General features: G+C 60.1%; 58 protein-coding genes and 1 riboswitch (1 of these 59 cut by a window edge). Of the genes, 28 read left to right on the forward strand and 30 right to left on the reverse strand.

The window, feature by feature from the left end; translation table 11 throughout:
- The first annotated feature begins 197 nt into the window (after nt 1–197).
- Entirely contained in the window at nt 198–998 is an 801-nt protein-coding gene (locus ACPYOP_RS24065) for a phosphatase PAP2 family protein (RefSeq protein ID WP_481412795.1), read from the forward strand.
- 12 nt (nt 999–1010) lie between these two features.
- Here ACPYOP_RS24065 and ACPYOP_RS24070 read toward each other — a convergent pair whose 3' ends face one another.
- Entirely contained in the window at nt 1011–1397 is a 387-nt protein-coding gene (locus ACPYOP_RS24070) for a response regulator (RefSeq protein ID WP_481412796.1), read from the reverse strand.
- Between the two features lie 244 nt (nt 1398–1641).
- Between ACPYOP_RS24070 and ACPYOP_RS24075 the strand changes: the two genes are divergently transcribed.
- Nucleotides 1642–3303, forward strand: coding sequence for a phosphoethanolamine transferase (locus tag ACPYOP_RS24075; protein WP_481412797.1), 1662 nt, complete (start codon nt 1642–1644; stop codon nt 3301–3303).
- A gap of 74 nt (nt 3304–3377) precedes the next feature.
- Here ACPYOP_RS24075 and ACPYOP_RS24080 read toward each other — a convergent pair whose 3' ends face one another.
- Nucleotides 3378–3755, reverse strand: coding sequence for a cupin domain-containing protein (locus ACPYOP_RS24080; protein WP_481412798.1), 378 nt, complete (start codon nt 3753–3755; stop codon nt 3378–3380).
- A 196-nt stretch (nt 3756–3951) separates the two neighbouring features.
- On the opposite strand from ACPYOP_RS24080, the gene ACPYOP_RS24085 reads away from it, so the two are divergent.
- From ACPYOP_RS24085 to ACPYOP_RS24105, 5 genes are all read left to right on the forward strand, one after another.
- Complete coding sequence (locus ACPYOP_RS24085; protein ID WP_481412799.1) at nt 3952–4989, forward strand: LLM class flavin-dependent oxidoreductase; 1038 nt, start codon at nt 3952–3954, stop codon at nt 4987–4989.
- 159 nt (nt 4990–5148) lie between these two features.
- Nucleotides 5149–6048: a MurR/RpiR family transcriptional regulator gene (locus tag ACPYOP_RS24090; protein WP_481412800.1), complete on the forward strand. Its 900-nt coding sequence runs from the start codon at nt 5149–5151 to the stop codon at nt 6046–6048.
- A gap of 133 nt (nt 6049–6181) precedes the next feature.
- Entirely contained in the window at nt 6182–6928 is a 747-nt protein-coding gene (locus tag ACPYOP_RS24095) for a COG4280 domain-containing protein (protein ID WP_481412801.1), read from the forward strand.
- Nucleotides 6925–7131 (forward strand): hypothetical protein, encoded by a 207-nt coding sequence (locus ACPYOP_RS24100; protein ID WP_481412802.1) that lies wholly within the window; start codon nt 6925–6927, stop codon nt 7129–7131. The genes ACPYOP_RS24095 and ACPYOP_RS24100 overlap by 4 nt, the downstream gene beginning before the upstream one ends.
- 130 nt (nt 7132–7261) lie before the next feature.
- Nucleotides 7262–7843, forward strand: a complete 582-nt coding sequence (locus ACPYOP_RS24105; protein WP_481412803.1) for a histidine phosphatase family protein — start codon at nt 7262–7264, stop codon at nt 7841–7843.
- Between the two features lie 89 nt (nt 7844–7932).
- On the opposite strand, the gene ACPYOP_RS24110 is transcribed toward ACPYOP_RS24105, so the two are convergent.
- Nucleotides 7933–8868, reverse strand: a complete 936-nt coding sequence (locus tag ACPYOP_RS24110) for a phytanoyl-CoA dioxygenase family protein (RefSeq protein WP_481412804.1) — start codon at nt 8866–8868, stop codon at nt 7933–7935.
- 131 nt (nt 8869–8999) lie between these two features.
- Between ACPYOP_RS24110 and ACPYOP_RS24115 the strand changes: the two genes are divergently transcribed.
- Nucleotides 9000–9863 carry a helix-turn-helix domain-containing protein gene (locus tag ACPYOP_RS24115; RefSeq protein WP_481412805.1) on the forward strand — a complete coding sequence of 288 codons (864 nt, stop codon included), beginning with the start codon at nt 9000–9002 and terminating at the stop codon, nt 9861–9863.
- Here ACPYOP_RS24115 and pdxR read toward each other — a convergent pair.
- Nucleotides 9853–11280, reverse strand: coding sequence for a MocR-like pyridoxine biosynthesis transcription factor PdxR (gene pdxR / locus ACPYOP_RS24120; RefSeq protein WP_481412806.1), 1428 nt, complete (start codon nt 11278–11280; stop codon nt 9853–9855). The two genes, ACPYOP_RS24115 and pdxR, sit on opposite strands and share 11 nt — an antisense overlap.
- Nucleotides 11281–11374: 94 nt before the next feature.
- Here pdxR and ACPYOP_RS24125 point away from each other — a divergent pair, with 94 nt between their 5' ends.
- On the forward strand, nt 11375–12058 hold the full coding sequence (locus ACPYOP_RS24125; RefSeq protein ID WP_481412807.1) for a pyridoxamine 5'-phosphate oxidase family protein: 684 nt from the start codon (nt 11375–11377) through the stop codon (nt 12056–12058).
- A 29-nt stretch (nt 12059–12087) separates the two neighbouring features.
- A complete protein-coding gene (locus tag ACPYOP_RS24130) occupies nt 12088–12750 on the forward strand; it encodes a GNAT family N-acetyltransferase (protein ID WP_481412808.1) in 663 nt (220 codons plus the stop codon).
- 25 nt (nt 12751–12775) lie between these two features.
- On the opposite strand, the gene aac(6') is transcribed toward ACPYOP_RS24130, so the two are convergent.
- Nucleotides 12776–13216, reverse strand: a complete 441-nt coding sequence (gene aac(6') / locus ACPYOP_RS24135; protein ID WP_481412809.1) for an aminoglycoside 6'-N-acetyltransferase — start codon at nt 13214–13216, stop codon at nt 12776–12778.
- Nucleotides 13217–13349: 133 nt separating this feature from the next.
- On the opposite strand from aac(6'), the gene olsE reads away from it, so the two are divergent.
- Both olsE and ACPYOP_RS24145 read left to right on the forward strand, forming a co-directional pair.
- Complete coding sequence (olsE, locus tag ACPYOP_RS24140) at nt 13350–14345, forward strand: ornithine lipid hydroxylase OlsE (RefSeq protein ID WP_481412810.1); 996 nt, start codon at nt 13350–13352, stop codon at nt 14343–14345.
- Between the two features lie 225 nt (nt 14346–14570).
- Nucleotides 14571–17894 carry a thiamine pyrophosphate-dependent enzyme gene (locus ACPYOP_RS24145; RefSeq protein WP_481412811.1) on the forward strand — a complete coding sequence of 1108 codons (3324 nt, stop codon included), beginning with the start codon at nt 14571–14573 and terminating at the stop codon, nt 17892–17894.
- A 111-nt stretch (nt 17895–18005) separates the two neighbouring features.
- Here ACPYOP_RS24145 and olsC read toward each other — a convergent pair whose 3' ends face one another.
- The 14 genes from olsC to ACPYOP_RS24215 all read right to left on the reverse strand — a co-directional run bounded on the left by olsC (nt 18006) and on the right by ACPYOP_RS24215 (nt 33365).
- Nucleotides 18006–18851 (reverse strand): ornithine lipid ester-linked acyl 2-hydroxylase OlsC, encoded by an 846-nt coding sequence (gene olsC / locus ACPYOP_RS24150; RefSeq protein WP_481412812.1) that lies wholly within the window; start codon nt 18849–18851, stop codon nt 18006–18008.
- 417 nt (nt 18852–19268) lie between these two features.
- Nucleotides 19269–20639: a voltage-gated chloride channel family protein gene (locus tag ACPYOP_RS24155; protein WP_481412813.1), complete on the reverse strand. Its 1371-nt coding sequence runs from the start codon at nt 20637–20639 to the stop codon at nt 19269–19271.
- A gap of 115 nt (nt 20640–20754) precedes the next feature.
- Nucleotides 20755–20843: riboswitch (Fluoride riboswitch) on the reverse strand.
- A gap of 156 nt (nt 20844–20999) precedes the next feature.
- A complete protein-coding gene (locus tag ACPYOP_RS24160; protein WP_481412814.1) occupies nt 21000–22868 on the reverse strand; it encodes a hypothetical protein in 1869 nt (622 codons plus the stop codon).
- Between the two features lie 124 nt (nt 22869–22992).
- Complete coding sequence (locus tag ACPYOP_RS24165) at nt 22993–23823, reverse strand: class I SAM-dependent methyltransferase (RefSeq protein ID WP_481412815.1); 831 nt, start codon at nt 23821–23823, stop codon at nt 22993–22995.
- Nucleotides 23824–23864: 41 nt separating this feature from the next.
- On the reverse strand, nt 23865–24908 hold the full coding sequence (locus ACPYOP_RS24170; protein ID WP_481412816.1) for a Gfo/Idh/MocA family protein: 1044 nt from the start codon (nt 24906–24908) through the stop codon (nt 23865–23867).
- A gap of 8 nt (nt 24909–24916) precedes the next feature.
- A complete protein-coding gene (locus ACPYOP_RS24175) occupies nt 24917–25702 on the reverse strand; it encodes a ThuA domain-containing protein (protein WP_481412817.1) in 786 nt (261 codons plus the stop codon).
- Between the two features lie 164 nt (nt 25703–25866).
- The gene (locus ACPYOP_RS24180; protein WP_481412818.1) at nt 25867–26208 is read right to left on the reverse strand and encodes a DMT family transporter; all 342 of its coding nucleotides are present in this window, start codon (nt 26206–26208) and stop codon (nt 25867–25869) included.
- A 19-nt stretch (nt 26209–26227) separates the two neighbouring features.
- Nucleotides 26228–26791 (reverse strand): TetR/AcrR family transcriptional regulator, encoded by a 564-nt coding sequence (locus ACPYOP_RS24185; RefSeq protein ID WP_481412819.1) that lies wholly within the window; start codon nt 26789–26791, stop codon nt 26228–26230.
- 96 nt (nt 26792–26887) lie between these two features.
- Nucleotides 26888–27976, reverse strand: coding sequence for an ABC transporter ATP-binding protein (locus tag ACPYOP_RS24190; protein ID WP_481412820.1), 1089 nt, complete (start codon nt 27974–27976; stop codon nt 26888–26890).
- Nucleotides 27977–28067: 91 nt separating this feature from the next.
- Nucleotides 28068–28943 (reverse strand): carbohydrate ABC transporter permease, encoded by an 876-nt coding sequence (locus ACPYOP_RS24195; RefSeq protein WP_481412821.1) that lies wholly within the window; start codon nt 28941–28943, stop codon nt 28068–28070.
- A gap of 1 nt (nt 28944) precedes the next feature.
- Nucleotides 28945–29850, reverse strand: a complete 906-nt coding sequence (locus tag ACPYOP_RS24200; protein ID WP_481412822.1) for a carbohydrate ABC transporter permease — start codon at nt 29848–29850, stop codon at nt 28945–28947.
- 71 nt (nt 29851–29921) lie between these two features.
- Nucleotides 29922–31190 (reverse strand): ABC transporter substrate-binding protein, encoded by a 1269-nt coding sequence (locus tag ACPYOP_RS24205; RefSeq protein WP_481412823.1) that lies wholly within the window; start codon nt 31188–31190, stop codon nt 29922–29924.
- A gap of 233 nt (nt 31191–31423) precedes the next feature.
- Nucleotides 31424–32317, reverse strand: coding sequence for a sugar phosphate isomerase/epimerase family protein (locus tag ACPYOP_RS24210; RefSeq protein WP_481412824.1), 894 nt, complete (start codon nt 32315–32317; stop codon nt 31424–31426).
- 4 nt (nt 32318–32321) lie between these two features.
- A complete protein-coding gene (locus tag ACPYOP_RS24215) occupies nt 32322–33365 on the reverse strand; it encodes a Gfo/Idh/MocA family protein (protein ID WP_481412825.1) in 1044 nt (347 codons plus the stop codon).
- 136 nt (nt 33366–33501) lie between these two features.
- On the opposite strand from ACPYOP_RS24215, the gene ACPYOP_RS24220 reads away from it, so the two are divergent.
- From ACPYOP_RS24220 to ACPYOP_RS24230, 3 genes are all read left to right on the forward strand, one after another.
- Nucleotides 33502–34545 carry a substrate-binding domain-containing protein gene (locus ACPYOP_RS24220; protein ID WP_481412826.1) on the forward strand — a complete coding sequence of 348 codons (1044 nt, stop codon included), beginning with the start codon at nt 33502–33504 and terminating at the stop codon, nt 34543–34545.
- Between the two features lie 90 nt (nt 34546–34635).
- Nucleotides 34636–35025: a group II truncated hemoglobin gene (locus ACPYOP_RS24225; protein ID WP_047629379.1), complete on the forward strand. Its 390-nt coding sequence runs from the start codon at nt 34636–34638 to the stop codon at nt 35023–35025.
- Nucleotides 35026–35032: 7 nt separating this feature from the next.
- Complete coding sequence (locus ACPYOP_RS24230; RefSeq protein ID WP_481412827.1) at nt 35033–35410, forward strand: DUF423 domain-containing protein; 378 nt, start codon at nt 35033–35035, stop codon at nt 35408–35410.
- Between the two features lie 35 nt (nt 35411–35445).
- On the opposite strand, the gene hmuQ is transcribed toward ACPYOP_RS24230, so the two are convergent.
- From hmuQ to ACPYOP_RS24255, 5 genes are all read right to left on the reverse strand, one after another.
- Nucleotides 35446–35760 carry a heme-degrading protein HmuQ gene (gene hmuQ / locus ACPYOP_RS24235; protein WP_481412828.1) on the reverse strand — a complete coding sequence of 105 codons (315 nt, stop codon included), beginning with the start codon at nt 35758–35760 and terminating at the stop codon, nt 35446–35448.
- A gap of 18 nt (nt 35761–35778) precedes the next feature.
- Nucleotides 35779–36057: a hypothetical protein gene (locus ACPYOP_RS24240; protein ID WP_481412829.1), complete on the reverse strand. Its 279-nt coding sequence runs from the start codon at nt 36055–36057 to the stop codon at nt 35779–35781.
- Nucleotides 36054–36452 (reverse strand): DUF2325 domain-containing protein, encoded by a 399-nt coding sequence (locus ACPYOP_RS24245; RefSeq protein ID WP_481412830.1) that lies wholly within the window; start codon nt 36450–36452, stop codon nt 36054–36056. The genes ACPYOP_RS24240 and ACPYOP_RS24245 overlap by 4 nt, the downstream gene beginning before the upstream one ends.
- A 135-nt stretch (nt 36453–36587) precedes the next feature.
- Nucleotides 36588–37841 (reverse strand): cell envelope integrity TolA family protein, encoded by a 1254-nt coding sequence (locus ACPYOP_RS24250; RefSeq protein WP_481412831.1) that lies wholly within the window; start codon nt 37839–37841, stop codon nt 36588–36590.
- A 4-nt stretch (nt 37842–37845) separates the two neighbouring features.
- A complete protein-coding gene (locus tag ACPYOP_RS24255) occupies nt 37846–38292 on the reverse strand; it encodes a hypothetical protein (RefSeq protein WP_481412832.1) in 447 nt (148 codons plus the stop codon).
- A 192-nt stretch (nt 38293–38484) separates the two neighbouring features.
- Between ACPYOP_RS24255 and hemP the strand changes: the two genes are divergently transcribed.
- From hemP to ACPYOP_RS24290, 7 genes are all read left to right on the forward strand, one after another.
- The gene (gene hemP / locus ACPYOP_RS24260; RefSeq protein WP_047629363.1) at nt 38485–38658 is read left to right on the forward strand and encodes a hemin uptake protein HemP; all 174 of its coding nucleotides are present in this window, start codon (nt 38485–38487) and stop codon (nt 38656–38658) included.
- A gap of 9 nt (nt 38659–38667) precedes the next feature.
- Nucleotides 38668–39723, forward strand: a complete 1056-nt coding sequence (locus ACPYOP_RS24265; protein ID WP_481412833.1) for a hemin-degrading factor — start codon at nt 38668–38670, stop codon at nt 39721–39723.
- A 10-nt stretch (nt 39724–39733) separates the two neighbouring features.
- Nucleotides 39734–40666 carry a heme/hemin ABC transporter substrate-binding protein gene (locus ACPYOP_RS24270; protein ID WP_481412834.1) on the forward strand — a complete coding sequence of 311 codons (933 nt, stop codon included), beginning with the start codon at nt 39734–39736 and terminating at the stop codon, nt 40664–40666.
- Nucleotides 40667–40685: 19 nt separating this feature from the next.
- Entirely contained in the window at nt 40686–41777 is a 1092-nt protein-coding gene (locus ACPYOP_RS24275; RefSeq protein ID WP_481412854.1) for a FecCD family ABC transporter permease, read from the forward strand.
- Between the two features lie 7 nt (nt 41778–41784).
- Complete coding sequence (locus ACPYOP_RS24280; RefSeq protein ID WP_481412835.1) at nt 41785–42576, forward strand: heme ABC transporter ATP-binding protein; 792 nt, start codon at nt 41785–41787, stop codon at nt 42574–42576.
- A 170-nt stretch (nt 42577–42746) separates the two neighbouring features.
- On the forward strand, nt 42747–43097 hold the full coding sequence (locus ACPYOP_RS24285) for a glycine zipper domain-containing protein (RefSeq protein WP_481412836.1): 351 nt from the start codon (nt 42747–42749) through the stop codon (nt 43095–43097).
- Between the two features lie 9 nt (nt 43098–43106).
- A complete protein-coding gene (locus tag ACPYOP_RS24290; protein ID WP_481412837.1) occupies nt 43107–43511 on the forward strand; it encodes a hypothetical protein in 405 nt (134 codons plus the stop codon).
- 140 nt (nt 43512–43651) lie between these two features.
- Here the strand turns inward: ACPYOP_RS24290 and ACPYOP_RS24295 are convergent, their stop codons facing one another.
- Together ACPYOP_RS24295 and ACPYOP_RS24300 are read right to left on the reverse strand one after the other, a co-directional pair.
- The gene (locus ACPYOP_RS24295; protein ID WP_112503680.1) at nt 43652–44203 is read right to left on the reverse strand and encodes an RNA polymerase sigma factor; all 552 of its coding nucleotides are present in this window, start codon (nt 44201–44203) and stop codon (nt 43652–43654) included.
- Between the two features lie 12 nt (nt 44204–44215).
- Nucleotides 44216–44422, reverse strand: a complete 207-nt coding sequence (locus tag ACPYOP_RS24300; RefSeq protein WP_481412838.1) for a NepR family anti-sigma factor — start codon at nt 44420–44422, stop codon at nt 44216–44218.
- Nucleotides 44423–44684: 262 nt separating this feature from the next.
- Here ACPYOP_RS24300 and ACPYOP_RS24305 point away from each other — a divergent pair, with 262 nt between their 5' ends.
- From ACPYOP_RS24305 to preA, 4 genes are all read left to right on the forward strand, one after another.
- Nucleotides 44685–45479, forward strand: a complete 795-nt coding sequence (locus tag ACPYOP_RS24305; protein WP_481412839.1) for a response regulator — start codon at nt 44685–44687, stop codon at nt 45477–45479.
- A 228-nt stretch (nt 45480–45707) separates the two neighbouring features.
- A complete protein-coding gene (locus ACPYOP_RS24310) occupies nt 45708–46658 on the forward strand; it encodes a sensor histidine kinase (protein ID WP_481412855.1) in 951 nt (316 codons plus the stop codon).
- A 528-nt stretch (nt 46659–47186) separates the two neighbouring features.
- The gene (locus ACPYOP_RS24315) at nt 47187–48545 is read left to right on the forward strand and encodes an NAD(P)-dependent oxidoreductase (RefSeq protein ID WP_481412840.1); all 1359 of its coding nucleotides are present in this window, start codon (nt 47187–47189) and stop codon (nt 48543–48545) included.
- Between the two features lie 13 nt (nt 48546–48558).
- On the forward strand, nt 48559–49872 hold the full coding sequence (preA, locus tag ACPYOP_RS24320; RefSeq protein ID WP_481412841.1) for an NAD-dependent dihydropyrimidine dehydrogenase subunit PreA: 1314 nt from the start codon (nt 48559–48561) through the stop codon (nt 49870–49872).
- A gap of 56 nt (nt 49873–49928) precedes the next feature.
- On the opposite strand, the gene ACPYOP_RS24325 is transcribed toward preA, so the two are convergent.
- The 3 genes from ACPYOP_RS24325 to ACPYOP_RS24335 form a co-directional block, all read right to left on the reverse strand.
- On the reverse strand, nt 49929–50276 hold the full coding sequence (locus ACPYOP_RS24325) for a helix-turn-helix domain-containing protein (protein WP_481412842.1): 348 nt from the start codon (nt 50274–50276) through the stop codon (nt 49929–49931).
- A 64-nt stretch (nt 50277–50340) separates the two neighbouring features.
- Entirely contained in the window at nt 50341–50718 is a 378-nt protein-coding gene (locus ACPYOP_RS24330; protein ID WP_481412843.1) for a hypothetical protein, read from the reverse strand.
- Nucleotides 50719–50833: 115 nt separating this feature from the next.
- On the reverse strand, nt 50834–51484 hold the full coding sequence (locus ACPYOP_RS24335; protein WP_481412844.1) for a TetR family transcriptional regulator C-terminal domain-containing protein: 651 nt from the start codon (nt 51482–51484) through the stop codon (nt 50834–50836).
- A 297-nt stretch (nt 51485–51781) separates the two neighbouring features.
- On the opposite strand from ACPYOP_RS24335, the gene ACPYOP_RS24340 reads away from it, so the two are divergent.
- Together ACPYOP_RS24340 and hydA are read left to right on the forward strand one after the other, a co-directional pair.
- The gene (locus ACPYOP_RS24340) at nt 51782–53035 is read left to right on the forward strand and encodes a Zn-dependent hydrolase (RefSeq protein WP_481412845.1); all 1254 of its coding nucleotides are present in this window, start codon (nt 51782–51784) and stop codon (nt 53033–53035) included.
- 252 nt (nt 53036–53287) lie between these two features.
- A complete protein-coding gene (gene hydA, locus ACPYOP_RS24345; protein ID WP_481412846.1) occupies nt 53288–54742 on the forward strand; it encodes a dihydropyrimidinase in 1455 nt (484 codons plus the stop codon).
- Nucleotides 54743–54877: 135 nt separating this feature from the next.
- Here hydA and ACPYOP_RS24350 read toward each other — a convergent pair whose 3' ends face one another.
- A protein-coding gene (locus tag ACPYOP_RS24350) for a cupin domain-containing protein (RefSeq protein WP_481412847.1) crosses the window boundary here: on the reverse strand, nt 54878–55186 show its 3' portion. It continues 105 nt past the right edge of the window; the window shows 309 of its 414 coding nt (coding positions 106–414); the start codon falls outside the window, past its right edge; it ends in the stop codon at nt 54878–54880.

The following is a 55186-nucleotide window of genomic DNA, read 5'->3' on the forward strand; positions in this document are numbered from 1 at the left end:
GCCTGATCAAGGCCCATCGGCAAAAGACGATCACCCTCATGGCGCCCGCGTCAACGCGCAGGGAAATGCGCGCTTACAGACGTGTCGTTTGATTTTCTTAAGCATTTGATCTTTCAGGCTGCTGTCAGGCTTCTATCGTAGTGGACGCTTGATAGTGGCCGTCTTGGTATTTTGCAAAGCGCTGACGGACGCTCGTTTTGACCTTGTTCAGACCGTGGCCGACGTTCCAGATGTTCGATAATTCCATTGCCTATACTAAACGGACGGTCCCGGTAAGCAGATCCTTCGTCGCGTTTCTCGCGCTCTTCCCGCTTTGGTGGCTGCTGCTGTTTGTCTTCTACCGGTTCCCCGGTATCGATCTCCTCGTCGCCAGGAGCGTCTTCACCGCGACACCCTGCGCGCCGGTCACTCTTTCCGGAAAAGTGTGCGGCGTCTTTGCTCTCGCCAAGAATCCTCTTCTCAAGATCGCGCGGGCTGTGACGCTTGCCCTACCCTACATCGCCGCCGTCGCCCTGATCGCGACCTTGATTTCGTCCTGGCGCAAACATGGTGCCCGCTGGCTTACGCCGAAAACGGACCGCTACGTCGCCGCCTTGATATCGCTGACAATCGGCTGCGGGCTGATCGTCAACACTTTGCTCAAAAGCTATTCCGGCAGGCCGAGGCCGCGCAGCACCGATCTCTTCGGAGGTTCGCTCGATTTCGTCCAGGCAGGTTCGTTTGCCGGCCGATGCCTTGGAAACTGCTCCTTCATTTCCGGAGAAGCGTCGTCCGGCGGCTGGCTGCTCTGTCTCATATTGCTGCTGCCGCCACACTTGCGCCTCAGGCTCGGCATTCCGCTCGCGATCGTCTCGATCATGATGCCGGTCATGCGCGTGATGACCGGGGCACATTACCTGTCGGATGCTGTCCTGGGTTGGTTGCTGTCGCTCGTCGTCTTTGCCGCTGCCATGGCGGTGATCGATTTCCTGCGATCGGCAAGATCGACCCAATCCTGAAAAAGCGCTCGCTTAGCTGACATTGCGCATGCGGATCAGGCTGCCACGCGAGGCTGCCTTCCGCACACGGACCACCATCTCGGCGAGCGCGAAGGGCTTCACCAGATAGTCCACGGCGCCGATGCTCATGGCGGTCATCTGGTCCGATAGCTGATCATAAGCCGACATGACGACGACCGGTGTCGTATCGCCGCGGGCTTCCATAAGCTTGAGCACGTCGAGGCCGCTGCCATCCGGCAATCGAAGGTCGAGAAGGACAACGTCATGCGTTTTCATCGCGACTGCGGCGGTTGCGGATTCGAGATTGATCGACCAGTCGACCGACCAGCCGTCCGCATGCAGATGATCCTGCACGGCATTGCCTATAGCCGGATTGTCTTCGATCAATAAGAGCTGCACGATTGCTCCCCATTGCAATCCGGCAGCTATGATGCCTATTTCTGACGGTGACCTGAACTCCGAACGCGAGGCTGACAAAAAGCGAAGATAATCCGAACAGGGCTCGAAACAACGCTGCACAATGACTCATCGTTCAGGTAAATGTCAGGGTTGATCACCATGGTGGCCGGCTTTGGCAGCCAAAACGTATCCTGCGGGAGTGGCATTTCCGCCCCAACCAGCAGCAGATGCGCGGAGAAAACTATTGACCAACAGAAACGCCCCGGCCGGCCGGCAGAAATTCAGGCCTGCCATCGGCAGCGTCACGCTTTGTTTCATAGCCACCTTTTATGTACTTCTCGTGACAAACAGGATGTTTTGGACCAAGGCATACGGTTACTTAATTGCTGACCCGGCCGCCTTCGCAGCCTTCGTGTTCGGCATTTCTGCTGCCATCCTGGCGCTCTTCACGCTCTTTTCCGCCAAATATCTCACCAAGCCTACCCTGATCTTCTTCGTGCTGGTCGCATCGGTATCTTCCTGGTTCAACGATCAGTTCGGCGTCATCATCGACAAGGAAATGATCCGCAATGCGGCGGTGTCGACAGGAGCGGAAAGCGCGCATCTGATCACGGCGCGCTTCGTGACATATGTGCTGCTGACGGGCGTTTTGCCTTCGCTTGTCATCATGTGGGTCCGGATCGTTCATCGCCCCATCCTCAAGAAGCTTGCCTACAACACCGCCGTCATTGTCAGCTGCGCCGCGATCTTCGTCGCTGCGGGCACCAGCTTCTATAAGACCTATGCCGGCGTCGGCCGCGCGCATCGCGACCTGATGGATACCCTCAATCCGGTCATCCCGATCACCAGCGTGGTGCGTTACGCAATCGACGCTCAAAAGAACGCAAACGTCGTCGCCCAGCCGCTGGGCACGGATGCCCGCAGGGTCGGCGTGGTCGATAGCGGCAAGCCGCGCGTCACGATCATCGTTGCCGGCGAAACCGCGCGCGCGCAGAACTTTTCGCTCGGCGGCTACGCCAAGATGACCAATCCGGAACTGGCAAAGCGCAATGTCGTCTACTTCCCCAATACCAGCAGCTGCGGGACGGCGACGGCAACCTCCATACCCTGCCTGTTCTCGGTCTACACGCGCGGGCAATACTCGCACCGTAAGGGACTTGAGACGGAAAACCTGCTCGATGTGCTGACCCATGCGAAGGTCGATGTGACCTGGCTCGACAACGACACCGGCAGCTACAATGTGACCGATCGTGTCTCCTACACCTATCTACCAACCTCGGCCGATCCGCGCTTCTGCAAGGATGGCGAATGCAGGGACGAGATCCTCGTCGACAAGATCGACGGCTGGCTGGACAAGGTGAAGGGCGACAGCGTGCTGGTATTGCACCAGCTCGGCAGCCATGGCCCGGCCTATTATCAGCGTTATCCCGAGGAATTCCGCCGCTTCCGCCCGGATTGCCGTTCCAACGATTTCAGCGCCTGCTCGCAGGAGGAAATCACCAATGCCTATGACAACACGATCCTCTATACGGATCACGTCGTCTCGATGGTCATCGACAAGCTGAAACAGCGCTCGAATTCGGTGTCCGGCTCCGTGCTCTATTTCTCCGATCACGGCGAGTCGCTCGGCGAGAACGGCATCTACCTGCACGGCACGCCCTATATCATCGCCCCCTCACAGCAGACGCAGGTGCCGATGCTGGTGTGGATGGCTGACGATCTCGCCAAGGCAGCCGGTTTCGACATGGCCTGCCTCTCCAAGCGCGCTGCCGAGGGCACCTACTCCCACGACAATATCTTCCACAGCGTTCTCGGCATGATGGATATATCCACCAAGGTCTACGATCCCAAGCTGGACGTCTTCGCCGCCTGCCGCACGCCATCGAACAAGCTGGCGCTGAACTGACAGGCTGAACAATGGCCGGCAGCTTCGCTTCAGCGGGGCCGCCGTGCCTTCCATATCCCTCAAAGTTGCCTAGGCTAAAGTCGCTTCGGCTGGCGGACCGTCCGCTCATTTTCCACATTGCCGGTATTAAGCGTCGTATTGCGCTCGAAAAGCACGACTTCACATGTCGGTTCGGCAACCGGGCAATGTTCCACCCCATGCGGAATGATGATGTATTCGCCGGGTCCGAGCACGATGTCGCCGCCGTTTTCCTCACGCAGCTTCATGCGTAGCGTGCCCTTGACGACGAGGAACAGCTCATCCTCCTCTTCATGATGGTGCCAATGGAAGGCGCCATCCAGCTTCACCAGCTTGACCTGGAAATCGTTGATGTCGCCGCCGATGCGCGGACTCCACGCCTCATCGAATGCTGCAAAAGCCTTGGTAAGATTGATCTTCTTCAGCACGACCATATGCTTCCTCCTTTACCCGAAACGGCATGATATTTCTGTTGCCAATATTGACGCCGGCTCCGCCGAAGGCAACGCCGGCCTGTCTTGGCATATCGAATTCCTCGAAGGTTTCAGCCGAAACTTTCCGGGTAGTTGATGACCGGCAACGACACTACATGCTGTCTCAACATCATTTCGACACATGACAGGAAAAATCATGACGACAAACAATGTCGAATTCGGCCTAGATACTTTCGGCGACGTGACTTTTGACGACAAGGGCACGCCGTTGCCGCATGCGCAGGTGCTGCGCAACGTCGTCGAGGAAGGCGTCCTTGCCGATCAGGTTGGAATAGACTTCTTCGGCATCGGCGAGCATCACCGCGAGGATTTCGCGGTTTCCTCGCCCGAGACGATCCTGGCCGCCATTGCCAGCCGCACATCGAAAATCCATCTGGGATCGGCCGTGACGGTGCTGAGCTCGGATGATCCGATCCGCGTGTTCCAGCGCTTCTCCAGCCTGAACGCGGTTTCGAACGGCCGCGCCGAAGTTATTCTCGGCCGCGGCTCCTTCACGGAATCCTTCCCGCTGTTCGGTTTCGAGCTGTCGCAATACGAGCAGCTCTTCGAGGAAAAGCTCGATCTGCTCGCTGCCTTGCTCAAAAACGAGCCGGTGAACTGGCAGGGCAGCATCCGCCCGCCGCTGCACAATCAGAAGGTCTTCCCGACCATCGAGAGCGGCCAGCTGAAGACATGGATCGGCGTCGGCGGCAGCCCGGAATCGGTGGTGCGCGCGGCTCATTACGATCTGCCGCTGATGCTGGCGATCATTGGCGGCAGCCCCTACCGCTTCCAGCCCTATGTCGACCTCTATCACCGCGCCTTCGAGCAGCTCGGCAAGCCCGTCAAGCCGATCGGCATCCATTCGCCGGGCTACATCGCCGAGACCGACGAACAGGCGCGCGAGGAATTGTGGCCCTGCTACAAGGCCATGCGCGACCGCATCGGCCGCGAGCGCGGCTGGCCGTCCATGACGCGGGCGGAATTCGACAACGAGATCGAAAAGGGTTCGCTCTATGTCGGCTCGCCGGAGACGGTCGCCGCCAAGCTCGCTCCGGTCGTGAAGACGCTCGGCATCAGCCGCTTCCAGCTGAAATACAGCGCCGGCGCGCTCGGGCATGAAAAGATGCTGCGCTGCATCGAGCTCTATGGCCAGAAGGTGATCCCGGCGGTGCGCGCCGCGCTGGCGGCATAGCCGCAGCCGCGTGTCTCACCCTCGCCTTTGATGATCGATCGGATCAGCGGGCGCTTCGCTATACAGCGGGGCGCCCTTTGTTTTTGCGCTGTCATTTTTATGCAGTAAATGCTACAGCTAACGTCATTGGTAACATTTACTACAAATCAAAGATATCCGATGGAAGAGAAGAGGCAGAATCCTCACACGTTCGACGACCGCATTCTCGGCATGATCGAAACATTGGCGCCTGCCGAGCAACGCATTGCCCGCTTCTTCATCGACCAGAAGCAGGCAACCTTGCTGAACTCGGCTGCCCAGATCGCGCAGCTCGCCGGCACCAGCGACGCCACCGTTGTGCGCACGGCGCGCACCCTAGGCTTTGAAAGCCTGTCGGCGCTGCGGGCCGCCGTCCTTGCGGAGCTGACAGGAACGCCCTCACCCGGAACACGGATGGAGCGCACGTTGGCTGAAACAGGCAGCCAGGCCGTCGACGCGCTTCGCCACGTTATCGGTATGCATGAACAGGCCTTGGAGGTCCTGCGACGTGAGGAATTTGCCGTAAGCTTCGAACGCAGCGTCGATATTCTGGCAAGCGCTGCGCGGCGCCATATCTTCGGCATCGGTCCGTCAGGCGCAATGGCGGATTATCTCAGCCTGCAGCTCAACCGCATCGGCCTGCCGACCCACGCGCTTTCAGCGTCAGGCATCGCGCTGGCGGATCGCCTGCTTGGGATAGGTAAAGGCGACGTCGTGCTGATGATGGCCTATGCCCCGCTCTATCGCGAGGTCGACGTGCTGCTGGAGCACGCCGGCAAGCATGGCGTGCCGGTCATACTCATCAGCGACGATCTTGGCCCGCTGACTGCCGATAAGGTCGCCGAAGTTCTCCCGGTCCCGCGCGGCAATGCCGGCCACCTGGCCATGCATGCCGGCACGATGGTGCTGATCGAGGCATTGATCGTCGCGCTGGCGGCGAAGGACAAGAAAGCAGCCATCGACAGTCTTGACCAGCTTAGCCAGCTGCGCGGCGCGATCGACAAGGCGTGGAGCAAGCGCGGCACGAGGAAGCGCAAATGAGCCGCAAGCCAACCCTCAGGCTCAAAGCGCGCCGATTCTTTCCTCGGCGTGAGCTCATCCAAGACATCAAGAAGAGCCTTCGGGGAAATATCAGGCAAATTCAAATCCCTAGTCGTCATTCGGGAATCATTTCATGAACAGCCTCACACCCATTCTATCTACCGTGACGGCATCCTTCCTTGGCTCCTTCGTCGAAGTCGTGGAGGCCTTCACCATCGTCCTTGCCGTCGGCGTCACGAGAAGCTGGCGTCCAGCGCTGACCGGCGCGGCACTTGCCCTTGCCGTACTGGCCGCCCTTGTCCTCATCTTCGGACCACTGCTGGCGCTGATACCGATCGAGACGCTGCAATTCGTCGTCGGCGTTCTCCTCATCCTCTTCGGCATGCGCTGGCTGCGCAAAGCCATCCTCCGCTCGCTCGGCGTCATAGCCTTGCATGACGAGGAAGCCGCCTTCTCGAAAGAGACGGCGGTATTGCAGGCGCAGTCTTCGGATCGCCGCTCCGATTACCTTGCCGGCCTCGCCGCCTTCAAGGCGGTCTTGCTGGAGGGCGTCGAAGTGGTGTTCATCGTCATCGCCGTCGGCGGCGCCCATGGCCTAACACTCTATGCCGGCCTCGGCGCGCTTGCCGCCTTCGTGCTCGTCATGCTGATCGGGTTGCTGGTCCACCGCCCGCTCGCCACCGTGCCCGAAAACACCCTCAAATTCGTCGTCGGCCTGATGCTGACAAGCTTCGGCATCTTCTGGACCGGTGAAGGCATCGGCGCGCATTGGCCGGGCGAGGATCTCGCTTTGATCGCCATCTTCGCGATCATCTCGCTCGCCTCCTACGCCATCATCCGTGTCATGCGCGGCAATCCGACAACGAAGGCAGCCCAATGACCGTGCTTCGCATCGCCCTGTCCGAGCTTATCGGCATGTTCATCGACGACGGCAGCCTCGCCACGCTCTGCCTCATCCTCATCCTCGCGATCGCCGGAGCGGTGGAGTTTCTTGCCATGCCGCCGCTCGCAGGTGGTCTTCTCCTGTTGGTCGGCTGCCTCGCCATCCTACTCCACAGCGTCCGTCGCGCCGTGAAACGATGAGATTCATAACCGCCTGCAAGGCCTTGGATTTGCAGGCGGTATCATACCAACAGCCGATTAGCCTTGGCTCTCGACAGAACTCTTCGCGGATGCGAAGAATTCCGCACATCAAGCGAAAAGGAGAACCGGCATGAGCAGCGCCTATCCCGAAGTCTACCTAGTGCGGCACGGACAGACGGAGTGGAGCCTCTCCGGCAGGCACACCGGCCGGACCGATATTCCCCTGACGGCTGCAGGCGAGGAAGCCGCCCGCAAGCTCGCCGGTCGCCTACCCCAAATCGATTTCGCCGCCGTCTGGTCCAGCCCGTCGCAGCGCGCTCAGAATACCTGCGCGCTGGCCGGCTTCGGTGATCGCCGCGTCGTCAAGGACGATCTGGCGGAATGGGATTATGGCGCCTATGAAGGCATCACCACCAAAGCGATCCTTGCCGAACGCCCGGGCTGGCAGGTCTTTCGCGATGGCTGCCCGAATGGCGAAATGGCCGCCGACGTCGGCATACGCGCCGATCGGATCATCGGCGAACTTCGCGGCATCGGCGGCTCCGTCCTGATCTTTTCCAGCGCCCATTTTCTGCGCGTCTTCGCCGCCCGCTGGGTCGGCCTGCCGCCGGAAGGCGGCGCGCATCTGGTCCTCGATACCACAAGCATCAGCGTGCTCGGCTACGAGCATGATCTGACCGAGCCGGTCATCCGCCGCTGGAACGAAGTCTGACAAACACGCAGCAATCCACCAGAACTCCACCAACGTTTCGAGCGGCCCTGGAGCCGCTCGATGTTTTCAGGAAGTCGACCTTCAGCCGCTTACCATGGCTTGAGCCCCAACAGCTTCTCGCCGAGCGGCGTCAGTTCGGCCGTGGTCGCATTCTGCTTTTCCCATTCGCGGGGATCGCCGGGAAAGGCATCGCGCTTCGGGGAGTCCAGCTCCCGCCATAGACGGATACGTTCGTCGCGCTCGGCGACATTGTCATATTCCGCTGGATGCATGGAGATATATTGCGCCATGCGAACGCGGTTGTCGGAATGATTGGGACGGACGCCGTGCGCCAGCAGCGAGTTGAAGATCATCAGGTCGCCGGGCTCCATGTCGATATTGACGACACACAGTCCCGTCATGTCGGGATGCATCGGATCGCGATCGACCGGCTGGGTCTTTTCCCATTCCTCGAAATGCTCGAAGAGCTGCGGCACGCACTGAAAGCCGCCGACGTCGCCATCCTGCTTCTTCAGGCTCAGAACACCCTGGACGCCGATCGGCAGCGGGCGGATCGAGGTATCGACATCCCAGTGGATGAAGCCGTTCGGATTGCCCTTCACCTTCTTCGGCGGGTTGAGATTGGCGCGATCGATCGTCACCCAGAGATCCTCCCGATCCCAGATGTCGACGAAGACATCATAGATCCGCTTTTCCATGCGGTTGTCCCAGAGATATTGGTGATTATAGATCTCCAGCATGCCGGTATTGTTGAGTTCCTTCATCTTGTGCTCGCGCCGTTGCGGCGCATACCAGGTGGAGGGATCGTTCGGGTCCTTCTCGTCAAAACGCCACAAAACGTCGGCAAGCCGCTCGACATTCGCCGCCGGCACCGCCTGACGCACGATCACATAACCCTTGGTGATCCAATGCTGCCAATCGTCCTTCGACAGCACTCTGAGCGGCAGCGTCTTCCGGATATCCTTCAATTGTGTCGTGACCGCTGACGCGGTCGGGTGAGCATCTCGTTTCAAGGCAGGCTGCATCGGTTTCCTCCATCTGGCCCCCTCTGTTTTCGGGTGACGGAAGAAGTTGTAGCTCCAACCGGAGTTTCGATGTTGCCCGGCTCTGGCCAGTTCTGATACTATTCTGGCTTCATTGATACTATGGACGCCCCGTGAGACCCTATCTCGAAGTCCTGCCCCGCTCACCCGAAGCATCCTGGAGCATGCTGAACCGTAGGCTCGACGACTGCATTCCCTTCCAGTGGCACCACCATCCGGAATTCGAGCTGACGCTCACGCTGAACTCCATCGGCCAGCGTTTCATCGGCGATCATAGCGAAGACTATGGCGATGGCGATCTCGTTCTCGTCGGCCCCAACCTGCCGCACAGCTGGGTTTCACGCGGCAGGATCGAGGAACATCAGCCGCATATCGCGCTCGTGCTCTGGTTCGATCGCGAATGGCTTTTGCGGATGACAGGGGGCGCCGTCGAATTCCGGTCGATCGAGACGATGCTGCAGCGGGGAGACAACGGCCTGCGCTTTTCGGAGACGACCTCCGCCGCCGTCCGCCCTGCCTTCGAAACCATTTTCGAAAAGCCGCCCGTAGAGCGCCTGCTGTCGTTGCTCGACATTCTGGTGAGAGTTGCGGAAGACCGGCAGGCAACGCCGCTTGCAAGTGCGCCGGCGCAGGCACCGGATCTCAAGGAAAGCCGCGAGCGCATCGACCGCGTGCTGACGCATATGCATCTTCATTATTCGCGCGCAATCAGCCTTGATGAACTGGCCGATATCGCGGCACTCAGCGTCTCCGGTCTGCACCGCATGTTTCGCCGCCATACCGGCGGAACGATATCGGACTATCTTACGCGCATGCGTATCGGCGACGCCTGCGCCCGCCTCTCCTCCACCGATCAGGCGATCCATCACATCAGCGATGCCGTCGGCTATAGCTCCCTTGCCAATTTCAACAGGCAGTTCAAGGCGCTGAAGGACATAACTCCGCGCGAATACCGAGCGATGTTTCTCAGGCGCTGAAGGGCATCGTCGCAAGCAGTCTGGCAATCCTCGCCGCCGCCCCATCCGCGGCCTGGGCCTCCATGCGGGCAATACCGAACAGCAGTCCGGGTCGTGCAGGGCCGAGATACAGCGCCGATATCGGCCGCACGGCGAAACCGTTGGAGTTAATTGCGCGCGCGACGGCGACATCATCGGTCTTTGCGTCACGGAACCAGCTTGCCAGTTGCAGCCCGCCGCCGCCCACTCCAAGTTCCAGCTCGCTACCGCAATGACGATCGAGTGCCGGTACGGTCGCTGCCATGCGCTCGGCATAAATGGCGTTCATCTGCCGCAGATGCGCGCGAAACCGTCCCTCGCGCATGAAATCGGCAAGCGCGGCCTGGATATGAACAGGCACGACGGCGCCTCTTAACCGCTGCGCCGCCTCGGTCGCCGCCACCAAGCGGGGGGGCACGACCGCATAGGCGACACGCAGGCCGGGCGCGAGCGTCTTCGAAAAGGTGCCGACATAGGCGACCACTTCGCCGCGATCGATACCTTGCAAGGCGGCGATCGGCCGCGACGCATACTGGAACTCGCTGTCGTAATCGTCTTCCAGCACGATCGCGCCATTGGCACGGGCAAATTCCAGCAGGGCGAGACGGCGCGGCAGGCTCATGGTGACGCCGGTCGGATACTGGTGCGAAGGCGTGACATAGATCAGTCGCGGCAGCGGCCCGGCGCCGCGCGTGATATCGATGCCCTCTGCATCGCAAGGCACCGGCACGAGGTCGGCTCCGGCCATCCGTAGGATCGCCTGCGCGGTGGCATAGCCGGGATCCTCCATCCAGACTGCATTGCCGCCCCGATCTCCGGCGCGGATCAGCACGCTCGCAAGCAGCCCGATCGCAGCGCCAGTCGACGGCACGATCAGGACCTGTTCGGGACGGGCGACCACGCCGCGCGTCGCAGCGATATGATCGAGGATGGCTTCGCGCAACTCGTGAACGCCGCCATGATCGCGGTATCCGAGATCGTGAACCCGCAAAGAGCGGCCCCGGGCACCGAGACAACGCGCCCAGGCGGCATGAGGAAAGGCCGACACATCCGGCACCCCCGGTTCGAACAATCCTCCGGTCTTGAACTCCGTAATGCGGGGCTGGTTCGGCAGTGGCGCAGCAGCTTGCCCGAACAAGGGTGCCGACGGAAAGGCTGCGACACGCGTTGCCGCCCCGGTTGCCGATTGCAGATAGCCCTCCGCCTTCAGGCGATCATAGGCATTGACGACAGTCGAACGCGCGACGCCGAGCGAGAACGCCATTGCCCGCGTTGAAGGCACACGCTGCCCTGTCGGCATCTGTCCGTGCAGGATACGATCGCGCATCAGGCGATAGACTTGTCCCTCCAAATCACCCGAAGTCCGGTCGAGTGCCGGCCATTGCGCCACCGCTGCCATGAAACCTCAACTGGTCTGCTAAAAATCAAAAAACTGGCCATTTATAACCTACCTCTTTGCTGTCAGAGATCAACGCTCAATCGACGAGGACGACATGGCCGATCTCTACCCGCCTGACACTAAGGATTATCCGACCACCGAGCGCACCCGCATGCGGCGCAGCCCCAAGCGCGGCAGCCACGCCCATGCCGACGTTCACGCCATTCTGGATGCGGCCCCGCTCTGCCACGTCGGCTATGTCATCAATGGTGCGCCCTATGTGACACCGACCCTGCATTGGCGCGAGGGCGACTACGTCTATTGGCATGGCTCCGCCGCCAGCCGCTTCCTGCGCGCCGCCGAAGACATGCCGGTCTGCCTGACCTGCAGCATCATGGATGGCTACGTGCTCGCCCGCTCCGCCTTCAATCACTCCGTCAATTACCGCTCCGCCATGGTCTTCGGCACGGCCCGGCTGGTCGATGATCTCGACGAGAAGACCGATGCGCTGCGCCGCTTCATCGAAGACCTGTTTCCCGGCCGCTGGGACAGTTTGAGACCGATGACCAGGCAGGAAGTGAAAGCCACTTCGGTACTGCGCATGAAAATCGACGAGGCCTCGGCTAAAATCCGCAACGGCCCGCCGGGCGATATGGACGAGGCGAGCCATCCGATCTGGGCCGGCGTCCTGCCCATGGAAAGCCGTCTGGTATCGCCGCAACCGGCGCCCGGCTTGCCCAATGGAATAGAACTGCCGCAATCCCTGGCGGACCTGATACAATCCGGCCGGTTGCGCTAGGCTACATTTAATGACCAAAGGACTTTGACATGGATCTCACGAACTGGAAGGGCGTGCCCCGCCCCGAGCGCCTTACTCTTGAAGGCCGCTACGTCAGGATCGAGCCGCTTGGCGCGAGCCGTCATGGCGAGGATCTCTTTGCCTCCGCCCGGGCTCCCGGTGCAGAAGATCGCTTCCGTTATCTCTTCGAGGATGCGCCCGCCGATTACGCCGCCTTCTCGCCCTGGCTCGAGAAAGCGGCCTCCAGCGCCGATCCGCTCTTCTTCGCGACCATCGACAAGCGCACCGGACGCGCCGAAGGCCGGCAGGCATTGATGCGCATCGACAGCACGCATGGCGTCATCGAGATCGGCAGCATCCTGTGGGGGCCGGCGATCGCCCGCAGCCGCGTGACGACCGAAACGCTTTATCTGTTCGCATCCTATGTCTTCGATACGCTCGGCTATCGCCGCTTCGAATGGAAGTGCAACAATCTCAACGAACCGTCGAAGCGGGCGGCCGAACGTTTCGGTTTCGTCTTCGAAGGTATCTTCCGCCAGCATATGGTTGCCAAGGGCCAGAACCGCGACACCGCCTGGTTTGCCATGATCGACGCCGACTGGCCGCGCCTGAAGGCCGGCTACGAGCGCTGGCTGAACCCGGAGAATTTCGACGAGGCCGGCCAGCAGAAGACCAAGCTGACATTCGGGTAAATCGGCACTTAGCCGCGGCTCCGGACTACAGCAGCTTGCGGAAATAGACCACGCGCCGGGTTTCGACGAAGCCGAGTGCGGAATGGAAGGCGTGGCTCGCAAGATTGTCGATCAACGCATCCGAGGCGAATTCCATGCAGCCGGCATCCCGCCCCCAGACGGCAACAGCCTGGCAAAGCGCCTGCGCCACCCCTTCGCGCCGATTTTCCGGGCGCACATAGATGCCCTCGAGGAACAGGACTGGCGAAGTCTCGCAGCCATTGACGTAATCGTGCCGCAATGTCGCTTCGGCAAAACCGACGACATGACCCGCAACATCGATCGCCACGAAGGCAATACCGTTTTCATTGGAGCGAAACTGCGCAAGTTCCGCGCGGTGATGCTCGAGCGAATCGTCGGGCCAAAGCGCCGCGCGCAGGCGCGCCCAATCATCCAGATGCTCGTGTCCTGCCTTCTCTATCCTCATGCTTCGACCTCCCTCTCAACTGCCCGCCGTGAGCCACGGTAAAAATTTCGCTTTCGACTCCACAATCATCGCGCTACATATCGCGCATATTCACGCGCAAATTTTTCGCTGATCAGAATCTGAGGATGATGGAATGAGATTTCAAAGCAGTTCGCGTCTTTACGCTGCTGTTTCGTCCCTTTTGTGGCCCGCCATCTTCTGCGCGGGATTGATCGGCGCCTATTTCGCCTTCGACTCGGACATGCACCTCCTCTGGTTCAACGTCGTCTATCTGTCGATGGTGGCAGTGATTGCCCTGTTCGAAAGGCTCATGCCCTATGAGCGGACCTGGCTGCAGCGCGATGGCGAAACCTTCAACGATGTTGCCCACACGCTGCTGACCAAGGGTGGCGTGCAGATCGCCGCCGCGATCGGCACCTCCTTCCCGATGGCGGTTGCGACCGTGGCGCAGCCGGCGCTGAGCTACCATTCGCATTTCTGGCCGGATCAGTGGCCGATGATATTCCAGGTGGCGCTCGGCCTCGTCGTTGCCGAGTTCGGCCTCTATATGGCCCATCGCCTGGCACATGAGCATCTGTCGCTGTGGCGTTTCCATGCGCTGCATCACAGTGTCGAACGCCTTTGGGTCATCAACACGGGCCGCTTCCACGTCATCGACACGCTCTTCAAGATCGCGCTCGGCCAGATCCCGCTTTACTTGCTGGGGGCACCATTACCGGTCTTCCTTTGGATCGGCGCGGTCACGGCCTTTATCGGCCTGCTCACCCATTGCAATGTCGACATGCGCACCGGCCCGCTCGATCTCATATTCTCGACCCCACGCCTGCATCGCTGGCATCACTCCAAGATCCTCGCCGAAGGCAATACGAATTATGGGGAAAACCTCGTGATCTGGGATCAGCTTCTCGGCACCTTCCACAATCCGCCCCGCGCCTCCTCCACGGACATCGGCATCACCGGCAAGGTCGCCAAGGGTTTCCTCGCCCAGCTCGCGCAACCCTTCTCCAGGAAAGGTCGCAAGGAGATCATTGGCAAGAAGCCGAAGGAATTGATCCTTCAGGAAGAACAGGCCGCAAAGGCCGCTGCGGCAAGGCGGAACGGCGACGCCAAGATCCGCAAATCAGGCTGAGATCGCTTTCGATAAACGCGCCAATCGCTCGGCGCGCGGAAGGATGCGTTTATCGATCCATGCCTGTGGACAGAAACATCGCGAAAAACTCCAGCCCGGCAATCCACGTATTTCGATTTCAAACTGAGAAGATATTGTCATTTAACGTGTATTGAAAAAGGCAGCCTAGGGGTCTACCTAGGTCCCTTCAGTGGATTTAGACGAAAGATTAGGAAAATCATTGAGATGGAAGGGAGGTTTACAACAGAATACCTCAAGCAACTTCATAGAATATTTTTCGTTTCCAGAGAAATAGACCGGCTTGAGCGAGAATTCATCAAGCAGGGCATAGCACATTTCCATGTTTCCGGCGCCGGACACGAGTCCACGGCGCTGCTCAACGAGTTTCTCCAGGACGACGACTGGCTGCATCTCCATTATCGCGACAAGGCATTGATGCTGGCGCGCGGCATGCCCATTCGTGAGTTCTTCTCCAGCCTGCTCGCCACAGCCAGTTCACATTCAGGCGGCCGGCAGATGAGCGCGCATCTTTCCTCCCGCGCACTCAACATCACCTCTATCGTCGGCCCCGTCGGCAACAATGCGCTCCATGCCGCCGGCGTTGCCGCGTCCTTGAAGCACAGGCCGGGCATGCCGATTGCCGTCTGTTGCGTCGGCGACGGCACCACCCAGCAGGGTGAATTCCTCGAAGCGGTCGCCGAGGCCGTGCGCGGCCAGTATCCCGTCGTCTTCGTCATCGAGGATAACAGCTTCTCCATTTCGACAAGAACGAGCAAGCAGACCTTCTTCGATCTGCCCGGCGGCCCGGCCTCCAGCTTTTACGGTGTCGAAATCATCCGCACCGACGGCGACGATCTGCGGGCGTCGCGCGAGGCCTTTCATAAGGCGGTCCGCCACAGCCGCAACAATCGCACGCCAAGCATAGTGCTCCTCAATGTCGAGCGGCTGTCGGACCACACCAATGCCGACGATCAGAAGACCTACCGCACCCTGCTCGAAATCGAGGCCGGCTCCTCGCGCGATCCGCTGCCGAACTTGCGGGCCATGCTGCAGAAGGCAGGCATCGACGCCGACGCGCTTCGGAAGATCGAGCAGGAGCTGACGGCCGAGGTCCAGGCGGAAGCCGCCCTCGCCCGCAAGGAAGACGCCCCCAAGGTCGAGCCGGATGCGAAGGCTCCCTATCCGGCTTCATTCAAGGGAAAAACGGAATATCGCGGCAATGAAAAAGCATCGACACTGACGATGCGCGAAGCGCTGAACGCGGTCCTCGACAAGCAGCTTGCCGCTAACGCCGACGTCGTTCTGTTCGGCCAGGATATCGAAGATCCGAAGGGCGATGTCTTCGGCGTCACCCGCGGCCTCAGCACGAAATATCCCGATCGCGTGCGCAACGCCGCTCTCAGCGAATCCACCATCGTCGGCACGGCCGTCGGTCGTGCGCTGGCCGGGCAGCGCCCCGTCGCCTTCCTGCAATTCGCCGATTTCCTGCCGCTTGCCTACAACCAGATCGTTTCGGAAATGGGCAGCATGTTCTGGCGCACCGAGGGCGCATGGGAAGCTCCCGTCATCCTGATGGTGAGCTGCGGCGGCTATAAGCCCGGCCTCGGCCCGTTCCATGCCCAAAGCTTCGAGGGCATGCTGGCGCACACACCGGGCATCGATGTCGTCATGCCCTCCAGCGCCGGCGATGCGGCCGGACTTCTCAACGCCGCCTTCGAGTCGCGGCGCCCGACGGTCTTCCTCTATCCCAAGGCCGTGCTCAACAATTCCGACGGCCGCACGTCCGAGGATCTCGACAAGCATTTCGTCCATCCCGGCCTGTCGCGCCATGTCGCCCGCGGCCGAGACATCACGCTCGTCAGCTATGGCAATACCGTTTCGCTCTGCGCCAATGCCGCAAGCGCTTTCGAGGCCCAGGGCTTCTCCGTCGAGGTGATCGATCTCCGCTCGATCTCGCCCTGGGACGAGAAGGAAGTGCTGGCGAGCGCCAGGCGCACCCGCCGCCTGATCGTCGTCCATGAGGACAATCGCACCGTCGGCATGGGCGCGGAGATCATCGCCACCGTGACCGAAAAGACCGATGTGCCCGTCGTCGTCCGCAGGCTTGCGCGCTCGGACGCCCATATCCCCTTCAACTTCCGCAACCAGCTCGAGACGCTGCCCTCCTATCGCAAGCTGGTCGACCTGATGGCCGAAGTCCTCGAATGCGAGGTGACCTGGCATGAAGAGGACGATAGCGGCCCGACAGCGGCCATCAAGGCGATCGGCTCCGGCCCTGCCGACGAAAACGTGCTGGTGACGGATCTGTTCGTCAAGCCCGGCGACACGATCGAAGTGGGCCAGCTCGTTGCCGTCGTCGAGGCGACGAAAGCCTCGGTCGAGATCTGCGCCAATATCGGCGGCGTCGTGCAGGAGGTCTTCGCCAAGGTCGGCGACCAGATCGCCACGGACAGTCCGCTTCTAACCGTCGACGCCAATCGCGATCTGAGCGAGCAGAATTTCGCGCTCGCCTCCGAAATCCAGAACAAGTTCGTGCTGCGCCGCCTGAAGTCGCATGTCATCCCGACGCTGCGCCGCCATACCGGCAGCTTCTCCGAAGTCGTCATCAACGGCATCGGTTTCGCAACCGGCGCGCGCCGTGTCACCAATGAAGAAATCATCCACAACTGGCCGAACCGCCGTGCTGACGAGATCCTGGCGCTGACCGGCATCAAGAGCCGCTTCTGGGTCGGACCCGAAGAGGGTACGCTGAGCCTTGCGACGAAAGCCGCGCGCGATCTCCTGCGGCAGAACCAGATTTCGATCCACGATATCGATCTGGTGATTGCCGCCACCGGAACGCCTGATATCGCCACGCCGTCGCTCGCAAGCCGCGTCGCGGTTGCCGTCGCCGAAGACGGCGTGCGACCGTCGCTTGCCGCCTATGATATGGGTGCCGCCTGCTCCGGCTATCTCTATGCACTGCAGCAGGCCTATGATTTCATCGCACAGCAGAACGACGCCAAGGTGCTCATCATCACCTCGGAAGTCCTGTCGCCGCTGCTCGACATGAACGATTTCTCTACAGCGATCCTCTTCGGCGATGCCGCCACGGCCAGCCTGGTGACCAGCCGCGACATGGCGCGCAATCCGCTCTTCACCGCAAGCCGCCCGATCGTCAGCGGCCGGCCGGAGCCGGGCGATCTGCTCTACGTTCCGCTGCCTGATGATGGTGTCATTGCCATGAACGGCCGCGCGGTCTTCACCGAAGCCGTGCATTCGATGACCCGTTCTATCGAAAACGCCTGCGTCGATGCAGGCATCGAGCTTGCCAACCTCGACCTCTTGGTGCCGCATCAGGCAAACCAGCGCATCATCGACACGATTGCCAAGCGCAGCGGCCGCCCGGCCCTCAGCGTCATCGAGACCTATGGCAACACCAGTTCGTCAAGCATTCCGCTTGCCATGCTGCATGTCGCCAATGAGCGCTCCGAGCCATTGAACCTTGGGCTCGTGGCCTTCGGTGGCGGCATGACGGCAGGCGCTGCAATCGTGCGGACCGTGAAGTAGGCAGGGTTTCACTCTCTGGACGCCTCCCTGCAGCTGCACGTGACTGAATAAAACAAAACCCCGGCCTCCCTCAGAGAGACCGGGGTTTATGAAACTAAACAGTCGACGCGATCAGGCCTTCGGGCGGTTTCTGAAGGCCTCGGCTTCGGCGTAGAACTTCTTTTCCCATTCCTTGTGATTATCGAGACCTTCCTTGATGAAGGGCGTGAAGATCGCCAGGTTCATCAAGGCCCAGTTGACGAAACGGGCCGGGAATTTCAGCGGCTTGACGAAATCGACGAAGAGCACCACGCGGGTCTTGTCGGAATGGTTCCAGGCTTCGTGCTCGTAGGCGTCGTCGAAGATCAGCGCCTTGCCTTCCTGCCAATGGCAAACCTGCTTGTCGACGCGGATGGCGAGCTTGTCATTCGGCTCCGGCACGATGAGGCCGAGATGCAGGCGCAGCACGCCGTTATAGGGGCCGCGGTGGGCGGGCAGATGCTTGCCCGGCTCGAAGATCGAGAACATCGCCGTCGTCAGGCCGGGGATCTTCTGCACGGCTGCCCAGGTATTCGGGCATGCCTTGATGTTCTGTTCGGACTTAACCCCGAAACCGAGGAGGAAGAAGGTCTTCCACCGGCTGTCGGTCGAAATGGTCTTCACGTCGGTGGAGATGTCCTGGAAGGTCGGCAGCTCACTCTGGCGCAGCAGCACCTTTTCGAGCTCGGCGCGGATAGCCGGATAATCCTTCTCGATCTCGGCCGCCCAGGGGAAGGTCGCGGTGTCGTAGACCGGCGGATTGCCGAGCTTGGCATATTTCAGGTTGAGGCTTTCGGCCCAGGCAACGATGCCCATGAAAAAGCGGGTCATGGCGCTCGGGCGGTCCATCGGCGCAATGCCGGCCGTGCCGAAGGTCTGTTCCGGAGCAGGAGATTGGTGGGAAGTGGGAGCAGGTACGCTCAAGGGACTCTCCGTCATGTCTGTCTTTTGGGGCGGTGCGGTCCGGGAGGAAATTTTGCCCGGGGAATCCGCATGCGAATCCCGGAGCGAGAACAGGCTTGTCATTGGGAATGCTTGCCCGTCCTTATCCTGATCGACGCCCGACTCCTTGTGTTATGCGATGATCTCAATAGGCGATTATATGAGTTGATTAGTCGAATTTCGCAAGAGAGTCCGTTCGCAACGAGCGGTGGTTTGTCGTGGAATGAATCTCCGCGATTCTCGAGAGGGATTCACCTCAGAATCGGCAAAAATGCGGCGAAATCTGCCGACTCCAATCACGAAACCGTTTGAGCCTGAATTATTAGCCGGACAATTGCAAGCCCTACCATCCACTCAATCCGGCGCCAAGAAACACGGCAAGATAGAGCACGACAACCTCCAGCCGTCCTTGCGTCAAACCTTTCCGACCTTATGGGCATTTTCTCGCCGCGTCTTCAAGCCACGCTCGCGAATATGGCGAAGCGGCGTATCGACGGGAATATTGCCGGCAGCAGCACTCTTGGCGATGCCGAGCCGCTGCGACAGGTAGATGCTCGTATGGCCGCTGCAGATATAGGCAAGGAAGCAGGCGACGGCGAGATAGACCGTATGCGTCGCGCCGAAGAGCTCGATGCCCATGATCATGCAGGCAAGCGGCGTATTGGTAGCGCCGGCAAAGACAGCGACGAAACCCAACCCGGCGAAGAGATCAACCGGCGCACCGAGAATGGCGGCAAGTGCATTGCCAAGTGCGGCACCGATGAAGAACAAGGGCGTCACCTCCCCGCCCTTGAAACCGGCACTCAGCGTCACGATCGTGAAGACGGCCTTCCAGAACCAGCTCCAGTAATCGATATGGACCGGATCGAAGAAGCCAAGGATCGTCGCATCGCCAGCATTGGGCGACCAGACGCCAAGTCCAAGATATTGCCGCGTACCGAGCAGATAGACGAGACCGATCAGGATCGCACTGGCGATGACAGGCCTGAGCGGCGCATAGGGGCAGAACCGCTTGAATGCCGCCGACGCCCGATGCGAGACTTCGCTGAATGAGCGCGCCATCAGGCCGAAGATCACGCCGGCGATACCGACCTTGGCGAGCAGCAGCGCATCGAGATGGAAGGTACTGGCCGGCGTGCCGGCGAGGTAGCCGATCTGATACTGGATATGCTCGATGCCCCAGGCATGGCAGGTCCAATCGGCCGCGATCGCCGCAGCCAGGCTCGGGATCAGCGCCTCATATTGCATGCGCCCGATCGTTAGAACTTCGAGAGCGAAGACAGCACCGGCGATCGGTGTGCCGAAGACCGCGCCGAAGCCCGCAGCGATCCCCGCCATGAGGAGAATGCGGATCTCGGCATGGCTGAGCCTGAAAAGTCTGGCGAATGCGCTCGCAATGCTGCCGCCGAGCTGCACCGCCGTCCCCTCGCGTCCCGCCGAACCGCCGACCAGATGCGTCAGGACCGTCGAAACCAGGATGAAGGGCGCCATGCGCAGCGGCACGCCGCCGCCGGGTTCGTGGATCTGGTCGACGATCAGATTGTTGCCGCCTTCCGACCCGCGGCCGAAGCGCTGATAGACCAGTACCATCAGGAAACCGGCAATCGGCATCAGGAAGATCAGCCAGGGATGGTCGAAACGCGCAGCCGTCGCCTTGTCCAGGCTCCAGAGAAACAGGGCGCAGAGCGAGCCGACGACAACAGCCATGGGTACGACCAGGACTATCCATTTGAACAGGCTGCGAAATTGCTGAAAGCGATGATGAAAATAGGCGGAGGCGGACATCAGTTTGCCCCTCCCGCAAGGCCGACGGACGATCCTGCGGGGACAGTGGATAAATGACATGAGCGGGATAACGGCAGGAAAACAGGCACGACTCCACTCCTTCGCCTCTCAGGCGCGTTGAGTAGGAGTCATCAGCTTCCCTGGAAAAATCAGAGCAGCGGTTCGGCCACCATGGCCCGGCAGAAATCCATTACCGTTGTACTTTCCATACAAAAACAGGCCCGCCGCTGTCAACGGGCAGCGGCTGAACACACCAAAGCAATTCCAGGAGAAGTGCTCCTTGGAAATTGGCATTTCTTTCGTCCTTAAGCCGATGTTTCTTGGCGCACAAGCAACGACCGCCGCTGTTCGTTATTCTTCTTATTGTCCTGACCCAAACGTACATGATCCTTCGAGTACGAAGGCGCCGGAACCGCCTGTCACGATCGTTGTCGGTGCCGGTATTGTCGACTGGCCGCTGCCGCTTTCGACAAGCAATATTTGATTTGAACCAGGGGATATAATCCCGGACAGCGTAGTAAACGAGGGACTGAGCGTAATTCCCGCCATAGCGGAAATGGTGCAGAACGCATTCTGGTTTGATAGCGCGTTGCCAGCAAACGGCAGACCATTGATAAAGAGAGAACCTGAGAGGCCGCTGGAGGTAGTACCGCTTATGTTAAAGGTAGTCGTCACCTGGGAGCCATCATACCAGAACGTCCCAACACGCGAGCTATACGTTACAGTGCCGCTCGCGCCGCTCCCAACCACCGCCGGGGTCCAATACTGTCTTACGCCGCGCAGCGCATAAATGCCACCCGCGGATGTTGTGGGAATCACAGGTGCTGGATACTTCACATTGGCGATGCTTAATGGATTTGCGCCTGAAATGAAACCGGAAGTTCCGGCATTAATAGAGGCAGACCCATTATTGTCGTTGTTGTAGTTCCAAAGCACCCCGTTACTAAATTGCAGGCTTCCACTGCCCAATACGGCGATGCAGCTACCGCCGGCGTAGTAGCAATCTATATTTCCGATCGATACCTGGGTACTTGTCCCAGAATCCCGATAGGTTCCTGAACCAGGCTGACTTCCGGTTCCGGGAAATGACTGGCCCGACCCGCGAAGATTGGCGATCTGTAGTTGCACGCCTGTCGCGCCGGGCTGAATCCAAATACCGTATAGCGTGGCGTCAGCGGACACAGAACCGATCTGGGCGCCTGTCGTAGTGCCGTTGCTCGATTGGGTAAAGGTTAGGGCACTATGATAAGAGAAGCAAAAAATGTCGTCTATAAAAGGTCCATCGGATCGTGCGTAGACAATCGGATCAACAGTCTGGTCGAACGCTGCGACGACGGAAGCCCCTGACCAGAAAGGCCAAAACTGGATATGTTTAAGCGTCGAAATATCATATAGGGCATCAAAGGAAAGACACGTTCCCTGGGGCTGGCCATAAATATTTGTGATGTGCTGCCGCGCAGAGTTAAAGACACTGATGCAATGCGTTGTATTATAGAACAGGATATTATCAAAATCGACCCGGCCACCATTATTTGAAACTACAAAGAAATAGGGATAGGCGTTTGGGGTCCAGGGACCGGTACCAATCGTTGGCTGGTCATCATAAAACGCTATATAAGAAAAGGAAGGCGTACCTCCTTGGCCTGAAAGGCCACTTATTGTGGCGGGGGTGAAAGAAGTGCTAGAGCGGTGAATCCACGTACCGAGCATATTTGTGCTGCTCAATGATCCCGCTGAAACTGCCTCATTCCAGCCTGCTCCACGGAAGCAAGGGGTCTGTGCCGACATCGTTACTGCGGAGGACCATAACCAAATTCCCGCCGGAACAAAGATGCAACCGACATTTGCGTCATAGGCTTTCTGGACGTATTGGCCAATATCTGTCGAGTTGTTGTTTCGTGCACCCCAAATGCGGATGTCCGTTATTGTGCTGGGCTGCAGCATCCAACACCCTGTTCCGCTTGATGGCTGGACCTGCGCGCCGTTATCGGCGTGGGTGCAATTGGATGCTGACAAGGTATATGTAGCGGCGCCACCGTCCCCGGCAGCGTAAAACCCGCTGCGGACAATCGTCGTTCCCACCGCCAGTCCCGAAATGGACGTCGATTGTAACGCAGCGTTTGTTTGGACCGTGCTGGCGCTCTGCGCCCAGGCACTCGTACTGAAACTGAACACGAGAAGTGCCCATGCGAGCAGCAAAAATTGTCCGGCAGTACGGTTGCGGAACATCGAAGTACCCCACAAACATTGACGATAACCACACATTTACACCTTAAGGTCGTGATGTCGAGAACGGCAAAGCGTACTCCAATGAAACCGGACGGAGATTCCGATCATCAGCTAGGGCTTTCTATCACACCGCGCGGGCAATCATCTCGATCGGCGCGAGCAGGCCGCCTTCGACCGACACGTTGACGTTGCTCATGCGCTCGCCAGCCCTCGGGCCCATCAGCGTACGAAACCCCTGGTCTCGCGCCTCACCCGCCGCGGCAGCCCTGGCGCGCGCTTCATGTGCCAGCCGGATTGCGAGAGCACTGCGATCCTGTTCCACCTCGACCGTGAAGCCAGCTTCATGCAGCAGGTTTCGATAGACATCCGGGCTGCGGACGAAACTTGTCTCCGCCTCCATCGCCCAGGGCATCGGATAGGGCAGCGTTCCCTCCCGCATCTGCATGATCTCATAAAGCCCGAAACGACCGCCCGGCTTGAGAATGCGCCTGATCTCGGAAAACAGCCGCGCCTTGTCCTCGATGTTCATGCCGACATGGATGAGCGTCGTCCGATCGAAGCTGCCGCTCTCGAAAGGAAGCGCCAAAGCGCTGCCCTGCCGGAAGGAAACCAGATCCTTGAGACCGCAGCGGGCCGTCAGCCAATTGGCGACCCGCACGAACTCATCGGTGAGATCGATGCCCGAGACGATGCATCCATAGATATCGGCAAAATGTCGGGCGGGCCCGCCGAGCCCCGAGCCGATATCGGCAAGCCGCAGGCCGGCGGCAAGATCGAGATCCCGCGCGAAGTCCACCGTCGCCGCATGCCGCCCCAGATGGAATTCATCGACATCGCTCAGATCGCGTATGCGCAGATTGTCGATATCCTTGCCGTCAGCCGCAAGGATTTGCAGGATCGCCGTTTCCAGCGATCCGTGCGTATAGTGGCTGGCAACTTTTTCCTCGGTAGACATTTATGCACTCCCAAGGCTTTACCTGAAGGTTGCCTATGATATCAGACCTTCAGTTCGCGCCGCTCGGTTTCCGTTACCATGGCAAGATCCAGCACGCGCTGCAAGTTCGCTGCGTGGCGGAAGCTCGGGTCCTGGCTGCTGCCGGTCATGACAGCTTCGGCGAAACGCTGATAGTTGGTCAGCACCGGCGGCACTTCAAGCACCCTCCACGTCGCCGTTTCGGTGTCATCGCCAAGGCATCCGCGCAATTCGGAGCCGTTCGGGCTGTGGGACACTTCCAGGCCGCCGCGCTCGCCGTAGATGCGCAGCTTCAGCTCGTTCAGATGTCCCGTCGCCCAACGGCTCGCATGCACGACGCCGAGCGCACCGTTGGCGAAATCGACCGACATCGAAAAACTGTCGTTCGCGTCGAGCGTATATTCGCCGATGCGCTCGCCAGGCGCCTTTTCGAAGGTCTTCAAGCGGGCGAAGACGTGACCGATATCAGTCGCTGCGCCATAGGCGGCGAAGTCGAGGATATGGATGCCGATATCACCGAGAACGCCGTTCGAGCCGTGCCCGGTCGACAATCGCCAAAGCCATTTGGATTCGCTGCGCCAGTCGCCCCAGGCCTTGGAGACGAGCCAGCTCTGCAGATAGGACGCCTCCACATGCTTGACCGTGCCGATCTCGCCCGAAATCACCATCTCGCGCGCCTTCTGCAACTGCGCGACATTGCGGTAGGTCAGATTGACCATGTTGACGACCCCTGCCCGTTCGGCAGCTTCCGTCATCTCAAGTGCCTTTTCATAATTCTCCGCGAGCGGCTTCTCGCAGAGAACATGCTTGCCGGCGGCAAGCAGCGGCAGGGTCGTCGGATGGTGGGCTTTGTCCGGCGTGACGTTGGTCGCCGCATCGAACTCGCCCCAGGCGATGGCCTCGTCCAACGATAAAAAGCGCTTCTTGATATCGAACGTATCGCAAAAGGCGGTGAGCCTCGTCGCATCCGTATCGACGGCGCCGATGATTTCGACGCCAGGAATGCGGGCGAAATGCTCCACATGGTTCTTCGCCATGCCGCCCGTGCCAACTACTATGAGACGCATATGATACCTCAGCGATAACCGGCTTCGCCGGCTTGGTGCAATTTCGGGCCGCGTTCGACGATCGGCTCCAGTGCCTTTTCAACCGGCACGTTCGGCGCATCATGGATGCTGGCCTGGGTGCCGAGCGGGTTGTGAGCCCATTTCACGGAATTGATCAGAACCTTCTGAACCGTGCCATTGTGATAGGTCGGATATGTCTCGTGGCCCGGGCGGAAATAGAAGATGCTGCCGGCACCACGACGCCAGGTCATGCCGGAACGGAAGACTTCGCCGCCCTGGAACCAGGAGATGAACACGGTTTCCAGCGGCTCCGGAACGGAGAACTGTTCGCCGTACATTTCCTCGTTCTCAAGCTCGAAATGCTCGCCGAGGCCGGCCGCGATCGGATGGCGCGGATTGATGACCCAAAGGCGTTCGCGCTCGCCGGCTTCGCGCCATTTCAATGCGCAGGGCGTGCCCATCAGGCGCTTGAAAACCTTCGAGAAATGGCCGGAATGCAGGACGATCAGGCCCATGCCTTCCCAGACGCGCTTGGCGACGCGCTCGACGACCTCGTCCTTGACGGCGCCGTGATCCTTGTGGCCCCACCACAAAAGAACGTCGGTATCCTTCAGACGGGCTTCGCTGAGACCATGCTCCGGCTCCTGCAGCGTTGCTGTGGTCGCCTCGATACCGGCGTCGGCATTCAGCGCCTTGGCGATGGTATTGTGCATGCCCTCCGGATAGATCTCGGCGACGACCTTGTTTGTCTGCTCATGAATGTTCTCGCCCCAAACGACGGCACGAATAGTCATTTCGGCACTCCTCTTATACCATTGAAATTGAATGGGTTATGCGATCCAAAGCGCTTTGGGAAAGCGCCATGCTTCAAGCCTCCATCAGCCCAGTCGGGGCAAGAGATAAAGCCTCCCCGCGAATTTGACAAAGACAAAAACGACCATAGACAACACCTGTGTTTTCAGTGCGACACGGATTTTGAAAAGAGATTGACGACGAGCACGCCGGCAATGATCAGACCCAGACCGACGACGGCTGCAAGGTCGAGTTTCTGGCGGAAAAGCACGACCCCCACTATCGAAATCAGCACGATGCCGAGCGCGCTCCAAATCGCATAGGCGATGCCCACCGGAATGACCCGCAACGTCACCGAAAGACAATAGAAGGCTGCGACATAGCAGACCACCAGGACGACCGTCGGGCCGAGGCGGGTGAACTGCTGCGACATCTGCAATGCCGTCGTGCCGACCACCTCAAGCACGATCGCGACCAGCAGCATTGCATAGACCGATGCGTTCGCCATTCCATTGTCTCCGATAAGGTTAGAGCTGCGTCAGCTCGATCAGCCGGTCGATCAGCCTTTGACGAGCGCTCTCGTCCATCTCGTGGCTGCCGAGCAGGTCGGCAAGCCAGATCCCATCGGCTGCCAGCCTGACGATCGCCGCATCCACCGAGGAGTCCGTACCGACATATTCCTCGCTGCGCTCGCGCACCCATGCATGCCACCGCTGCCGCAATTGCGGTTCGGTCAGCAGCACCATCGTCACCTGCGCCCAGTCCTTCGTACCCTCGGGCTGATCGCGCAGCGCCAGGCAGGCATGCAGGTAAGCGCGGGTAAAGCGGCCATGCGGCAGCGGATCGGCGCGCATCGCTTCCTCGATCGCGGCATCCAGCCGTTCCAGCAGGCTTTCGAACAACGCCTCCAGAAGCATGTTCTTGCTGGGAAAATGATGCAGCAAGCCGCCCTTGCTGACGCCGGACGCGCCGGAAACGGCATCCAGCGTCACCGCCGTCATCCCTTTTTCGGAAGCAAGCCGCGCCGCCACGTCAAGCAATTGCTGGCGGACGAATAAGGGCTGCTTCTTCCTATGATGCGCAGTGGACATGGCGATATAACATACCAGTTGGACGGTTTCGTCAACGGCTGACTTGATTGCCTCTGAACCTTATCGAATGTGGCTGCTCTTCCTGTTGCTCCCCCCCTAGTTTACCGAATGATAGGCTGCATCCTTCTCGTCGAAGATGCTCACCTTTGCGGCATCGACGGTGAAGGCGATCGGCGAGCCGGTGGCGATGGTCGTCATGCCGGGATCGGTGCCGATGATCTTCGAGCCGTCCTTGAGCCTGACATGAACGAGAGAACGGTCGCCCAGACGCTCCACCGTCTCGACCTTGCCGTCGATGTCGCCCTTTTCCGCCGCCGTGACGACCAGATGCTCGGGGCGGATGCCAAGCGTCAGCCCGGAATTCGAAAGACCGTTGAGCGCTATCGCCGTCTTGATGACCGATCCGTCCGGCAGCGTTGCCGTCGCCAGCCCGCTTGCCTCGCCGACACCGGCTATATTGATGAAGTTCATGCCCGGCGACCCGACGAATTGAGCGACATAGCGCGTTGCGGGGCGCGTATAGATCTCGACGGGAGTGGCCACCTGCTCGATCTTCTTGTTGTTGAGCAGGACGATACGATCTGCGAGCGTCATCGCCTCCACCTGGTCGTGGGTGACGAACACCATGGTCGCGCCCAGCCGCTCATGCAACTGCGCCAGCTCGACGCGCGTGCGCGTGCGCAGGCCTGCATCGAGGTTGGAGAGCGGCTCGTCGAAGAGGAAGACATCGGGCTCACGCACGATGGCGCGGCCGATCGCGACACGCTGGCGCTGACCGCCGGAGAGAGCCGAGGGCTTGCGATCCAGAAGATGCGGCATTTCAAGGATCTTGGCAGCCTCCTCGATGCGCCTGTTGATCTCGGCCTTCGGCGTTTTGATGTTGCGCAGGCCGAAGGACATGTTGTCGCGAACGGTCATATGCGGATAGAGCGCATAGGATTGGAAAACCATCGATACGCCGCGCTCGCCGGGCGGCAATTGATCGACGCGCTTTCCGCCGATCCAGATCTCACCGCTGGTGATCGACTCCAGACCCGCGATCATGCGCAGCAATGTCGACTTTCCGCAGCCCGAGCCGCCGAGGAAGACGACGAACTCGCCCCGTTCGATCGTCAGATCGATGTCGTTGAGAACCTGCACGGCACCGAAATGCTTGGTGAGGGACTTGATGTTGATTCCTGCCACTTTACGCCTCCTGCGGAAAATCGAAGTCGTCGGACTTGCCATTCATCGCGCCCGCCCGACGACGACAGTCGGACCGGCGCTTCCGCATTGGTTATTTGACGGCACCGACCGCGACACCGCGCGTCAGGGTCCGTTGGAAAATCAGAAAGAAGATCACCGTCGGCAGGATACCGAGCAGCGACGCTGCCGCAATTGCGGTCGGCTCCTGCGTATTGGCTCCCGACAGCACGCCCATGGCGACGGATACCGTCTGGTTGTTGTTGGAGACCAGGAACACCAACGGGATCAGGAATTCGTTCCAGGTCCAGATGAAGAAGAACGTCGCGAGCACCGCAAGCGTCGGCCTGAGCACCGGCACGATCACCATCCAAAGGATCTGCCAGCGGCTCGCATTGTCGATCTGCGCCGCCTCGATGATCTCGCGCGGGAAGGTCGCCATGACTGATGACAGCAGATAAGTGCCGAATGCGGTATGCAGGACACCGATGATCAGGATAACCGAAAGCATCGAGTCGAACAGACCGACCTGCTTGGACATATAGTAGAGCGGATAGACGAGCGCCTCCTGCGGCGCCATGATCGAAATCAACAGGATGACGAGCATCACCTGTCCGCCGCGCACGCGACCGATGCCAATGGCATAGGCGTTGAGCAGGCTGAGTACGACGGCCAGAATGGCGGTGCATCCGCTGATGAGAATGCTGTTGAAGAGCTTGCGCGGGAAATCGACGGTCGCCCAGAAGTTCTTGAGCGCCGTCAGATCAAAGCTCTGCGGAAAGGCGAGCGGACCGTTGGCGGCATAATCGGAAGGCGTCTTGATGGCATTGACGGCGGCCAGGAAGAACGGAAAGAGCGTGCCTGCAAGGAAAACCAGCAGGATGGCCAGGACGACCCATCGGCCTATCCCTTTCTTCTGGCCATGGTGCACCGAAACAGCCGGGGCGGAAAGTGAAGACGTGGCCGTCATATCAGTGCCCTCCCTCGGTTTGCTTCGATTGCATGCGCAGGAACACGACGCCGAGTAAGATGGTCACGGCCGTCTGCAATGTCGCGATCGACGCGGCATAGCCGACGCGGTTCGTCGTGAAGAAGTGATAATAGGACAGATAGGACGGAACCGTCGTTGCATTGTCCGGCCCGCCTGATGTCAGAACATAGATCGGCGCGAAGACCTTGAGCGCCGCGATCAGCGTCGTGAGCGCAACCACGAAGATTTCGGGCATGAGCATCGGGATCGTAATGGAACGGAAGCGCCCGAACCAGCTTGCATTGTCAAGCTCGGCAGCCTCATAGAGCGAGGGGTCCACGCGCGCCAGCCCGGACATGAAGACCACCAGGCAATAGCCGACCTGCACCCAGACGATGACGGCTGAAACCGCCCAAAGCGCATAACTTGCGTCCCCCAGCCAGTTCTTGGCGAGGAAATCGAGCCCGATCGCTTTCAGCACCGCATTGATGATGCCGATCGGATTGAGGATCCATGCCCAGAGAACGCCGGCGGCGGTCAGCGGCAGGATCTGCGGCAGATAGAAGCCCGCGCGAAAGAAGCTCGACCACTTCTCGCTGAATTGCGCGCTGATATAGTCGAAAAGCACCGCCGCAAGCAGCAATCCCAGCAGAATGGGCACGATGGTCATCGAAATGATGAACAGCAACGTATGCTGGATCGAACCCCAAAAGAGGGTGTCCTGAAGCAATCTTTGATAGTTTTCCAGGCCGACATAGCGCGGCGGAATGACGCCGCCCTTCCATGTCGTGAAGCTGATTGCGAGATTGGCAATCAGGGGAACGAGCACGATGAGAACAAAGCCCAGCACGCCGGGAATCATATAGAAATAATACCCCGCCTTGCCGGCGTTCTTCGACTTATCCATCGAAATCCTCCAGTCCGATACGGCGAGGCGACGTTGGAGCCGTCTCGCCGTTGTGATTGTCGCCGATGGTGTTACTGCGCTGCCTGCACGTCGTCGTAGGCCTTCTTCAGGCGTGCCCCGAACTGGTCAGGCGTCGTCGAGCCGTTCACCAGGCCTGTGGTCGCCTGGATCAGCAGCTCGTAATAGCCGGGGACCGGCCAATCCGGATACAAGCCGAGACCGCCCTTGGCGGAAATCTGGTTGAAGAGTTCGACATTGCGCTTGCCGACTTCGTCGGTGACCGCGGCCGGATCGGCAGCAATGGCGACGCCGCCGAGATTGGCGTCCAGATTTTGGTTCTCCTTGCTCAGCAGCAGATCGATGAATTCGTAGGCGAGATCCTTGTTCTTGGCGCTCTTCGGCACCATGAACAGGTTGCCGGTCGAACCGGTGCTGTATTTCGGTGTCGGGAAGACGAACTGGCTCCATTTGAAGTTCTTGATCGAGCCGGCGAAATTGCCATTGTTCCAGGTGCCGCTGACGAACATTGGCGCCGTGCCGGACGAGAAGAGGTTGTCGGCACCGCCCGTGCCCTTGAGGCCGGTCGAATCCTTGGAAATATAGCCCTTGCTCACCCAGTCGACGATCTTCTGGGCAGCAAACAGGAAGGGCTTGGTGTCGAGCGGCGCCTTGAGGCCCTGATAGTTCTTGACCCAGGTATCGTCGGCCTGCGTCAGGGCCAGCGTATAAAGCAGGTGCTGCGCGTTGGAATCCACCGTGCCATAGGCAAGCGGCGTAATGCCCTTCTTCTTGAAGGTGTCGAGAGCGGCTTCGAATTCGTCCAGCGTGGTCGGCACTTTCACGCCGTTGGCCTGGAACATATCGATATTGTAGAAGACCGAGACGAATTCGGCGTGAGCCGGAACACCAATCATCGGGCCTGAACCGTAAATGCCGTTGGCGTCATATTTGCTGAGCTGCGTGTTGGTTTCGTTGAGAATCTTGTCCCAGCCGCGTGACTTGAATTGGTCGTCAAGCGGCGTCAGCAGGCCCTGCGAAGCGACGAGTCCTGCCGTCGCATTGCCCTTGTTATACTCCAGAACGTCCGGAGCCTGGTCCGAATTAAGGATAAGGCTGCCTGCCTTCTGCAACTGGTCGAAGGTCTTCTGTTCGAAATTGATGGTGACATCCGGATGCTTGGCCTTCAGCGTTTCAAGAGCCTTGGTCCAGGCCTTGGCCTGAGGCGTGTCCGGCAACTCGAACCACCAGACGTTAAATGTCTTGCTCTGGGCGTGCGCGACACCGGCAGCCAAAAGAAGCGACATGCCGGCAGAAACCGCCAGCTTCGAAAAAATATTCATACATTCTCCTCCACCATGCGAACCGTGACGGTATTAGTCCGACGACATGGCCCGCGCTGCCGTCGGCGTTTCCTCTTAGCTGCACCGAGCGCCCGCCTGTCACATGGGACAAGGGGCGGACGCTCGGCAGTTCCTCCGTAGGGTACCCGTCCTGCCCGAAGCATCAGCCGCTCCGGGCATCACATTAACGCACAACTTGCCGCCTAAATCGATGCAGTATTGCAAATCATGCGTTACTCGACGAATTCGCCACCCCGGCTTCTCTTGAGATAGTTCAGGCCGTGAACCTGGCCAGTCATTTCGAGCGCGTCGCGATAAACCGGATCATGCCAGCCTTCGATGTCGATGGAACCGGACCAGCCGGCAAGGCGCAGCTCGGAGATGATGTCGGTCCAGTTGCTGTCGCCGAAGCCCGGCGTGCGCATGAAGACGAACTTCTCCTTGCCGAAGATGCCGTGTTCCTTGATGACGTCCCAGCGGATCGTCGCATCCTTGCCGTGAACGTGGAAGATCTTGCTCGCCCATTTGCGGATCTGCGGCAGCGGCTCGATCAGATAGACCATCTGATGGCACGGCTCCCATTCCAGGCCGATATTGTCGTCCGGTGTCTCGTTGAACATCAGCTCCCAGGCATCCGGGTTATGCGCGATGTTCCAGTCGCCGGTCGCCCAGTTGCCATCCATGGCGCAATTTTCGAAGGCGATCTTGATGCCCTTGTCGGCGGCGCGCTTGGCAAGCTCGCTCCAGATCTGCTTGTAGCGCGGCAGGCTGTCGGTGAGCGGCTGGTTACGGATACGGCCGGTGAAGCCGGCAACGCAGGTCGCGCCGAAATGATGGGCGTTGTCGATGCAGTCCTTCCAGCCTTGCAGCGTCTGCAGGTCCATCTCGCGCTCTTCGAGCGGATTGCCGAACATGCCGATGGTCGAGATCGTGATGTCGCGGTCGCCGATGGCGTCGCGGCAGCGCTTGCCAAGATCCGCAAGGTTCTGGCCGTTGGTCGTCTGCCAGAAGAAGGGTTCGAAGCTTTCGAAGCCAAGATCGGCGATCTTTGCGATGTTCTTGGCGGCATCGTCGTTCGTCGCCCTGATCATCGTGCCGATGCGGATGGCCTTTGCCGGATTTGTCATGATGTCATTGTCCTTGTGCTGAAATATCGACACGCCGGCCCGTCTTGGCGCTCTCGATCGCGCCGAGAACCATGGCGAGGCTGCGAATGTTGTCACCGCTTGCGGTCTCTGGCGACTTGCCGGTTTTGATCGCGTCGATGAAGGAGGCGATGACGCTGGCGTGGCCGTGCGTCTCTTCCTCGTATTTCGGTCCGGGAACTTCGATCGGGGTGAAGCCATGCAGCAGGCCCGGCTCGTCGCCGGCGACACCAGCCTCGAAATTCTCCTCGCCGTCCCAGGTCAGCATGCCCTTGCTGCCGGTGAGCCGCCATTGGCTTTCCCAGCTCGTGCGCTGACCCTCGGCACACCAGGAGCCGCGATAGCTGAAGACGACATCATCGGAAAAATCGAACAGCGCATGCGCCGATGCGCCATGCTTGTACCAAGACCCAACGGGGTTCTTTTCGACGCAATAGACCGAGAGCGGCACCTTGCCGGAAACGAAGCGGGCGGCATCGAAAGTATGAATGGCCATGTCGAGCAGCAGGACATTGTCCATTTCCTCGCGGAAGCCGCCGAAATGCGGGCCGAGGAAGAAATCACAGTGGACGCCCGTAAGCTCGCCGATCGCCCCCTCTTCCACCAGGCGTCGCATGCGACGGATGCCGGAGATGAAGCGGCGGTTCTGGATGATGGCGTGGACCTTGCCGGCCTCAGCTGCAAGATCGATCAGCGCAGCGCCCTCGGCCAGCGACGTCGCCATCGGCTTTTCGCTCAAGACATGGCAGCCGGCCTTCAGCGCCGTCGAAACCACGCCGAAGCGCGCGGCGGGGATGACGATATCGAAGACGAGATCCGCCTTGGTTGCAGCAATAACCTCGGCGAGATCCGAACCTATGACGGCATGGTCGAGAGAGAATTCTTTCGCAAGGCTTTCAGCGGTCGCTCGATTGAGATCGACCAGACCGACGATCTGAATGGATTCGGCAAGTGTCGGCGTCGAGGCGATGGCCCTGAGCCAGCCCTTGGACATAGCTCCGCACCCGCACAAAATGGCATTAAATTTCACGATGTCCTCCAGCGGGCGGTGCGGAAACCCCTCATGACACGCGCTCCGTAAACGTTTACGATACTATGCGAAAAGATTTTCCTGTGTCAATAGAGGAGGACAACGGAAAATGTTGCATGGAGGAAAACCGCGGCCGATGAAGGGAATTCGTCAGCTTGCCGAGCATCTCGATATCTCGATCGGCACAGTATCACGGGCGTTGAACGGCAAGCCTGATGTCAACGAGGAAACCCGCAAGCGCGTTCTCGCTGCCGCCGAGCAGCTGGGTTATGTAGCCAACCAATCAGGACGCAGCCTGCGGCAAGGCACGACGAATGTCATCGGACTGATGATCCAGTCCAGCCGGGAAACGGTTGAAAACAGCGACAATTTCTTTCTGACCGTGACGGGGGGGCTGCAGAGCGTATTCTCGCGCCACAAGCTCGACCTGATCATGCTGCCCTGCCCGCACGACGAAGATCCGTATGAATATCTGAAGCGGATGGTGGCAAGGCGCGTCGTCGACGCCCTCATCATTTCGGAGACGCAGCGCGTCGACAAGCGCTTCGACCTGCTCGCCAAGGCGAAGATCCCGTTTGCGGCACTCGGCCGCAGCCTTTCCGGCGCCCAGCATCCCTGGGCCGACCTCGATTTCGACGGCGTCGTCAATTGTGCCATCGATAGGCTCGTGGCGCATGGACATCGCCGCATCGCCGTCAGCGCACCCTCGAGCGACATCAATCTCGGTTTCATCTTCGTCGACGGCTATCGCAGGGCGCTGGAGCGGCATGGCATCGCCTATGATCCGGCGCTCGTCATCCGCGCCAAATCGAGCGAACAGGGCGGCTATCAGGTTGCCGACGAACTGCTGAGCCTCGAAGACGGGCCGACGGCCGTGATCCTGATCTACGAATTGATGGCGATCGGCTTCTATCGGCGCGTGATGGAAGCCGGCATCATCCCTGGGCGCGACATTGCGGTCGTCAGCTTCCGTGAGGCGCCGCGCGCCAAATTCCTGCAGCCGGCGCTGACCTGCTTTCGCACCTCCGTGCATGATCTTGGCGTCGAGCTGGCGGAGATCCTGCTTTCCAGCATGCCCGCCTATAGTCAGGAATATCCCAGGAAGACACGCCAGACGGTGTGGCCGCTCGAGCTCATTCCCGGGGAGAGCGACGCGTTTCACCTGACGACCGGTAAATAAGGCAGCGCCGAAACGCCGCATCGGCCGCTTCGGCGGTTGCGGCCGCGCCTTTCAGTTGCCATGTAGGACATCGCAAATAGAGGCCCGGGCTTGAGCGAAGAAACCATCACACTTTACGAAGCGATCGGCGGCGACCGCACGGTGCGGGCGCTGACATCGCGGTTTTACGAACTGATGGATACGCTGCCGGAGGCTGCCAATTGCCGCGCCGTGCATCCGCCGAGCCTCGAAGGCTCACAGGAGAAATTCTACGAATATCTGACCGGCTATCTCGGCGGTCCGCAGCTCTATATCGAGAAACGCGGCCATCCGCGCCTGCGCAGCCGGCATTTCGTCGCCGCTATCGGTCCGAAGGAGCGCGACGAATGGCTGCTGTGCTTCCGCCGCGCCATGGATGAAACCATCGAGAACGAAAAACTGAGGGCGATCATCTGGGAGCCGGTCGAGCGTCTGGCCTTCCATATGCAAAATAGGGAATGAGGAAAACATGAGCATTGGCGCCGCAATCCGTCCGGCTACCCTGTTTATCGCCGGCATTCTCGGCGGTGGCGGCGTCGCGCTTGCCGCGGCCGCTACCCATGGCGGCGACACGCATTTCCTCGGCGCGGCCTCCACCATGAGCCTCGCTCATGCCCCGGCCCTTTTGGCGCTCTACGCCGGCTATGACCGTATCCGCACCGCGCCGGCTGCCGCGATCCTGCTGGGATTGGGAACGCTGATCTTCGCCGGCGATCTCATCATCAGGCACTTTGGTGGGAGCTCGCTCTTTCCGATGGCCGCTCCGACAGGCGGAATGGGCATGATCGCCGGCTGGGCCGCGATAGCGCTCGGCGCTTTCTTCAGAACCGGTGCGACCAAGGCCTGAGAGAAAGCTATCTTACCGAGGCAGGCGACTCCGCCTCAAATCCCCGGAACGACAGCGAAACCCTCGAATTGCGGCGGCCCCCAATAGAGCCGCTTGTTCTCGCCGGCACTGCGATGCGCCATACGAAAATGCTCGGATTTCGTCCAATTGATGAAATCCTCTTCGCTATGCCAGGTCGTGTGCGAGGAAAACAGCGTATAGCCCTCTTCGACATCCGTCTTGCCGCGCAGGAGGCGGAACTCAAGAAAACCGGGCACTTCGGATAGCCGGGAATCCCGCCCTCTCCAAACCTCTTCGAATTCGCCTTCCAAACCGATGACGACCTTGAAGCGGTTCATGGCGATATACATGGCAACCTCGTTCGACGATCAGACCTTCTTACGACGCGCGACAATCTTATCCACGTCAGGTGCAAAGGCAACGACATTTGCGCCGTCGCGGCTCGCGGCATCGAGGGGCTGATCCGGCGCCTCTCCCGGCAGCCGCGTCTTCCAGGACGGGAAGGCGGTTATATTGGCGGCACACTGCTGCTCTTCGGCGCGGCGCATCAGCAAGTCATAGAGTTCGGGCACGAGCCCATCGCCATTCCGTGCGGCCAGCTTGTGCAGGCCGATCAGCATAAACCCGTCAGGGCCATTATCGATCATCGGGAAGCATCTCGTTCATTCATGGTCTGCAGCGCCCGCTCGAGGCTCGACTTGCTGCCATTGCGCAAGGGGATGAAGGCCTTGCCGAACTTCTTGCAGCCTGTCTTCACGCGCAGGCAGGCGTCGTGGCTGATGCAATCGATCGGGCAGAAGACACAGTCGACCGATGGCAGCACGGTATCGATCCGCGATACCGCCTCGCGCAGGCCGCCATCATGATGGATCAGCTCGGCGCCGAAGCTGCTGGCGATCTGGCGCAAATGCGCCACCTGGCAATCGCGGCCGCCCACATAGAGGAAGCTGCGCCCATCGAGACCGGTTTTCCCGGAAGGCTGCTGCGCCGCCTGCGTTTCGCGGCTCGCGCGACCAGAAGCCTTCTTCCCCTTACGCGCCATGCGTCACCCGTTTGCTGGTTGCTCTTATGTGCTCGATTCCATCGAGCGCGACGCGACCTTATTAAACTTGATTTTTGCAGTAAAGTATAAAGTTGATAATTTTCATCATATTTTATTGTGACACCGATCCGATGGCTAGCGTCCTCCGACCTGAACCGCTTGTATGAACGGCCAGGTCGGCCTGTCCCATTCCGAAGGCAGCGGCGGAAATGGCGCCGCGTTCCGGATCTGCTCCATCACGGCTTGATCCAACGCCGAGTCTCCGGAACTGCGCGTCAGGGAAAGAGACCGGAGTTCGCCACCAGAACCTATCGTCAAATTTATAACGAGTGTCAGGCCCTTTTCATATTTCGAGGAGACCCGTTGAACATAGCGCCGAATACGGGATTGCACTTTGCCTTTATAGTTCGCGACAGCAGCATCACCTGAACCCGTGCGGCGAGCATTCACTTGCGAATTTGTGTCGGATTGTGCCGTCTCGGTACCATCGGCGGACCCTCGCTTGGTATCCTCCCGGCTCTCCCCTCGTGACCCCGACTTCGCCTTGGCGACCTTGGCGACCGGCCTCTTGACTTCCTTGGGCTTCTCGACCGGTTTCGGCTTTTCCACGGGCGTTGCTATTGCCGCCGGCGGCTCGATTGGCTTGGCTTCGACGACCTCGGTCTCCATGGGCTGCACCGGTTCGGCCGGCTGAATGACCGTCGTCTCGGCCGGTGTCTGCGTCGCCAATATCTGCGGCTGCTCCGGTGCAATTGCCGTGGGTTGAGTCTGCTCGACAGGCGCGACGGGTTCGGCCGTTTGCGCCTGCTGTGTCTCGACTTCCTGTGGCTGAACGACATCCGGCTGCGGCGGCTGGGTCTCTTCCGGCGTTACCTCGGTCGGCTGAACCGTCTGCGGCTGCACGGCTTCGGCCATCACCTGTTCAGGTTTGGTCTGCGGTATCTCCTCGCCGGCAGCCATCTGATCCGCATCGGAATTGCCGATCATGATGACGCTAACAGTGTCGCCCGCCTCTTCCTGCGCCTCTTCCGGCGTCGCGACGAAGGTCACCAGCAACACAGCAACGATCACCGCATGGAACAGGCAGGAACCCATTCCGGAGAAAAGAAGCGATGTCCTGCGCCCAGCAACAACCTCGCGCGGCCTTTCGGGCAGCGCGTCCATCGGCAGGTGCTCCGCCGTCTCGACTGGCGCGGCTTCACCTGGGTGATCCGGAAAGGAACTGATCTCAGTAAATCGGCTGTAATGCGCGACCGCTTCGCCGGCCGGCGGTCGTGGCGCACCGTCGAGGCCGGTCAGTTCGTGGCCCGGCAGTACGCTCGGATAGTTGTCATTCAAGCCGCCGTTGGCGCGGCGCCCCACGGAAACCTTGACCGAGCGCGTCGCCATGGCTTCAACCCTCGAAGGGAACTGATATCTGCGAACGGGTCGTCAGCGCCGCCTTGCATTCGCCGGCCGCCGGGCCGTCACAGACCGGCGTATCATTGATGATGATGCGCGATACGGTCTCGCACTTCACGCCGGGCATATCGAATTGCCGCACGCGTTTCTTGCCGAGCGGCAGGTCGCGGAAATCGAGAACGGTGACACGGTCGACCGCGTTCTTGTCGTTGAAAAAGGCGAGTTCGAAGGAAATCTTGCTGATCGGCGTCGCCATGTCGTTTTCGGCGACGAAGGTCATCATGCACCCCTTCTGCGACGGCGCCAGCGCATTGAGTTCGACGTCGAGCTTGTGAGCGGCAGCCGCTGCCGCATTCGCATCCTGGGCGAAGGCGGGAAGAGAGGATGCCGCGGCAAACAGCCCCGAAATAGCGAGCGCCAGGATCGTTTTCGTCAGCATCGGCATGCCTCCTGAATATGTTTTGACGCATGCCTTCCCAGCCAACGGCCTTGGCGTGTAGCGTCGAAATTTTTAAACTTGACTTTATCAGTCTCCTATTGCGTCTTTATGAAACCATGACTATGAGAGTCAAGTTAAATTTGGCCGAACAAGGGTTCGGCCCCCGATGAATTTTCAGGCAAACTGAACAGGATGATTGCTGAGAAGACCCCAACGCCGCCGGTACAATGCACGGCCGCACCGCAGGTAAGAATTGTCGAGAGCACGGATATTTTCCGGGGCCAGACCGAAATCATGATCAAGCACGAGGGCGTCATCTACCGCATGAAGATTACGCGCCAAGGCAAACTCATACTCAACAAATAGGCATATCAGATGACTGAGACGACCCGACCGACCCCCGCCGAAATCCGCGCCTTCCGCGCCGAAAACCCGAAGATGCGCGAGCGCGATATCGCTGCCCGCCTCGATATTTCCGAAGCCGCTCTGGTTGCGGCCGAAGTCGGCATTTCAGCCATCCGCATCGAGGCTGATGTCGATCGCTTTCTGGAGAGGATTGCCTCGCTCGGCGAGATCATGGCGCTGTCGCGCAACGAAAGCGCCGTGCACGAGAAGATCGGCGTCTATGAAAACATGAAGTTCGGCGCGCAGGCGGCCATCGTGCTGGGCGAAAATATCGACCTGCGCATCTTCCCGAAGCGCTGGGTGCATGGCTTCGCTGTGACCAAGACCGATGGCGATCAAAAAAAGCTGAGCTTGCAGTTCTTCGACAAGGCCGGCGACGCCGTCCACAAGGTGCATCTGCGCCCCGACTCGAATGTCGATGCCTATCACGCCATGGTCGCGGAACTGCGCATCGAAGACCAGTCGCAGGAATTCGCCGAAGATCACTCGGGCTATGACAATGGCGCGACGGATGGCGACGTCAGCCGTGACGAATTGCGCGACCATTGGAGCCGCATGACCGACACGCACGAATTCTTCGGCATGCTGAAGAAACTCAAGATCGGCCGCCAGGAAGCAATCCGCACCGTTGGCGATGATTATGCATGGAAGCTGGACGCCGGTGCCGTCGCCGAGATGCTGCACGCCTGCGTGCGCGAGGGCCTGCCGATCATGTGCTTCGTCGCCAACGAGGGCACCGTGCAGATCCATTCCGGCCCGATCCACAATGTGCAGACCATGGGGCCATGGATCAATGTCATGGACCCGACCTTCCATCTGCATTTGCGGATGGATCACATCGCCGAGGCTTGGGCCGTGCGCAAGCCGACCAAGGACGGCCATGTCACCTCGCTCGAAGCCTATAATGCCAGGGGCGAGATGATCATCCAGTTCTTCGGCAAGCGGAAGGAAGGCTTCGATGAGCGCCCTGATTGGCGCGCCATCGTCGAAAGCCTGACAAGGGCCGGCACCAGCGTCGCCGCATGAGGAATGGTTCATGACGATGTTTAGGAACTTCAAGCGCATCAGGCCATGGGAAGTCGTCCTGACCATGGTGGTGATGGCACTGCCGCTCGCGCCGGCCAATCCGATCGCCGGCTTCGGCAGCCTCGTGCGCCATGCGCATGCGGCCGAAACGTCCAAGCTGGATACCTCACGCCTCGTTTCCATCGGCGGCGATGTCACCGAGATCGTCTATGCGCTCGGTGAGGAAAAGCGGCTCATCGCTCGTGATTCCACCAGCCTCTATCCGAAGGAAGCAACCAAGCTTCCCGATGTCGGCTATATGCGCGCTTTGTCTCCGGAAGGAATCCTGGCCGTTAATCCCACAGCCATCATCGCCGTCGAGGGTTCCGGCCCACCGGAAGCACTGGCCGTGCTGCGCAACGCCAGCCTGCCCTTCGAAACCGTGCCGCAGCACTATGACCGCGACGGCATCCTGAAGAAGATAGAGACCGTCGGCGCGTTGCTCGGCGTGCCGGAAAAGGCGAAGGCGCTGGAAGCCAAGGTTGCAGCCGATCTCGATGCGGCAATCGCCGAATCCGCCAAGCGTCCGGAGGCCGAGCGCAAGCGCGTGCTCTTCGTGCTCAGCAACCAGAACGGCAAGATTCTCGCATCGGGCAGCGACACCGCCGCCGATGGCATCATCAAGCTCACCGGCGCCGTCAATGCGATCAGCGGCTTTTCCGGCTACAAATCGGTGACGGATGAAGCGATCATCGAAGCCAAGCCCGACGTCATCCTCATCATGGATCGCGAGGGGCCGCTGTCGATATCGAACGAGGACCTGCTCAAGCAGCCGGCCATTTCACTGACGCCTGCCGCCAGTCACAAGGCGATCGTTCGCATGGACGGCCTGCACCTGCTCGGCTTCGGGCCGCGCACCGCGAGCGCCATTCGCGAGCTGAACGCCGCGATCTACGGAGGCTGACGTGGCATTCAACGATGCCATGGCAGGATTGAAGCAGATGTCGCAAACCACGGCACGCCGTCGCGAGGGGGATCGCACCGCACTTGCGATCCTGGTCATCGCCGGCCTTGTTCTGGTTTCCGCTGCTGCATTTCTTTTCTCCATCACGACGGGCGCCTCGAATGCTTCGGTCGTCGACGTCATGACAGGCATGCTTGGCGCCGGCGCGGAAAGCGCGCTCAGCAATCGCGACCGTATCGTCATTTTCGACATCCGCCTGCCCCGCGCCATTCTCGGCTTCCTGATCGGCGGCGGATTGGCGGTATCGGGCGCGGTCATGCAGGGTCTCTTCCGCAACCCGCTGGCCGATCCGGGTCTGATCGGCGTATCCGCCGGCTCCAGCCTCGGCGCCGTATCCATGATCGTCCTCGGCGGTGGCGTGCTTGCTCCGGTCGCGCATTTCTTCGGCATCTTCGCCCTGCCCCTCGCGGCTTTCATCGGCGGCCTGGTGACGACCATGCTGCTCTATAAGGTCGCAACCCGGCAGGGACAGACATCCATCGCGACCATGCTGCTTGCGGGCATTGCCCTCGGTTCTCTCGCTCTCGCGGCAACCGGAATCCTCATCTACATGGCCGACGACCGGCAATTGCGCGACCTCACCTTCTGGAGCATGGGATCGCTGGCGGGCTCGACCTGGAGCAAGGTCAGCGGTGCTGGGCCAATCATCCTCCTTTCCCTCCTGCCGCTTCCCTTCATGGCACGCGGCTTGAACGCACTGACGCTCGGCGAGGCTGCCGCCTTCCACATGGGGATATCAGTGCAACGGCTGAAGAATATCGCGATAGTCAGCGTGGCGGCGGCGGTCGGCGCCTCCGTCGCCGTCAGCGGCGGCATCGGCTTTGTCGGTATCGTGGTGCCGCACATCCTGCGCATGGCCATCGGGCCTGATCACCGCTTCCTCCTGCCGGCGTCCGCGCTGCTGGGCGGCGCATTACTGATCGTTGCCGATGTGGTGGCGCGCACCATGGTCTCCCCGGCGGAATTGCCGATCGGCATCCTGACGGCCGGAGTCGGCGGTCCCTTCTTCCTGTGGATGCTGCTGCGGCAGCGCTCGCGCCTCAGCCTGTGAGCCCAGAATGATCGATGTTTCCAATCTGAGCGTCCGGCTCTCCGGCAAGGCCGTCGTGCAGGACATATCCTTCACGGCCGAGGCCGGAACGCTGACGGCGATCTGCGGCCCTAACGGCTCCGGCAAGACCACCACGATGAAAGCGATCTCCGGCGAACTGGCCTATTACGGCTCGGTGCAGATGAACGGTGCCGAAATCGGCAAGCTGGCAGCCTGGCAGCTCGCAGAAACGCGGGGCGTCCTGCCGCAGGCGAGCTCCATCTCCTTCCCCTTCACCGTCCGCGAGATCGTTCGCATGGGGCTTACCAGCGGGCGCAACCGTCATCCGGAACAGGCCGACCGTACGGCTGCTGAGGCCCTTGCCGCCGTCGATCTTGCCGGTTTCGAAGGACGCCTCTATCAGGAGCTTTCCGGCGGCGAACAGCAGCGCGTGCAGCTCGCCCGCGTACTCTGCCAGATCCCGGAACCCGTCATCGACGGCAAGCCCTGCTGGCTGCTTCTCGACGAGCCGGTCTCCAGCCTCGATATCAGTCACCAGCTCACCATCATGACGCTGGCCCGGCAGTTCTGCCGGCGTGGCGGCGGCGTCATCGCCGTGATGCACGATCTCAACCTGACTGCGCTCTTCGCCGACCGGATGCTTCTGCTCAAGAACGGCCGCCTGCAGGCCGAGGGCGTCGTCAAGGACGTGCTGACCGACCGGCATCTCCGGGACGTCTTCGGCTGCAACCTGCGCGTCAACCGCGTTCCCGCCGACAACGCCCCCTTCGTTCTCGCCCACAGTGCGCTGATCGACTGACCTGCTTCCATCGCGCATTCTGGAACTTTTTGTTGCATCCGCGCGTTGAAACTACGCGATCGAAATCAATGTTTCGAACGCTTGATCGGTCGGTCCGACGGATGACCTCCGATCATCGCGAACAACAGGTGTCCTTCAGGGCGCCCAAGCAAAGCGAAAGGGAGCTGAACATGGCTACATCCATTCTCCATTCGGTACGCGGCAAGCGCAATGGCGGCAGCCTGCAGGATGTCGAGGCAAGCATTGAGGAGCAGATCGAATCGCTGCGCGAGGAAGTTGCAGCATTCGCCAAGCTCATCAGTGAGAGCGGTACAAAACAGAGCAGGAAACTGCGCGCCAGCGCAGAGTCCGGTTTCGATGATCTGACGGTCCGTGGCGAGGAACTGCTGCGGGATCTTCAGCGCGGCTATGCAAGGGGCTCGCGCGAAATGCGCAGAACCGTGCGTCAGCATCCCGTCGCCACCATCGGCGCGGCGGCTGCTTTCGGCCTTGCCGTCGCCCTGCTCCTGTCTCGCCGCTAGGGTGGCGGGATGATCGCTCCGATCCTTGGCCTGCTTCTGTCGGGCACCTTCAACCGCACCGTTGCGCGGACCAAGCGCAACGGTATTTTCATCGCCATCGCGGTTCTCCTGTTGCTGACAGCCTATGCCTTCGCGTTGATCTCGGCAGCCATCTGGCTTGCGACGATCTACGGCGCGGCCGTCTCGGCGCTGCTGATAGCCGCAGGCGCATTGCTGCTCGGGCTGATTGTCCTCGTCATCATGGCCATCATCAACCAGCAGGAGCAGCGCCGGGCCCGCGAGCGCCGGCTGGCAATGGAGTCGATGGCGGCAGCAGCCCTCGGCCTCGTGCGCAAGCAGCCGCTGTTGACCGCGGCCGTTGCAGCGGCCCTGGTATTCGGCAATCTCTTCGCCACGAGCGACGACGACGATTGATCCACCAGTGTTCACCGCCTACCGGCGCGCTTAAGGAGAAATCGGGCCGTCATACGCGCCCGCTCGGCAAGGTGAGCGCAAATATCCATGTATAAATAGACTTCAACAGAAGAAACCCGGTCGAGAGACCGGGTTTATCGTCAGAAGGCGAATGCCTTGGAGGTCAGCGGCGCGGATGTGGCATCCGGACCGAAATCCGCCTCGCCGGAAATATCCAGCAATTCCTGCAGGCGCTGGCGAGCACGGTTGACGCGGCTCTTGATGGTGCCGACCGCGCAGCCGCAAATTTCGGCGGCTTCCTCATAGGAGAATCCGGAAGCACCCACCAGGATGATGGCTTCACGCTGATCCGGCGGCAGCTGATCCAGCGCCTTCCGAAAATCCTGCAGGTCGACCGCCCCATATTGAGAGGGGTGGGTTGCCATGGATTCGGTAAACACGCCATCGGTGTCCTGCACCTCGCGACCGCTCTTGCGCATCTGGCTGTAGAGCTCGTTTCGCAGGATGGTGAAGAGCCAGGCCTTCATATTCGTGCCCATCTCGAAATGATCCTGCTTGGCCCATGCCTTCATGATCGTGTCCTGGACAAGATCGTCGGCGCGATCGTGGCGGCCGGTCAGGGAAATGGCGAAGGCGCGCAGGCTCGGAAGGGCCGCGAGGAGTTCGCGCTTGAAGCTCGATTGCGTTTCCATCAAACCCACCTCCTATTCGGAGACCTTTGCGGAAGCCAGGCGTTCGGCCTGATCGAGCTTCTCGAGCAGATCGAGGAAGCGATCGGGAATGGCTTCGTCCTGCGCAGCAGCATAGAACGAGCGCAGCCGGTTGCCGATTTGATTGTTGGGGTCGAGGATATCCATCGCGCGCAGGTCTGATGTCTTCTTGTCTGCGTCCTCGTGATTTTGGATAGTCATTATAGCCCGCTCGCTTCTCAATTGTCTCGCGTTCATGGATAAGCGCACCCTTTGCCTCCCCCGTCAGGAGACCATTGACCTCATTCAAACGTGTTGCCTAACGAATCGTAAAGGATGAGGCCCACCGATTGTAAGCATTGTAATGCGACTGCCTAAAAAAAGTTCCATCAAAGAGGAACTTTTTTACTCAACTGACGTTTATTAGTCATTGCAGCGTGCGCGCTGTATTTAATTAGAATTTGATAAAAGGCGGGAGCCATTGATGACACTTTCAACACGCATTGCGCCGCATCTTCCGTATTTGCGGCGTTATTCACGTGCTTTGACCGGAACGCAGACGTCGGGGGACGCCTATGTTGCTGCGGTTTTGGAAGCCATCATCGCTGACATCTCCATCTTTCCGGACACGGACAGCGACCGTGTTGCACTCTATAAACTGTTCACGAAGCTGTTCGGTTCCGTGACACTTCAGATTCCCGAGCCAATGTCGCCCTTTGCCTGGGAACAGCGCGCCTCTGTGAACCTTTCTAAGGTGTCTCCGCTTGCCCGCCAGGCGTTCCTGCTTGCCTCCGTCGAAAATTTCCGCCTCGGTGAGATCGCCGATATCCTCGACGTCTCGGAAAGCGAAGCCATGCATCTTCTCGACACGGCCTCCCAGGAAATCTCGCGCCAGGTGGCGACGGATATCATGATCATCGAGGACGAGCCGCTGATCGCGATGGATATCGAGCAGATGGTGGAAAGCCTGGGGCATCGCGTCACCGGCATTGCCCGCACGCACGCCGAAGCCGTCGCTCTCTACAATGCGACAAAGCCGAAGATGGTGCTTGCCGACATCCAGCTTGCGGACGGCAGTTCGGGTATCGACGCCGTCAACGACATTCTCAAGACCGCCAACATACCGGTGATCTTCATCACCGCATTCCCGGAGCGGCTGCTGACGGGCGAGCGGCCGGAGCCCACCTTCCTTGTCACCAAGCCTTTCAATCCCGACATGGTGAAGGCGCTGATCAGCCAGGCCCTTTTCTTCAACGAAACCACAAAGGTGGCTGCCTGAGCGAACTGCCCCCTCCGCAGCGGAACAAAGATAACGGCCGGACGTTGGCGTTCAAACCGGCCGGTTTACCGACTGTTATGCAGCGCGATTTAATAGGTCGGTTCAAGTTCTTGGGAATGAGGATGCTCTATCGGCGGGCTTCTCAAAATACGAGTGAAAGGCAAGCCGGTGAATAGGTCTGAACCATTACCCGGCGCACCTTTGAGTTTGGAAGGCAAAGCGGCTCTGATGGAGCGGGCGCTTGCGAGCGCCAACGTGTCGATCCTGTTTCAGGACGTGAATCTAGCGATCCGTTTAGCCGACAACCTGCCGGACCAGCTGCAGCAGTCCTTGGTCGTCGGAGGCAACGACTCGCATCTGTTCGGCGAAAAGGACGGCGAACATCTTTTGCGCCTGAAGCGAGGCGTGCTCGAAAGCGGCAAGTCAGCAACCGCCGAGGTTGAGATGGCAAGCGGCGACGGCGTTCGCGTCTACGAGCTGAAGATGGAGCGCATCGGCGGACGAAAGCCGCAAGGCGTGCTTTCAGTCATTTCCGAAATCACCGAGAGCCGCCATCGCGAAAAGGTTCTGAAATCGCTGCTGCGCGAACTGTCGCATCGTTCCAAGAACCTGCTGGCGATCATTCAGGGCATTGCTACGCAGACCGCGCGCCACACGCTTTCCGTCGATAATTTCCTCATCAAGTTCCGCGGCCGCCTGCAATCTCTCTCGAATTCCCAGGATCTCATCACGGATTCGAGCTGGCGCGGTGCATATCTGTTCGAACTCGCGGAAAAGCAGTTCGCTCCTTACTGGCCCGATGCCGGCGTGCCGATGCCGATCTATGGCATCAATGCCCATCTGACCCCTAACGCCGCGGTGCACCTGGGACTGGCGCTGCATGAATTGATCGTCAACTCAGCCTCGCACGGCGCCATTTCGACGGGTGCCACCAGCATCACGTTGAATTGCAAGGAGGCCGAACTCGACGGCAGGAAGGCAATCGAGGTAGCTTGGTCGGAGCACTTCTATACCCCATCCGATCATGAATTCGAAGATAACAGCTTCAGTCGCACCGTGCTCGAGCGCGTCGTGCCGACCTCGATGAACGGCCGCGCCGACTTCGCCGTCACGGACGGCAGCATCGGCTATCGCCTGACCATTCCTGAGACGGAATACGAGATTCTGAGACGCCGCTGAGGCGCCGCGTGTCTTTCAAGACATGCCAAGGGCGCCGTAACACTTTGAAATCACGCAAGGAGACAACGGAAAACAGCCAGTGCGAGGGCGGCGCACTGGCTGCTTTGCACTCATCGGGAGGGGACCGTGAGTATAATCCTGAGATGTTATTGGGCGTGCATCAGGAGATGCGATCATCGTCAGGATACCGTCATAACGACGCTGCGGACCCTTGGTTCCATGCCGCCGCGAAAAAATTCACCCATTCTTCATATTCTCCCTAACGCCAAAGGCGACGGGCGCGCTTCGGCCGACGTCCCGCTGTCATAGGGGATGACTGCCCCATCGGAATTCCTTTTCCCGCCAGCCAAATAAAAGCCAGCGAAAGCATCGGGTTGAACGATCACGATCGATCGGAGCCTCACGCTTTCTCGCACGGTTCAGGGCAAGTTTGGCGATCCGTGCGAGGGCAAAATTTTACCGTTTGATAAATTTTTTAACCTGAGTTACCGTTTCAGTACTAGCCGTTTACTATAAGAGGGAACTTCAATGGGACGACTGGAAACTGGGATTCATAAAGGCAGGCTCACGCCCGCCGAATATGATGCAAACTTTTCCGATCTTCACCCGCGCCTCACCAAGCATGAGGCGCTGGTCGCATCCGACCGCTGTTATTTCTGCTACGACGCGCCGTGCATGACGGCCTGTCCCACCTCCATCGACATTCCGATGTTCATCCGCCAGATCTCGACGGGTAATCCGATCGGCTCGGCCAAGACGATCTTCGATCAGAACATTCTCGGCGGCATGTGCGCCCGCGTCTGTCCCACCGAACAGCTCTGCGAGCAGGCTTGCGTGCGCAACACTGCCGAAGAGCGCCCCGTCGAGATCGGCCGGCTGCAGCGCTACGCGACCGACACGGCGATGGCGGAGAACAAGCAGTTCTATTCGCGTGCCGAATCCACCGGCAAGAAGATCGCCGTCATCGGCGCCGGCCCGGCAGGGCTTGCCTGCGCCCACCGTCTCGCCGTCAAGGGCCATGACGTCACCATTTTCGACGCCCGCGAAAAGGCCGGCGGCCTCAACGAATACGGCATCGCCACCTACAAGGCGGTCGACGACTTCGCCCAAAAGGAAGTCGATTATGTGCTCGCCATCGGCGGCATCGAGGTGAAGAACGGCCAGGCGCTTGGCCGCGATTTCAGCCTCTCGGACCTCTCCCAGCAATATGACGCCGTCTTCCTCGGCCTCGGCCTTGCCGGCGTCAACGCTCTGCGCGCCGAAGGCGAGGATCTCGATGGCGTCGCGGACGCCGTCGCCTATATCGCCGAGCTTCGCCAGGCGGGCGACAAGGCCGATATCGCCATCGGCCGGCGCGTCGTCGTCCTCGGCGGCGGCATGACCGCGATCGACGCCGCGGTACAGGCCAAACTGCTCGGCGCCGAAGAGGTAACGATCTGCTACCGCCGCGGCAAGGAGCACATGAACGCCTCGGAGTTCGAGCAGGATCTGGCCGCCTCCAAGGGCGTCATCATCCGCCATTGGCTGGCCCCGAAGCGCATCCTCGACAAGGATGGCAAGGTCGCCGGCATCGAGGTCGAATATACCGAACTGCGCGACGGCAAGCTCACCGGCACCGGTGACGTCGGCGTCATTGCCGCCGACCAGATCTTCAAGGCGATCGGCCAGACATTCGAGGCCTCGGGCATCGGCGCCTTGCGCATGGAAGCCGGCCGCATCGCCATCGACAGCGAGGGCCGGACCTCGATCGAAGGCGTATGGGCTGGCGGCGACTGCGTGCTCGGCGGCGATGACCTGACGGTCTCGGCCGTAGCGCAGGGTCGCGACGCGGCCGAATCCATCAACCGTGCGCTTGGCTCCGTGAAGCCGGCCGCCGCAGTCGCCTGAAAGGAGAACCGACATGGCTGATCTCCGCAATAACTTCGTTGGCATCAAATCCCCGAACCCGTTCTGGCTGGCCTCCGCGCCGCCGACCGACAAGGCCTACAACGTCGAGCGCGCCTTCAAGGCAGGCTGGGGCGGCGTGGTCTGGAAAACGCTCGGCGAGGAAGGCCCGCCCGTCGTCAACGTCAACGGCCCGCGCTACGGCGCGATCTGGGGCGCCGACCGCCGCCTGCTCGGTCTCAACAATATCGAGCTGATCACCGACCGCGACCTCTATACCAACCTGCGCGAAATGAAGCAGGTGAAGAAGAACTGGCCGGATCGCGCCTTGATCGCCTCGATCATGGTGCCCTGCGAGGAACAGGCCTGGAAAGCCATCCTGCCGCTGGTCGAGGAAACGGAAGCCGATGGTATCGAGCTCAATTTCGGCTGTCCGCACGGCATGTCCGAGCGCGGCATGGGCTCCGCTGTCGGACAGGTGCCCGAATATATCGAAATGGTCGTGCGCTGGTGCAAGCAGTACACGCGCATGCCCGTCATCACCAAGCTGACGCCGAATATCACTGACATCCGCAAGCCCGCCCGCGCCGCCAAGGCCGGCGGCACTGATGCTGTCTCGCTGATCAACACGATCAACTCGATCGTGTCGGTCGATCTCGACAACTTCGCCCCGAACCCGACGGTCGGCGGCAAGGGCAGCCATGGCGGCTATTGTGGTCCGGCGGTCAAGCCGATCGCGCTCAACATGGTGGCCGAGATCGCGCGCGATCCCGATACCTATGGCCTGCCAATATCAGGCATCGGCGGCATTACCACCTGGCGCGACGCGGCGGAATTCCTCGTGCTCGGCGCCGGCAACGTACAGGTCTGCACCGCAGCGATGACCTATGGCTTCAAGATCGTCGAGGAGATGATCACGGGCCTTTCCGACTGGATGGACGAGAAGGGGCACCGCACTCTGGACGATATCATCGCCCGCGCCGTGCCGAATGTCTCCGACTGGCAGTATCTCAACCTCAACTACATCGCCAAGGCGAAGATCGACCAGGATGCCTGCATCAAGTGCGGCCGCTGTCACATCGCCTGCGAGGATACCTCGCACCAGGCGATCACCAACTTCGTCGATGGCGTCAGGCGCTTCGAGGTTTTGGACGAGGAATGCGTCGGCTGCAATCTCTGCGTCAGCGTCTGCCCCGTCGAGAACTGCATCACCATGGAAGAGCTGCCGGCCGGCGCGCTTGACAAGCGCACCGGCAAGGTCGTCGACCCGAACTACGCCAACTGGACGACCCATCCCAACAATCCGATGGCGCGGCAGGCGGCTGAGTAAGAGCGTAGATACGAGAAGCATACCCGTCCGGCGCTGCCGGGCGGGTATGTCCATCATCAAAACTTGAGAATGTTATCTTCTTGAGCGGCCTGGATTTCTTCCGGCATCCGCTCTATGGCACGCAGATAGCTTTGCGCTGTTTTATCCAGCGAACGTTTGCCCTGCTCCCAATTGCGAAGCGTCTCCAGATCGATACCATAGCGAAGCGCGAACTGCTCCTGCGTCAAACCGAGCTTTCGGCGAATGTCCCTGACGTCGATCGGACGGAAGGCGACCGCCTTGACGACGAGACCGGTCTCCTCCAATTCGCGTGCGAGATCGGCTCGATTTTCGACGTGGGGGACGAGCATGGTCGCTTGCCCCTTCTCCATCGCCCGCTCGATCGCCTTCTTTGCCGCCAGCATGGACATTCCGCCTTTCACCAAGGCACGGACCGCAGAGATGGATCGGAAACTTTTCACGGGCTGGTCAAAATGCAGGGATATGGCGACGGGTGAACCGGATTGGCCGCGGCTTACGTCCTCGACCGGCCCCAGTCGTTCGAACCGCTCCTTCAACGACGAGTTCATGACACTCCATTTCCTCCATGGCGATTTCCGCCAGATTTCTGAGCCGATGCGCGCCAAGATCATTCATCGAAATATTCTCACCCTGGATATGGAATCCGCGAAGATAGAGCGCGTTTCCAACTATCTGGGGCTCAGCCATCACCGAAATCACACCATCCGGCGTATGAATTTCGACGGTACATACTGGATGATAGGTCGTTTCATTCACAAAACGAAAAGCAACATCCGTCTTGATCCATATCTTTTTCATAGGCCAATGACCGACTAAAATCAACATCTGTGCGATGCTCAACCGTATAGAGCGCCGATTTCCAATACACTATTAACGCGAGAAAAATTCGAAGGACTTGAAAAGTTCAATAAAATAAGCGCCATTCTAGACATGCGGCACTCTAAGCGCGCGGTGCCCGAATGCGAAGCCCGTCGACGAAAAGCTGCTCCAGATAGCGGGCAGCATCCTCGAAGCGCCCCTCGCCCGAATGCTCCTCGCCTAGCACGGCGCGCACCTGAACGTCGAAATCCGCATAGTGCTGTGTGGTCGACCAGATCGAGAAAATCAGGTGATAGGGATCGCATTTGGCGATCTTGCCGGCCTTTGCCCAGGCGCGGATAACTTCCACCTTCTCGTCGACGAGAGCCTTCAGCGGCCCGCGCAGCTCGTCCTCCACATGTGGCGCTCCCTGCAGCATCTCATTGGCGAACAGCCGGCTTTCGCGTGGGAAATCGCGGGCCATTTCGAGTTTGCGGCGGATATAGGAGCGGATCTCGCTTTCCGGATCGCCATTGGCGTCAAAGGCGCGCAGCGGTTCCAGCCAGGTAAACAGCACCCGGTCGATCAGCGCGCGGTGCATGGCCTCCTTGGTGCGGAAATAATAAAGCAGATTGGGCTTCGACATGCCGGCGACTTCGGCAATCTGATCAATGGTCGAGCCACGAAAACCGCTGACGGAAAACACGTCCAGCGCGGCTTCCAGTATGATTTCCTCTTTCTCTTCCTGGATACGGGTGCGGCGCTGTGTCTTGGCGGCTCTGGGGATGGCCATATCTGCTCTGTTTCTCCTTGAAATCCAAGCCTTTCGGCCGCACCCTATTCACCCTGTCGATGCGCCGGATCTAGGCAATCGCCTGAAATTTTATCGGAAATTTTCGTGCTTTTCGTCTTGAGCCGCGCCACGGAAGTTGTAATGTTTACCAATCGGTCAAATTATCCGTCAGATGTTTCTTAAAGGCAACTGGCGATTTTCCGGGCGAGAAAAACAAGACAACGCTCTGGATAGACCAACGGGAACAATCGGGCATGCGCCTTGCATGCCCCGGGATAAACAGGTGAGGATTGCATCATGGTGGCAGCGCCGGGAGAAAACATGCGTATCAATGGCGATCGCCTTTGGGATACGCTGATGGACATGGCGAAGATCGGCCCCGGCATTGCCGGCGGCAACAATCGCCAAACCCTAACCGATGCCGATGCCGAGGGACGCAGCCTTTTCAAGACTTGGTGCGACAAGGCCGGCCTGACCGTCGGCGTCGACATGATGGGCACGATGTTCGCGACCCGCGCCGGCACCGATCCGAACGCGCTGCCGGTCTATGTCGGCTCGCATCTCGATACCCAGCCGACCGGCGGCAAATATGACGGCGTCCTCGGCGTGCTCGCAGCACTTGAAGTCGTCCGCACGATGAACGACCTCGGCATCAAGACCAAGCACCCGATCGTGGTCACCAACTGGGCGAACGAAGAAGGCGCGCGCTTTGCGCCCGCCATGCTCGCCTCCGGCGTCTTCGCCGGCGTGCATTCGCTGGAATTCGCCTATGGCCGCAAGGACCCGGACGGCAAGACCTATGGCGAAGAGCTGAAGCGCATCGGCTGGCTCGGCGAGGAAGAAGTCGGCGCCCGCAAGATGCACGCCTATTTCGAATATCATATCGAACAAGGCCCGATCCTCGAAGCAGAGGACAAGACCATCGGCGTCGTCACGCACTGTCAGGGCTTGTGGTGGCTGGAATTCACGCTGACCGGCAAGGAAGCGCATACCGGCTCGACGCCGATGAACCTGCGCGTCAATGCCGGCCTTGCCATGTCGCGGATCGTCGAGATGGTGCAGAGTGTGGCGATGGAAAGCCAGCCGGGCGCCGTCGGCGGCGTCGGCCAGGTCTTCTTCTCGCCGAACTCGCGCAACGTCCTGCCCGGCAAGGTGGTCTTCACCGTCGATATCCGCACGCCCGACAAGGAAAAGCTCGATCGCATGCGCGCCAGGATCGAAGCTGAAGGGAAAGAGATCTGCGACGCTCTCGGCGTCGGCTGCTCGGTGGAAGCCATCGGCCATTTCGAGCCGGTGACCTTCGATCCGAAACTCGTCACCTCCGTGCGCAACGCCGCCGAGAGGCTCGGCTACAGCCACATGAACCTCATCTCCGGCGCGGGCCACGACGCCTGTTGGGCCGCCAAGGTCGCCCCCACCACGATGGTCATGTGCCCTTGCGTCGGCGGCCTTTCGCACAACGAGGCCGAAGAAATCTCCAAGGAATGGGCAACCGCCGGCGCGGACGTGCTGTTCCATGCAGTCGTCGAAACGGCGGAGATCGTGGCTTGATCATTGCTCGCGCCCAGCCATCCCCCTCATCCGCCCCTGAGTTGATCGAAGGGCGGGCACCTTCCCCCCGAGGGGAGAAGGGAAGGTTTGCCGCACCGCCGTCTTTCACAACAAACCACCAGCACAGTCGGAAATTGCTTGGCCCGAAGGTTCGCCACACCTCTCCTTCTCCCCTCGGGGAGAAGGTGGCCCGAAGGGTCGGATGAGGGCGCGCCACGGATGCCCAGGTCTCAAAAACAGGGAACAAATACCATGAGCACAGTCATCAAGGGTGGAACCGTCGTCACGGCCGACCTGACTTATAAGGCGGATATCAAGGTCGAAGGCGGCAAGATCGTCGAAATCGGGCAGAATCTTTCGGGCGGCGAAGTGCTGGATGCTTCCGGCTGCTACGTCATGCCCGGCGGCATCGATCCTCATACGCATCTCGAAATGCCGTTCATGGGCACCTATTCCTCCGACGATTTCGAGAGCGGCACGCGCGCGGCTCTCGCCGGCGGCACGACGATGGTGGTGGATTTTGCACTGCCCTCGCCCGGCCAGTCGCTGCTCGAAGCTCTGACCATGTGGGACAATAAGTCGACGCGGGCGAACTGCGACTACTCCTTCCACATGGCGATCACCTGGTGGGGCGAACAGGTCTTCAACGAGATGGAAGCCATCGTCCGCGACAAGGGCATCAACACCTTCAAGCATTTCATGGCCTATAAGGGCGCGCTGATGGTGGATGACGACGAGATGTTCTCCTCCTTCCAGCGCTGCGCCGAGCTTGGGGCTCTGCCGCTTGTGCATGCCGAAAACGGCGACGTCGTCGCGCAGATGCAGGCAAAGCTGCTCGCCGAAGGCAATAACGGCCCGGAAGCGCATGCCTATTCCCGTCCCGCCGAAGTCGAGGGCGAGGCGACGAACCGCGCCATCATGATCGCCGACATGGCGGGCTCGCCCGTCTATATCGTCCATACTTCCTGCGAGCAGGCGCATGAAGCCATCCGCCGTGCCCGGCAGAAGGGCATGCGCGTCTATGGCGAACCGCTGATCCAGCACCTGACGCTCGACGAAAGCGAATATGCCAATGCCGATTGGGATCATGCCGCCCGCCGCGTCATGTCGCCGCCGTTCCGCAGCAAGCAGCATCAGAATAGCCTCTGGGCCGGTCTTGCCTCCGGCTCGCTGCAGGTGGTCGCCACCGACCACTGCGCGTTTACGACCGAGCAGAAACGCTTCGGCCTTAACGACTTCACCAAGATCCCGAACGGCACCGGCGGCCTTGAGGATCGCCTGCCGATGCTCTGGACCCATGGCGTCAACACCGGCCGCCTGACGATGAACGAATTCGTCGCCGTCACCTCCACCAACATCGCCAAGATCCTCAACGTCTATCCGAAGAAAGGCGCGATCCTCGTAGGCGCCGATGCCGATATCGTCGTCTGGGATCCGAAGCGCTCGAAAACCATCGCCGCCAAGACCCAGCAGTCGGCGATCGACTACAATGTCTTCGAGGGCAAGGAAGTCACGGGCCTGCCGCGCTATACGCTGACGCGGGGCGTCGTCGCCGTCGAGGAAGGCACGGTGAAGACGAAGGAGGGCCATGGCGAGTTCGTCAGGCGCGACCCCTTCACCGCCGTCAACCGGGCGCTTTCGACCTGGAAAGAGGTCACCGCGCCGCGCAAGGTCCAGCGCAGCGGCATTCCCGCAAGCGGGGTATGACGCTTGGGCACGGCGCTTCGGTTCATCGGCCGCCTAGAGCAATTCCAGGAAAAGTGCGTAGCGGTTTTCCGTCCGGGATTGCGTAAAAACAAAGAAATAGAGCATTTTCGCGATTCGAAGAAAAGCGAAACGGCTCTAGCGCAGCACATACCGCTCCAGATCCGGCAGCAGGACCACGCTTTCCTGCTCATTCGGATCGGTGCGGGCGATGACCGCTGTCGCCGGCCGGTCGCTGAGGTTCGCTGGAAGATGCGGGACGCCGGCCGGAATGTAGAACATCTCGCCTTCGCGAACGATGACGTGTTCTTCCAGCTCATCGCCGAACCAACAATGCGTCTCGCCGGAAATCGCATAGATCGCCGTCTCGTGCGAGGCGTGAAGATGCGCCTTGGCGCGGCCGCCCGGCGGTATCGTCAGGAGATGCATGCAGATCCCCGTCGAGCC

This window comes from Rhizobium sp. KNZ2-6A, from assembly GCF_056755475.1.

Bases quoted from the DNA above. Each gene is read 5' to 3' on its own strand.
- ACPYOP_RS24080 (WP_481412798.1), bottom strand. From the start codon at position 3,755: ATGGTCGTGCTGAAGAAGATCAATCTTACCAAGGCTTTTGCAGCATTC.
- ACPYOP_RS24085 (WP_481412799.1), top strand. From the start codon at position 3,952: ATGACGACAAACAATGTCGAATTCGGCCTAGATACTTTCGGCGACGTG.
- ACPYOP_RS24090 (WP_481412800.1), top strand. From the start codon at position 5,149: ATGGAAGAGAAGAGGCAGAATCCTCACACGTTCGACGACCGCATTCTC.
- ACPYOP_RS24095 (WP_481412801.1), top strand. From the start codon at position 6,182: ATGAACAGCCTCACACCCATTCTATCTACCGTGACGGCATCCTTCCTT.
- ACPYOP_RS24100 (WP_481412802.1), top strand. From the start codon at position 6,925: ATGACCGTGCTTCGCATCGCCCTGTCCGAGCTTATCGGCATGTTCATC.
- ACPYOP_RS24105 (WP_481412803.1), top strand. From the start codon at position 7,262: ATGAGCAGCGCCTATCCCGAAGTCTACCTAGTGCGGCACGGACAGACG.
- ACPYOP_RS24110 (WP_481412804.1), bottom strand. From the start codon at position 8,868: ATGCAGCCTGCCTTGAAACGAGATGCTCACCCGACCGCGTCAGCGGTC.
- pdxR (WP_481412806.1), bottom strand. From the start codon at position 11,280: ATGGCAGCGGTGGCGCAATGGCCGGCACTCGACCGGACTTCGGGTGAT.
- ACPYOP_RS24125 (WP_481412807.1), top strand. From the start codon at position 11,375: ATGGCCGATCTCTACCCGCCTGACACTAAGGATTATCCGACCACCGAG.
- ACPYOP_RS24130 (WP_481412808.1), top strand. From the start codon at position 12,088: ATGGATCTCACGAACTGGAAGGGCGTGCCCCGCCCCGAGCGCCTTACT.
- olsE (WP_481412810.1), top strand. From the start codon at position 13,350: ATGAGATTTCAAAGCAGTTCGCGTCTTTACGCTGCTGTTTCGTCCCTT.
- ACPYOP_RS24145 (WP_481412811.1), top strand. From the start codon at position 14,571: ATGGAAGGGAGGTTTACAACAGAATACCTCAAGCAACTTCATAGAATA.
- olsC (WP_481412812.1), bottom strand. From the start codon at position 18,851: ATGACGGAGAGTCCCTTGAGCGTACCTGCTCCCACTTCCCACCAATCT.
- ACPYOP_RS24155 (WP_481412813.1), bottom strand. From the start codon at position 20,639: ATGTCCGCCTCCGCCTATTTTCATCATCGCTTTCAGCAATTTCGCAGC.
- ACPYOP_RS24160 (WP_481412814.1), bottom strand. From the start codon at position 22,868: ATGTTCCGCAACCGTACTGCCGGACAATTTTTGCTGCTCGCATGGGCA.
- ACPYOP_RS24165 (WP_481412815.1), bottom strand. From the start codon at position 23,823: ATGTCTACCGAGGAAAAAGTTGCCAGCCACTATACGCACGGATCGCTG.
- ACPYOP_RS24170 (WP_481412816.1), bottom strand. From the start codon at position 24,908: ATGCGTCTCATAGTAGTTGGCACGGGCGGCATGGCGAAGAACCATGTG.
- ACPYOP_RS24175 (WP_481412817.1), bottom strand. From the start codon at position 25,702: ATGACTATTCGTGCCGTCGTTTGGGGCGAGAACATTCATGAGCAGACA.
- ACPYOP_RS24180 (WP_481412818.1), bottom strand. From the start codon at position 26,208: ATGGCGAACGCATCGGTCTATGCAATGCTGCTGGTCGCGATCGTGCTT.
- ACPYOP_RS24185 (WP_481412819.1), bottom strand. From the start codon at position 26,791: ATGTCCACTGCGCATCATAGGAAGAAGCAGCCCTTATTCGTCCGCCAG.
- ACPYOP_RS24195 (WP_481412821.1), bottom strand. From the start codon at position 28,943: ATGACGGCCACGTCTTCACTTTCCGCCCCGGCTGTTTCGGTGCACCAT.
- ACPYOP_RS24200 (WP_481412822.1), bottom strand. From the start codon at position 29,850: ATGGATAAGTCGAAGAACGCCGGCAAGGCGGGGTATTATTTCTATATG.
- ACPYOP_RS24205 (WP_481412823.1), bottom strand. From the start codon at position 31,190: ATGAATATTTTTTCGAAGCTGGCGGTTTCTGCCGGCATGTCGCTTCTT.
- ACPYOP_RS24210 (WP_481412824.1), bottom strand. From the start codon at position 32,317: ATGACAAATCCGGCAAAGGCCATCCGCATCGGCACGATGATCAGGGCG.
- ACPYOP_RS24220 (WP_481412826.1), top strand. From the start codon at position 33,502: ATGAAGGGAATTCGTCAGCTTGCCGAGCATCTCGATATCTCGATCGGC.
- ACPYOP_RS24230 (WP_481412827.1), top strand. From the start codon at position 35,033: ATGAGCATTGGCGCCGCAATCCGTCCGGCTACCCTGTTTATCGCCGGC.
- hmuQ (WP_481412828.1), bottom strand. From the start codon at position 35,760: ATGTATATCGCCATGAACCGCTTCAAGGTCGTCATCGGTTTGGAAGGC.
- ACPYOP_RS24240 (WP_481412829.1), bottom strand. From the start codon at position 36,057: ATGATCGATAATGGCCCTGACGGGTTTATGCTGATCGGCCTGCACAAG.
- ACPYOP_RS24245 (WP_481412830.1), bottom strand. From the start codon at position 36,452: ATGGCGCGTAAGGGGAAGAAGGCTTCTGGTCGCGCGAGCCGCGAAACG.
- ACPYOP_RS24250 (WP_481412831.1), bottom strand. From the start codon at position 37,841: ATGGCGACGCGCTCGGTCAAGGTTTCCGTGGGGCGCCGCGCCAACGGC.
- ACPYOP_RS24255 (WP_481412832.1), bottom strand. From the start codon at position 38,292: ATGCTGACGAAAACGATCCTGGCGCTCGCTATTTCGGGGCTGTTTGCC.
- hemP (WP_047629363.1), top strand. From the start codon at position 38,485: ATGATTGCTGAGAAGACCCCAACGCCGCCGGTACAATGCACGGCCGCA.
- ACPYOP_RS24265 (WP_481412833.1), top strand. From the start codon at position 38,668: ATGACTGAGACGACCCGACCGACCCCCGCCGAAATCCGCGCCTTCCGC.
- ACPYOP_RS24270 (WP_481412834.1), top strand. From the start codon at position 39,734: ATGACGATGTTTAGGAACTTCAAGCGCATCAGGCCATGGGAAGTCGTC.
- ACPYOP_RS24275 (WP_481412854.1), top strand. From the start codon at position 40,686: ATGGCAGGATTGAAGCAGATGTCGCAAACCACGGCACGCCGTCGCGAG.
- ACPYOP_RS24280 (WP_481412835.1), top strand. From the start codon at position 41,785: ATGATCGATGTTTCCAATCTGAGCGTCCGGCTCTCCGGCAAGGCCGTC.
- ACPYOP_RS24285 (WP_481412836.1), top strand. From the start codon at position 42,747: ATGGCTACATCCATTCTCCATTCGGTACGCGGCAAGCGCAATGGCGGC.
- ACPYOP_RS24290 (WP_481412837.1), top strand. From the start codon at position 43,107: ATGATCGCTCCGATCCTTGGCCTGCTTCTGTCGGGCACCTTCAACCGC.
- ACPYOP_RS24295 (WP_112503680.1), bottom strand. From the start codon at position 44,203: ATGGAAACGCAATCGAGCTTCAAGCGCGAACTCCTCGCGGCCCTTCCG.
- ACPYOP_RS24300 (WP_481412838.1), bottom strand. From the start codon at position 44,422: ATGACTATCCAAAATCACGAGGACGCAGACAAGAAGACATCAGACCTG.
- ACPYOP_RS24305 (WP_481412839.1), top strand. From the start codon at position 44,685: ATGACACTTTCAACACGCATTGCGCCGCATCTTCCGTATTTGCGGCGT.
- ACPYOP_RS24310 (WP_481412855.1), top strand. From the start codon at position 45,708: ATGGAGCGGGCGCTTGCGAGCGCCAACGTGTCGATCCTGTTTCAGGAC.
- ACPYOP_RS24315 (WP_481412840.1), top strand. From the start codon at position 47,187: ATGGGACGACTGGAAACTGGGATTCATAAAGGCAGGCTCACGCCCGCC.
- preA (WP_481412841.1), top strand. From the start codon at position 48,559: ATGGCTGATCTCCGCAATAACTTCGTTGGCATCAAATCCCCGAACCCG.
- ACPYOP_RS24325 (WP_481412842.1), bottom strand. From the start codon at position 50,276: ATGCTGGCGGCAAAGAAGGCGATCGAGCGGGCGATGGAGAAGGGGCAA.
- ACPYOP_RS24330 (WP_481412843.1), bottom strand. From the start codon at position 50,718: ATGTTGATTTTAGTCGGTCATTGGCCTATGAAAAAGATATGGATCAAG.
- ACPYOP_RS24335 (WP_481412844.1), bottom strand. From the start codon at position 51,484: ATGGCCATCCCCAGAGCCGCCAAGACACAGCGCCGCACCCGTATCCAG.
- ACPYOP_RS24340 (WP_481412845.1), top strand. From the start codon at position 51,782: ATGGTGGCAGCGCCGGGAGAAAACATGCGTATCAATGGCGATCGCCTT.
- hydA (WP_481412846.1), top strand. From the start codon at position 53,288: ATGAGCACAGTCATCAAGGGTGGAACCGTCGTCACGGCCGACCTGACT.